Source organism: Spirillospora sp. NPDC048823, assembly GCF_043198445.1.
Taxonomy (GTDB): domain Bacteria; phylum Actinomycetota; class Actinomycetes; order Streptosporangiales; family Streptosporangiaceae; genus Spirillospora.
The window spans coordinates 115,344-157,737 of the sequence record NZ_JBICUT010000009.1 but is presented as its reverse complement, the minus strand read 5'-3'; the positions used below and the strand labels follow the sequence as shown (position 1 = coordinate 157,737).

Genomic DNA, 42,394 nt, shown 5'->3' with positions numbered 1-42,394 from the left:
CGAACGTTCCGAGCGGCAACCCGTCGAGCGTTCCGTGGTGGGAGTCGAACGTTCCGAGCGGCGACCCGTCGAACGGTCCGAGCGGCAACCCGTCGAGCGGTTCGAAGGGCCACCCGCCGAACGGTCCGAGCGGCACCCTGTCGAACGTTCCGAGCGGCAACCCGTCGAGCGTTCCGTGGTGGGAGTCGAACGTTCCGAGCGGCGACCCGTCGAACGGTCCGAGCGGCAACCCGTCGAACGGTCCGAGCGGCAACCCGTCGAACGGTCCGAGCGGAGGAACTATCGCCGGTGGGGGCGACCGGCCCAAGCCGGACACTCGAACGCTGCGTGACAGCCTCGGCGAGGTGAGAGGCCCGAGTGGCGCTGACCAGGTCTAAGGAATGAGGTGAGCGGAAATGGCAGCCGAGTATCGTGAGCCCACGTACGGAAACTGGCGTAAACCGGTCTCTCCGGGAATCGGCCGGCTGGGCCTGGCCGGCACGCTGATCCTCATGGTGGGGCTCATCGTCGTCACCATGATGGCCATGGTGTCGACTCTGGCCGCCCTGATCAGTGCGGTGCTGCTGGGGCTGGCCATGCTTCCGCTGGTCATCCAGGACCAGCACGGGCGGACCGCGCTCCAGTCGGCCACGGCCCGGTTGAACTGGTGGTGGGGGCGTTCGCAGGGCTGGCATCTCTACCGTTCGGGACCGCTGAGCGTCATCCCGTACGGGTCGTGCCGGCTGCCGGGGCTGCTCGCCGCCTCCCGGCTGGTGGAAGGCCGTGACTCCTACGGACGCCCGTTCGCCCTGGTCGTGATCCCGTCCACGCGGCACTACACCGTTGTGTTCGAGTGCAACGCCGACGGGGCGGCGCTGGTCGATCAGAGGCAGGTCGACGCGTGGGTCTCCCACTGGGGACACTGGCTGGCGTCGCTGGGCTACGAACCGGGTCTGGTCGGCGCGAGCGTCACCATTGAGACGGCCCCCGACCTCGGCCATCGCCTCCGGGAAGAGATCCACGCCCACACCGATCCGAACGCTCCGGAACTGGCCCGGGCGGCCCTGGAAGAGATCGTCTGGAACTACCCCGTGGGCAGCGCACGGGTCTCCACCCGCATTGCCGTCACCTATGGGGCTCTACCGCATGCCGGAGGCAAGCGCCGCGACCAGGACGCCATGGTGCGGGAGATCGGGATGCGCATCCCCGGGCTGATCTCGGGGTTGGAGATGACCGGCGCCGGGGCCGCTCGCCCGATGACCGCCCACCAACTCGCCCGCGCCGTGCGGCTCGCCTACGACCCCGGCGCGCAGTCGACCCTGGACGCCGCCGAGAATTCGGAAGCGCCCTGGGAGGACGCGGGACCGGCCGCGGCGCAGGAATCGTGGGACCACTACGTCCACGACAGCGGCCATTCCATCACCTGGGGCATGACGGAGGCGCCGCGCGGCGAGGTGCTGTCCAACGTGATGACCGGTCTGGTGGCCCCGCACCATGACATCGCGCGCAAGCGCGTCACCTTCCTCTACCGGCCGCACGATCCGGCCTCCGCGGCCCGGATCGTGGAACGGGACCGCAAGGACACGCGTTTCCGTCTCGACGGAAACGCCAGCGCGGCGCGGAACGAGATCGACGTCATGAAGAGCGATCAGTCGGCCATTGAGGAGGCACGGGGCGCGGGGGTGACCCGGTTCACCGTCCTCGTCACCGCCACCGTCCGTTCGGCCGAGGAACTGCCGGTCGCCGCGGCGGCCGTCGACACGCTCTCGGCCCCGGCGCGCCTGCAGTTGCGGCGGATGTACGGGGCGCAGTCGTCGGCGTTCGCGGCGGCTCTCCCGCTGGGCGTCGTCCTGCCCGATCACCTTCAGGTCCCCGCGCTGGTGAGGGAGTCCATGTGAGCAGGGGCAAGACGAAGCCGGGCAAGGACGCGGAGAAGCCGGGCAAGGACGCGAAGAAGCCCGGCAAGGCCGAGCCGAAACCCGGATTCAGGGGTTTCACCCGCCGCGGCGGAGGGCGCGCCTCCCACGTGGAGATGCCTTCGGAGTGGCGCGGGACCACCGTCCAGGTGTGCGGGCTGTGGCCGTTCGGGGCCGGGTCGGGAACGCCGATGATCGGCGTGCCGCTCGGCAGGGAACTGACCACGGGGGCGGCCCTGTGCTGCGATCCGATCTCCTGGTTCCAGCGGGCCAACCTCATCCACAACCCGTCGGCACTGGTGCTGGGCAAGCCCGGGCTGGGCAAGTCGACCATGATCCGCCGCATGCTGCTGGGGCTCGTCGGGCAGGGCGTGTTCCCCATGGTCCTCGGCGACCTCAAGCCCGACTACGTCGACCTGATCCAGGCGATGGGCGGGCAGATCATCAAGCTCGGCCGCGGCCTCGGGGCACTGAACGTGCTCGATCCCGGAGCGACGGCCGCCGCCGCGGCCATACTTCCGGAGCAGGCGCGGGTCAAACTGGTCGCGGACGCGCACGGTCGGCGGCTGAACATGGTCGCCGCGCTGCTGACGGTCCTGCGCGGTGGCCCGATCGCCGACACCGAGCGCACCGTCCTCAACGCGGCCCTGCGGGTTCTGGACGAGCGTCACCCCGGCGTGCCCGTCCTGCCGGACCTCATCAGGGTGATCGACGAGGGACCGGAGCGGCTCCGCTCGGTGACCCTCGCCCGCGGGGACGACGCGCGGTACCGCACGGCCGTCGACCCGCTGCACGCCTCGCTCCTCGGAGTGCTGGACGGCCCGATGGGGGAGGCGTTCTCGCGGCACACCACCACCGCGATCGATCTGGACAATCCGGGCGGTGTCTGCATCGACATCAGCGGGATCGACGACGCCGACGCCGAACTCCAGGCGGCCGTCCTGCTGGCCTGCTGGTCGGACGGGTTCGGCGCGGTGGAGGCCGCGCACGCGCTGGCCGACGAGGGGCTGGCGCCGCGGCGGCACTTCTTCGTCGTCCTGGACGAGCTGTGGCGGGTCCTGCGGTCCGGACGCGGCCTGGTGGACCGGGTCGACGCCCTCACCCGCCTCAACCGGCAGCGCGGCGCGGGCCAGGTGATGATCACGCACACCATGGCCGACCTGCTGTCACTGGCCGACCAGGCCGACCGGATGAAGGCCAGGGGCTTCGCTGAACGTGCGGGCATGGTGATCTGCGGTGGGCTGCCGCAGGCGGAGATGCCCATGGTGAACGAAGTGGTCCGGATGTCGTCCGTCGAGGAACGCATGATCGTCGACTGGTCGACGCCGCCCTCCTGGAACCCCGACATGAACCGGGACAGCGAGCCCCCCGGACGGGGCAGGTTCCTGGTCAAGGTCGGCGGCCGCCCCGGTATCCCGTTCAAGGTGGAGCTCACCTCCGTCGAAATGGAGGTCAACGACACCAACAAGCGCTGGACCAACTCGACCACGATGCCCGGCGCGCACACCGTCTGACCGGTCGGGCCGACCGGTCCGGTCTTCCCGCAAGGCGGCATCGTCCTTGCGGGAAGACCGGGGACGTCTCAGCTCCGCGGCCGGGAGTCTCGCTCTTCCGCGGTGATCGGGTCCGGGGCGGGGCCCGTCCCGGCCGCCTGCTGCGCGACGCTCCTCTCGATCATCTGTTCGACGGTCTTCTTGCCCTGGGCGATGAAGTCCCCGTCCTTGCGCTTCCACCACGGGGTGAGCCACATCTCAACGGGACGGGCCGTGCCCGCGACGACCACCGCGCGGCCGAAGGGCATGGTCCTGAGCTCCTCGGGACGCAGCACCTGCTGCCCGTGGTCCTTGCCCACGAGACTGGAGAGCTCGTCGAGGTCCTTGGCGGTTCCGGTACCGCCCGAGACGATCTTGATCGATGAGTTCTCCCACAGCCGGGCGGCACCGTCCCCGCCCCATCTGGCGCGGGCGTCCGCCAGCGAGGTCAGGTAGACGTGCACGGTGATGGAGTAGCCACCCGATTCGCCCATGTACACGGGAAGACCGCCAATCGGGCAGATGTCGGTGACCTGGTTCAGCTCGAAGGTCAGCGGCGGGTCGAGGCGTCCGGTCGGGTTCTTCATGGCCGTACCGCGGGCGCTCCGGAAGTACTGCTCGATGATCGTGGTGACGACCGGAGCGATGCCGCCCCAGTCGGGCTGCTGCTTTCCGACGAAGTAGAGGGTGTTGCGCCCCTTCAGGAACTTGATGAAGTCGAACTCCTCGCCGAGCGGCGGAGAGCAGTCCTCCAGCACGTTCGGATGCGAGAAGCAGTGCATGACCTGGATGACGGTGGTCCAGGACCGCCGGGAGCTCCGCTGGAACTCCAGCTGCGCCGCGTATCCCGGAGCGGCCTTGGCGTTGGTGCGCAGGATCTCGATCGCCTCGTCGGGATTGGCATCGTGGACCCAGTCCATCACCCGGCGGAAGTTGACCTTGCCGATCGCGCCGGCGTGCAGCAGGCAGCGGATGATGGTCAGCACCCCGGTGAGGTGGGTGCCCTCGTCGGCGATGCTGAAGTGGCTGGACTGGACGAGCGTCGCCGACCGGACCGCGCACACGTTCGGGTCCTCGCATCCCTGCAACGGTGACCAGCGCATCCGGTTCGGCCATCCGGTCCAGTTGAACGGGTCGAACACGTACACCTCACCGAACTGCGCACGGGCCATCGCGGTGTTGACGAACGTCTCCCGCCTGGTGGAGGTGACGATGCAGGGACCGGGCGCGTCAATGGTGAAAGGCGTGACGAAATGGACGTCCTTTCCCTGCCTCGGCGCCGAAACGATGATCGCGGTGTCCTCGATCGACGCGTACAGCTTCCGCCGGGACCTGACGTCCCGTCCGAGGTAGAAGCCCACGTCCTCGGGCTTCACCTCGCGCGGGGACCGGGTCGCGGTGGACGGCCGGACCTGGTGCGCCTTGCTCAGGGCGGTCCGGGCACTCAGCAGTTTCCGGACCTCCCAGCCGGACGCGTACCCCAGGCGCAGCCGCCGGATGGGGCGGTGGCGCCGCACGTTCAGCAGGAGCCGCACCACGAAGTAGACGACCACCGATGCCAAGGCGAGCAGCACGATGAGCAGGAAGAAGAACAGGGGGGAAGACCCGATCGCGGCGGCGGCGACCGGCGGCCACGCACTCTGCGGATCGCCGGGACTTCGCACGAGGTTGTAGGTGATCCGCAAAGCGTCGCCGGGGCTCGAGTCGGGCCAGCCGCGCCCGGTGAGAAGGCCGGACAACTGGCCCGCCAGCCATACCAGGAAGCTGGTCGCGCCACCCAGCAGGAAGGTGACGACTCCGAGACCGATCAGGCAGCCGTAAACCTCGTCGTCATCGCTACTGCTCACGAAGGCTCCTCATGTCAATCCTGCCCTGGCGCAGTTGTTCTTGTCCCGGGGTGCTAATTATTCGCATTGACGATGGCACCGAAGACCCGCCACGGGTCACGCGGGGACGACCTGGTGAGGTCGATGGAGACCAAGTAATTCGTGGGAGAGCCGTGCCAGTCGTCTCGGCCGGTGGGAGTAATTTTCATCTCCCACAGCCGATAGGCGGTGGTCGGCCGGTCGGACGGGTCCCCCGCCTCCCGCCCGAGTGCTTTGAGGCGCACCGCGAGATAAGCCCGGTGCTGCGCCCATATTTTGGGGATGTACTGTCTGGGCTCGGCCCTGACTCTGGCCGTGTATGCGGGAGTGAGGTAGCGTGCCGCACGCAGTTTGGCGTCTCGCAACCCCGCGTCGACAGTGCTGTCGGCCGTGTACATGACCATAAGGGCCGCTCTCGACAGCGCCGTCGCGTCCCGCTCGTCGATCCGGCCAGGGGTTGGCAGGTCGTCCGGTAGCCGGGAAGCCGACGGCGACGGTGACTCTGTACTGATCGGAATACTGCTAGCCGCGCCCGGAGTAGCCGACGGTGTTTCGGGTCGGGCCCTCTCACCACTACTTCCCGGCCCACTGCAGCCGGCCACCAGTGCGGCGACCGAAACGACACAGCAGGCGGAACGCAGGCTGGTGGCCAATCCTTTGGTCACATCACACCTGCGTCGAGTGCGCTCAGACATTGGCGACGCGTTCAGCGAGGACCGAGATGTGGACGTGGTCGTAGTGGTTGGCCGTCACTCCGCCACGGTTCTCCATGGCACGCCACCCTTCTCGGGCTCGCGCGGGGCTCCATATTTGCTGGCGATAGATGATGTACTCGATGCCCAGGGGTTGAGCATTGGCTTTGGCCCAGTCGGCGATGTCGCGGCCGAGTTGGGCTTCCTGGGCGGTCGGAGAGCCGGAAGAGATCATGAAGTCACAGGCCCGGCCGAGGGGATGCTCACCGCCGCCGGGGATGCCGCCGTTGGCGCGGTAGCAGCCGATCCCGCGCGGGATGGAGAACTTGGCCTTGATCTGATTCCGGACGCAGCGCATTCGCGCCGTGATGTTCTCCGGGCCGAGTGCCTTACCGCCGGGGCATGTCGCCCCAGGTGGCCACTTGCCGCCCCCCGAACAGGTACTCGCATAATTGGCCGACCCCACGTTGAAATCTTTGGCGTAGTAGTTCGCCGCCGCCAGCACGTCTTTCACGTAGGGATTGCTGTCGGGGGTGTAATTTCCGGGATTGTAGCGATGGACGGCTCGTTTTATCTCGTCCGGAGTGAGTGCCGTCAATTTGTCTTGTTTGGTGTTCTTGCCGATGCTGCCCCGGAGGTGATTGGCCGCACCGGCGATGGCGTCCGCCGGGTTCCAGCGGTCTTCTTTTCCATCCCCGTCGCCATCGGCACCGTAAGCAATCCAGGACGATGGGATGAACTGCATCGGCCCGCCGGCGTGCGCATAGTTCTCTGTGCCTCTGGCAACGCCGGGCAGCAGTTCACCGTCAGCGCCTCTGGCCGTGCCGTGACGGGTCTCCACCCAGCCGATGCCGGCGAGCACGTTCTTGGGGATGTTCCACTGCTCCCCGACCGCCGAGTACCATCTGGCGTAGTTCCTGGGTATTTCCCCTGGTGACGCCTTCGCGTCCGCCTGCGCCACTCCCGACCCCCCGTCACTGGAATTCGGGGCGCACGCCGCCTGCACGAACATCGGAGAGCCGGGGATCAGCATCATGGCGACGACCGCGAGTACGAGCAAGATGATGACGATGGTCATGGCGCTGCCTGGAAGAAAAATGATCAACCAAATTGTGCGTCTTCGCATGCCGGCCCTCTCTGCGGTGTCGAGGTGCCGTCGAGCCAGAGCCGGTCACCGCGTCCGCCGAAGGAAGGCGAACCGTGCGCCTGGGACGCCGGGTGGCCCGATCGTCGTGTGAGCCCCCGGGCAGGACGCCCCGATGGCTGTCCGGGCATGGTTCACCTCCTGCCGCGTTGGATAAGACAGTGCGGTCGCCACCCGGATGTGCAAGGTCTTTCCGGCGTTTCCTGGCACCCGCCGCGTCCAGGACCGGATCCGGGCGCCGTCCCTTCTCCCACGTGCGGCGATCGACCGTTCATCAGTGCTCTCTGGACCCCGCCTCGCGAGCGATCCGGTCGTCGCGTGCATTGCGACCTTGCGGGTTCGGCGTGCCGCCGGACGGTACCCGGCAGAAGCTCTCAACGCCGCGGGCTTCGGATCGCCGGGAGGAATGGATGGCCGTGCTGGACGAGCTGATGGCCGCAGGGAAGGCAGGCGCCGGGACGCGCCGGATCGCCTGGCTGCTGTTCTGGGGCGAACGCGCCGCCGGATACGCGGACGCGCAGGCGATAGGCCTCCACAACGACGACATCGTCACCGCCGTCCGCCGCGGGATCCGGCTGCGGGATTACGTCACGGCCAGGCGGCGGTCCTCACACCAGGAGGTGCTGGAGGCGCACATGGCGACGGGCGACGCCTTCGCCTACGCGTGCGAACGCAGGGCCGGACATGATCACGCCGAGGCGATGGAGCAGGTGCTGCCCGGCAGCAGTCTCCTTGTCCCCTCCCAGCCCGCCGCCGAGATGCCGGAGACGAACGTCGCCGATCGTTTCGAGCCCGTGCGGGCCCGTCCCCGCCGGGTCGCTCCGCCCGTGGAGATCGAACTGAGCGTCGGCATCTGAGCAGGTCGTGAACGGTGAGCGGCTCAACCCCTGAACTCGTGGATCTGGAGGAGCTGCGCCCGTCTCGCAGCTTCCGCCAGCGGCGTGATCAGAAGCATCAGTGCGGTGCGCCGCGCGGTCCCGGGTAGCCCGGCCAACTCGGTGACGTACCGTACCCCGTCCGGGCCGTGCAGTTCGAAACCGCGAGCGGAACTCGCCCACACCCTGCCGTCCGGTGTGTCCAGTACGGGGACGGGCTCGTCCCCCGGGGCGGCGGCCAGGTCGCCGAGGACCCAGCCGGTGCGCCGGGCCGCCTCCGCGAAAGCCATGACCTCGTCCAGGTCGCGGCGCATCCGGACGAGGACGGCACCGGTGAACGAGGCGGGCAGGTTGTCGACCGAGGCGGCGCTGCGGCAGCCCAGCCTGCCGGCGATATCGGCCACCCGGCCCAGCACGCTGCGATGGATCAGACCTGTCTCGGTGTCGCCGACCGTAATGATCGCTGTGCACAACCGGTGCTGGGCTCCTGGCATCCTCGCTCGTTCCCCCGTCAGGGCAACCCTTTCGAGGCTGCCTTAACCGCCGCGCGTGACGGCCGACTCAGCCGGCACGCTCCCCATCCCCCCGGACAGTAAAGCCACTGACGATACAGAATGATGGACGGTGCTGGTCACCAGGAGGTGACGCGCAAACCCTTTCCAGGGCATGCCGATTCGGCTTCCGGCTAACAGTGGTGATAGGGAGGTGGGCGCGGAATCGGGCGCCTCACCCCCGTTCAGCGCGAAGCAGGTCTTCCCTGGCGGTCCCGAGCAGGTGACGGGCCACCTCCAGCTCCTTGTGCCCGTAGTCCAAGTGGACCAGGGCCGTTTCCACCATCTCCACACCCGAACCCGGCGGCTGCCCGGTCACTTCGAGTTCCCGGATCTGCTCGGTCCGCTCCATTACCGTGCCGACGATGTTCCAGACCAGATCCAGTACATCCGTGACCATCTCCACTGCCTGACCGGCTCCGGTCAGCGTCAACTCGTCCGTGTCGTCGCCCACCGCCGAAGACACCGCTTCCACCCGCTCCCGCAGCGCCCACAGCGCCCGATCAAGCTCGCTCACCGGTTCCTCTCGGGTTCGCACCGTCACGATCACACCTACCCCTGCGCTGGAGCAGCCGGTGATGAATCAGCCGCCCCGCCGTCGATTCCATGTCGCCGCTCAATGCGGCGAAGCCCCGCACCCTCCCGCCGGCCCCGCCTTTGCGGACCGCCCCGATCTCCGCAGGCACAGGCGTGGCTCGGCCGAGGACGTCGTCGGACGGGTCAAGCACCGTAATAGGGGATGCCCAGCCCGCCAGAGGTCTCGAGGCGGACTATTTCTCTGAGCAATTCTTTCTGAGTTCTTCCTTCGACCAGGACTGCTCGGCCGTGGCGTGTCGCCGCCCAGTAGTGGCCGGTCCGGTTCCCGTACCAGCAGATCCATTGCTTGCTGCGCTGCTGAAGTTGCCTTGCCAAATGACGTGAATCTTCGCTTGAAGCGAAGGAATTCATCTCTTTACCTGCGGCATGTTGTGGCCAGTTCTCCTGGGGTGGATGTCGTGTCTGTCTACTACGGTTCAGTCGACCGGGCGGACCGCAAGCGACCGGGCAGTCATTTTGCCCTCCACGCCGTCGCGGGACGAGCCCAGAGCCGACGCCGCCCAGGTCGCGGCGTCGCCGTTCGCTCGATCCGCGTCCCTGGGCGGTTGCCGCCGCCGCGCGGCCCTGGAGGGCGACCTAACATTGTCGTCAGGCGGATGCCCCCGCCTCAATGAGGGCGCCGCCGCTGTAAAAATCTTCTGAATGCGGGTGAGTGAGGGTGAACAGTCCGCAGCCGTAAGCCTTGTTGGGGCCGATGCCTTTCAGAATTGCCTGGGTGAGCAGAACTACGTCGGTGACGAGTAGCCTGCCCTCGAAAGTCGCGGTGTGGAGGGTGACCGGGACGCCGCGTCCACTTTCGGTGAAGGAGCGCCGGCTCCGCGCGGTGATCCGAACGTCCGGCGCGGAGCGTGGGGAGCAGCCGTCCAGACCGGAGGTCGCGGAGCCGGTGCGGGTACGGGGAATGGCGAAGCCCCATGTGGGAGCGTGTTCGAGGAACCACCCGAGTTGCTGGGCGGGGGACAGGTGAGCACGGTCGTCGTCGGGCGCCTGACTCTCGCCCGGGTCGTCGCGAACCGGGCTCGCGGTGACCCGGAACGCGAATTTCCTGTTGATGGTGAGCCGGGTGAGCAACGGCCGGTATTCACGGGTCGCCGCCTGGTCTCCGGCCGCGCCCGGCCAGCCGGCCGCCTCGACCAGGCGGGTCCAGTCGGGACGGGACGGACTGAGCACGAACAGCAGGGGCCGCTGGGGATCGTCGGCGTCCAGGCGCCACAGGACCCGCTTCATCTCGGACGGATCGGAGATTCCACCGAGGACCGCACCGCGCATGGCGCGCGGGCAGGCCAGGAGATCCCGGCTCTCCGCCCGCAGCGGGTTGATCGGGATGTGGGACAAGTAGGTCATGGCACCCCTCGCCGGCCCAGGAACCGAAGTCGTCTTCGGTGATCTTCACCGTCCGTACGCTCTGGGCAGTGTCAACCGCCTGAGCCTGGGGGGACATCGCCGGACACTCCGGGATTCCGCTGGACTGCGGCTCCACGGAGTGCGCCGGCGTCTCCGCTCTCCGCGGTCACTGCGGCATCGCTACTCTTTCCGCCGCGGAGGTCGCCGGACCCGGCCGTCACTCCGGCGCGCGGGGCGGTGATCACCGAAGTCACCAGAGTCATGACCACCAGGATGGCGAACAGGTCGGCCGAGAGGATCCCGGTGTCCACGCCGATCCGCAGCAGGATCAACTCGGTGACGCCACGGCAGTTGAGCAGCCGACCCAGCGTCAGCGAAGGAACCCAGGGCCAGCGTCCCGCCCGGACGGCGAGGGTCACACCACCCAGTTTCGCGGCCACCGCGGTGACGACGAACGCCAGACACCACCAGCGATCGCCGCTGTCGCCCAGCGCGTCCGCCAGATCGGTGCGGAGGCCGACCTCAAGGAAGAACAACGGCAGCAGCACCGCCGCGGCGAAGCGCCCGAGTCGGTCGGCGGCCCCCATGCAGGCGAGGGAATGGCGTGGCAGCACGACGCCGAAGGCGAACGCGCCGAACGCCGCGTGCACGCCGATGGCGTCGGTGGCCGTCGACGCCAGTAAGGCGCCCACCATGACGAGCGGCAACGCCGCGTCCTGCCCGCCGACGCGTGAGCCGCCGGACCCCGGCGACTCCATCGCGGCGGCGATGCGAGCCATCGCCGGGCGTATCGCCACCATCACCGCCACGAACAGGACCGTCAACAGGATCACCGTGGTGCCCGAGGCCGCCCCTGTTCCGGCCATGCCCAGGCAGATCGCCGCCAGGGACCACACCACCAGGTCGGTCCCGGCGGCGGCGCCCAGGGCGAACGAGGCGATCGGGGTTCCGCTCAATCCGAGGTCACCGAGAACGCGGGCCAGAACCGGTAGCGCGGTGACGCCCAGGACGAGCCCCAGGAACACCGCGTAGACGGGAAAGTTCACCGGCCCGGCGTATTGGGCCGCCGTCGGCACGGCCAGGGCCAGCCCGGCCGCCATCGGGACCGCCAGTCCGGCGTACACGACGGTGAGCAGCGACCGGCGTCCGGTACGCAGCACGTCCAGGTCGAGTTCGGCTCCGGCGGCCACCATGAACATCACCAGGCCGAGCTGCGCCGGGCCGTGGACGGCCGAGACGATCTCGTCCGGGAACAGCCACCCCATGCCGTCCGGGGACAGCGCCCCGAAGAGGGAGGGACCGAGGAGCACGCAGACAGTGATCTCGCCCAGCACCGCGGGCAGCCGGGACCGCTGGGCGATCAGCCCGCCGAGCCGGGCCGCGCCGAGCACGACGCCGATCGCGAGGAGCAGGTGGAAGCCGGAGCTCTCCATCGGGACCGGTAGGTCGTGGAGGCGGCCGGGCCCTCCCTCCGGAGACAGCCGCCATGCCAGGGCCGCGGCGATCGAGAGGAGAGCCGTGCTACCGGCGATCACGAGGACCGCGGACCGCCTCCCCATGATCGCCGACGGGATCATGCGGGATTGTTCCGATGGCAAGCTGATGCCCCTTGGATGTCGAGCGGACCTGGTGTCTCTGACTCCTGAGCACAACGCGTGTCCCGGTGCCAGCAGAGACAGTGCAGTCAGAAGGGCGGGCGTCAAGACGGCCCCACCTCACAGCACGCCGAAGCCGCCGGTATCCCCCCTCCGGGGGGCCGACCGGATAGACGGCATCGAACTCCGGATGCGGTGCGGGTACGACCGGCGGTGTCCCGTGCTGGGTGATTTCCATCTGCGGGCGCACATGGTGCGGTGCCGGAGCGCATCCGCAGGAGGAGCAATCGCTGCCGCATCCCGAGCAGAGGGCTCCCTGAACGAGTACGAACATGCCGCTTGACCTGCACGGACGAGGTTTTCGGCAGGGGCGACCTCGGCCGCCTCCACGGTCAATGGCGCGACGTCGTCCTCCTCGAACGCCGAAGCCCCATCGTGCTGTGACCTCGCGACGCTCCAGCAGGCGGCGAGGGCCTGAACGCGACGCCACGCGGTCTAGCCCTGGTGAGGCCGCCGGTGACCGACTGCGCGATCCGGACGACGCCGTTGATGATGAGCTGGAGCCCGATGAGCACGGCCAGCGCGCCGACGGTGACACCGGGCCAGGCCACGACGACGACGCCCAGCAAGAATGAGATGCCGCCGAGAGTCAGGGCCATCGCCTGGTGCTCGTTCACCATGTGCGTGAGCGTCGTGCCCTGCCCGCGACCAGGGACGGTTCCCCCCGTCCTCCGAGATGTCGTCGACATTATCGCTCCTCCCATGTTGACGTATTGCGTCGGGTTTCCGGCCTCCCGGACGGCTTACGCGTCCCGGATCGGCCCTGTATCGAAATGACACCGTTCGGGCAGGTCGGGCCGCATCCTCCACCACGGGTGATTGCGGTGCTACCCGGTTCACCCGCCGAGGGTGAGCCCCCAGCACCGTCGCCGGGCGATTCTGCGAGTGATCCATGCAATGAGGAGGTTCATACGTCACGCAGCGGCACGCCGATGCTGAAGACCCCCATCGAGATGCGGCAGGGGTATGTCGGCAACGCGGTAGCGCCCGAGCAGGGCCCGGCGCTCGGAGGAGAGACTGCGGCCGTAGTTCTCGACCAGCGCCCGTAGCATCTCGGCCGGACCAGCCCCCTCCGCCCCGGGAAGCAGGTCGCGGACCGGGGGTGATCAGCGGCGGGTCGGGGGCGATCCGCCGTACGCCCCCGTCCAAGCGGGTGAGCTTCGCGAAGGCCTGCAGGTTGGTCCGTGCGCGGGCCCGGACGCGGCGGCGGAGTATCGCCGGCGGGCGCCCACGAGGCAGGTCAAGCCGAACCAGACCATCGTCGCGGGAAGGCGGCAGCCCGGGGCGGTAGTGCGTCGCACGTCGAGAGCCACCCGCTGCGGGTGATGCAGGGGAAGACGGGTGTGGGGAGCATAGGCGGCATCGATGCACAGGGCCTCACGACTGGAGGACCACCATGAACGAACTCGCCACACCCATCGCCGCCACGGACTACCCCCTGCTGAACATCTTCTGGACCATGCTCTGGTTCTTCCTATGGGTGCTGTTCCTGATGCTGCTTTTCAGGATCATCACTGACATCTTCCGCGACGACCGGTTGAGCGGCTGGGGGAAGGCGGGATGGTCGATCTTCGTGATCGTGCTGCCATTCCTCGGCGCCTTCGTGTACCTGATCGCGCGCGGCCGGGACATGGGGGAACGCGACCTGCGAGCGATCCAGAAGCGCGATGAGCAATTCCGCGCCTACGTTCGGGAGACCGCCGGGGCGCCAGAGCCGAGCAGCACCAACGAGTTGGTCAGACTGGCCGAGCTCAGGAAGCATGGCGACATCAGCGAGGTGGAGTACCAGCGGGCGAAGACCAAGGTCCTCACCTGATCCACCTTCGGCCGGGACCGGGCGGGTGTAGGCCGCACCTGCCCGCTCGCGCACACCGCCGCCGAAAAGACCGCCACCCATGTGCTGCGGGCTGGGTGGCGGGTGTCCGGCACCCGGCGGGGACGCCTGGGCCGTCGGGCGGGTGTTGGGTCAGATTCTTGTTGCGTTGCGTTGCGTTGCGTTGCGGGCGACGGTGACGGGGCGGGCTGATCCGGCGATCTCGGTCATGACGGCCGCTCTTGCCGGTACAGCACGAGGTGCTCGTGGTAGAGCACACCGCCTCGCACGTCGCCGGTGGCGGTGAAGCCCAGGTCGTCGTGGTAGTCGAGGTGGGTGCCCGTGATGGTGTAGCGGCCGGTGTAGGCGCGCTTGCGACCGTCGCGTTCCTCCTCGTAGCGGCCGTTGGCGAGGAGTTCCTGGCGGATCCGCCCGTCGGCGGTGACCCACATGCCGACGTACGGGTGAGGGGCGCGCGCTGCGCGGCCACTGCCCGGGGCGGCGCAGGCGAGCAGCATGGTGAACAGTCCGAGGAGGTGCAGGGGTTTTCTGAACATGGACGGGCTCCATTGCATGGACAGGTGATGGTCAGGCCGATTCCGCGGGTCGCGGCGGCGCTGGCGACGGTGCGGCTGGTCAGAGCCGGCGGCCGGCGTGTCCGGAGGCGTGCAGGACGCGGTCGCGGGAAGCGCGCACGTCTTCGCGCAGCGTGGACAACTCGACGTCCAGGACGGTGCCGGCCCACTTGCGGACCTGCCCGGCGATCAAGACGGCGTCGATATTGCGGGCGTCGCAGCCCAGGACGAGGGTGCCGATGGGGTCGTTGAGCGGCATGTTGTTGAGGTCTTCTGCGCGTACGACGAGCACGTCGGCCTGCTTGCCCGGGGTCAGGGAGCCGGCGACGTCGCCCAGGCCGATGCTCCTGGCACCCTGCAGGGTGGCGAAGTCGAGAACGTCGTGCACGCCGATCCGGACGGGCTGCTCGCCGGTGCCGTAGACGGCGTGGACGGCGCGCATGCGCTGGACGGTGTGCAGGGCGCGCATCTGCGTGAACATGTCGCTGGCCAGGGCGACTTCGACGTCGATGCTCAGGCCGGGCCGGATACCGGCGGCGAGGGCCTCGTCGATGGCGGGGACCGCGCTCTCCAGGCCGATCTGGGCGTCGGAGGTGGGGGCGAGCGCGACGTTGGCGCCGGTGTCGGCCATCGCCTGCCAGGCCTGCCGGGTCAGGCCGGTGCAGTGGATGAGGGAGACTTGGGGGCCGAGCAGGCCCTGCTCGGCCCAGCCGAGGATGGCCTCGGAGGAGGGCGGGCCGAAGACGGCGTCGATGCTGACGCCGATGCCGAGGTCGCGGGCGGTGCGGGCAAGGTGCTCGCCGTAGGCGAGGTCGGGGCCGGCGACCTCGCCGGTGGCCAGGGCGGCCAGGCGCAGGGTGAGCAGCCCGCCTGCGGCGAAGTGGGTGTCGTGCAGGCGCGTCAGGTCGGCGGGCCATTGGCCGTCCCAGTCGCCGAAGTGTGGGCGCATCGAGGCGTGCACGCCGCGTATGCCGGTGTCGGCCAGCGCCCGGATGGCGGCGTCGGAGTGGGCGGCGGTGCGGGAGTTGTGGGAGAAGTCCAGCATGGTGGTGATGCCGCTGTCGATGGCGGTCAGTGCGGCCAAGCGGGTGCCGATGTACATGTCCTGCGGCTCGTAGGCGGGGGCGATGCCGGCCAGGGTGGAGGTGACGTACTCGCCGAGGTCGTTGACGTCCGGCATGATGCGGCGCAGTTGCGCCTCCCAGGCGTGGCGATGGGTGTCGACGAAGCCCGGGGCCAGGACGGCGCCGCTGACGTCGATGACCAATGCGTCGCCTGCCGGCAGGCCTGCGCCGACGGCGGCGATCCTTTCGCCGTCGATCAGCAGGTCGGCGCGGGGCAGGACGCCCAGCCCCGGGTCCATGGTGACGACGGCGGCGGCTCCGGTGAGCAGGACGCGGCGACCGGGGACGGCGCGGCGCAACTGGTCCAGGGTGGCGTTCAAGGCTTCCTCCGCAGATAAGGGATTAGTGGGGCGCTACTCCATTGAGTCTGTGCAGGTCAGAGGGCATCAACCAGGACGCGTGCTGCCTGGGTGCGGCGCACCCCGGCAGCACATGCGGCCCCCGGATAGCTTGGTCGCATGGACGGCAACCACCTGGGCGAATTCCTGCGCGCGCGCCGCGCCTCCCTGCGGCCGGAGGATGTCGGCATGGCGAGTTACGGGACTCGAAGAGTCGCCGGGTTGCGCCGTGAGGAGGTCGCCGTCCTGGCCGGCGTGAACGCCGACTACTACACCCGCCTGGAACAAGGCCGCGAGCGCAACCCCTCAGGCCAGGTGCTCGACGCTCTCGGCCGCGCGCTGCGCCTCGACGCGGACGCCCGGGCGCACCTGTTCCGGCTGGCCGGGACCACCCCGCACGACCGGCCCTTCACGCAGACCGCCGAGCGGGTCAGCCCGGCGCTGCGCCAGTTGATGGACGGCTATCCCCACACTCCGGCGTTCGTGATGAACCGGACCCTGGACATCCTGGCCACGAACGCCCTGGCCGACGCCCTCTACAGCCCCTTCGAGCCGGCGGACAACCTGGCCCGCATGACCTTCCTCGATCCAGCCGGCCGGCGCTTCTACACCGACTGGGACCGCGCGGCCCAGGCCACCGTCGCCAACCTCCGCCAGGCCGCCGGCTTCGACCCGGACGACCCGCGCCTGGCCGAACTCGTCCGCGATCTCACCGAGCGGAGCGCGGACTTCGCCCGCCTCTGGAAAGCCCACACCGTGCGGGGCAAGACGCAGGACGCCAAGCACCTCCTGCACCCGGACGTCGGCCCGCTCACGCTCACCTACCAGGCCTTCGACGTACGCGACGCCCCCGGCCAGCAACTCGTGATCTACCACGCCGAGCCGGGCGGCGGCAGCGCCCAGGCCCTCGATCTCCTCGGCTCCATCCATGCCACCCGACGCCAGAGCGAACCGCGAAGGTAGAGGGCCGACCCGCCGCGCGGCGACGGAGGTGTTGGGTCCAGATCCCCAGGGCCGGGTCGCTCTCGGCGGTCCGGCGGCGCCGCCACCGCCAGGCCCTCCCCTCACCGGCCGCCTCGCCCCCAGCGTCGGCGAGGGTGAGGGGCGCTGTCATCTCGGACGGTCCTCCGCCCTGCGCAGAGGGATGTGATCGTCAGCGGCCGGCTCATTCCACTGGGCGAGCAGGTGCAGCGCGGTCTCGGACGGACTGCCGGGCTCGGCGTCGTAGATGAAGAGCGTCTGGTCGGGGTCGTCGGCTGGAGTGAGGGCCTGGTAAGTGATGGTGAGGTCGCCGACCAGGGGATGGTGGTAGTCCTTGTTGCCCGTGGTGCGCTGGTGGACCTTGTTGTCGGACCACGAGCGGCGGAATTCCCCGCTGCGGATGGACAGGTCGCCGATCAGAGTACTGAGAGCGGGGTCGTCGGGATGTCGGCCGGCGTCGCGGCGGAGCATGGCGGCCGTGTCGGCGGCGACGATGGGCCAGTTCTTGTACAGCTCGCGGGCGTGCGGGTCGAGGAAGACGAAGCGGGCCTGGTTCCGCTCGGCGGCGGGCAGCGCCCGGAAGTCGGTGATCAGGCGTCCGGCCAGCCGGTTGTGGGCCAGCACGTCGAGGCGGCGGCCCAGGACGAAGCCGGGTCGGCGCGCCGCCTCCAGTATGTCCAGCAGCCGCCAGGTCGCGGGGTGGACCCGCTGCGGGCGGGGGCGCCGCCTGCGCCGGGCGGGCCGGGGACGGGCCAGGGTGTGCAGGTGCTCGCGTTCGGCGTCGTCGAGGTGGAGGGCGGTGGCCAGCGCGTCGAGCACCTCGGGGGAGGCGCTGCGGCTGCGGGCCTGCTCCAGGCGGGTGTAGTAGTCCACGCTCACCCCGGCCAGGCGGGCCAGTTCCTCACGCCGCAGCCCGGCCACGCGGCGCCGGCCCACGAGCGGCTCGTCGAGCCCGGCCTCGTGCGGACTCAGCCTGGCGCGGGCTGAGCGCAGGAACTCCGCCAGGGGGGTGCTGGTTCTGCCATGGTCCATGCCACCCAGTGTCACGCCTTTCCGCAGTGCGCCGACCGGTGAGAGTGGCCCAGTTCGTCCCCCGATGGCTTGGGCCATTCTGCCGCCCGTTTCTGCCGTTCAGGGCTGGTTGAGTGGAGATCGGGCCGCTGATTCGGTCCTGTCCCTCATTCCGTACGAAGGAGTTCTCGCATGTCCACGTGGTTCATCACCGGCGCCGCCCGGGGCCTTGGCCTGGAGATCGCCCGCGCGGCCGTCGCGGGCGGCCACACCGTGGTGGCGGCGGCCCGTAACCCGGACGCCCTGCCCGAAGACCTGCAGCGGTCCGGCCGGGTACTCGCCGTCCGGCTCGACGTCACCCGCGGCGAGCAGATCGCGGGCGCCGTCGCTGCGGCCGTTGAGCGGTTCGGCGGCATCGACGTCCTGGTCAACAACGCCGGCCGGGGGCTGCTGGGCGCGTTGGAGGAGATCACTGACGCCGAGGCGCGTTCCCTGTTCGACCTCAACGTGTTCGGGCTGATCAACCTCACCCGGGCCGTGCTGCCGGGCATGCGCGCCGCGGGTGGCGGCAGGATCGTCAACATCGGGTCGCGGTCCGGTTTCGAGGGCGAGCCGGGGGTGAGCGTGTACGCCGCGTCGAAGTTCGCCGTCGCCGGCCTCAGCGAAGCGCTGGCGGCGGAGCTGGCGCCGTTCGCAATTCAGTGCATGGTCGTCGAGCCTGGCGTCTTCCGTACCGATTTCCTGGACGCCAGCTCCCTGTCCACCGCCGCACGCCGCGTCGGCGCCTACGACGGCACCCCTGCCCACGTCACCCTGGACTGGGCGGGCACCGCCAACCACACCCAGCTCGGCGACCCCGTCAAGGGGGCCGCGCTGATCTACGAGGTGACCTGCCAGGAGGAGCTGCCGGGTCACCTGTACCTCGGGCTCGACACCCTGGAGCGGCTGCAGGTGAAGCTGGACCGGATCGAGCAGGACGTGGCCCCCTGGCGGGACAGATCCGCCGCCACCGCACACGACGACGCGGCCTGACCCCGGGCCCCGCCTTCATCCTTGAAGGATCTGTCATGACCGCTGCTCTTCTCACCGGAGCGCCAACTCGTCCCCGCGCTCCATCAAGGACGCCGTCAACGAACGTGTGGCCCGCAGCGAGCGTCCTCTACCAGCAGCTTCTCGCGGCCATCCGACCTCCCAGGAGGTTCGGGTTCGAGCCGCACGGACCGTGCTTCGTGGCCGCCATCGTCCTGCCGAACTGAAGCCAGAGGCGACTCGACCCGGATCTGCACTCCCAGCAGCTGAGGGACGTCACGCAGATCCTGCGCGGGGGCTGGTCTCCAACTCCTCGTCACCGCACCTCGTCGGCTCCCACGAGGGCGTCGCGGTCGTGATCTTGCAGTGTTCCGACAGCCGCCTCATCGACGAGGCCGTCGGTGTCCTTCGGGCCCGCGGGCTCCAGGCGTAGGCCGGCAGCGGCCGGAAGGTGGCATCACTGGACCTGATCTAAGGACCGAAAATACGAGGTCGGTGAAGACCAGCGGACGCTCCCTCCGCGCCAGTTGGTGAGGAGACCGCCCGGCGGCGGTCAGGTTGGTCCGCAGCCGGCACCTTCCGCCGTCGCTAATTAGGACCAAGACCATTGGCCCGCGGGCGGCGTGACTCTTCCTCTCCGGCCAGTGCGGCCCGCAGTTCCTCGGGCGGTTCCGCGGGCAGGCCCACGGGGAAGACGTCGAGTCGGCTCGGCGCCTTCTCGCCGATCCGGCTCTCCACCACCACCCATTCGCTGTCGGGTGACCAGGCCACGAGGTGCGCCTGGCGCTCCAGTGAGCCGTACATGACGGGGCCGCCTCCGTCCACCCGCCAGACGCTCGGCTTGCGCCGGTGATCCGAGGCGAAAGGGCTCTGCGTGATGAGCACGTACCGGTCGCCGGGGGCCACCGCGATGTCGCGCACCCATCCCCAGTCCGTCGCGATGCGGCCGTGGACGCGGCCGGTGCGTGGCTCGGCGACCGTGATGTCGGGATGGTCCTCGCCGATCAGGAACATCCGAGACTCATCGGCGCTGAATGCCACCTGCCGTAGGCGGCTCGCGTCGAAGCCTTCCGGCAGGACCACGGATGCGTCCGCCCCGCCGGCGGAGTCGACGAACTCGACGCCCGGCAGGAGGTGCCGGGCGCGATACCGCCCCGTAGCGGACCGGACGCTCCCCGGCTCGTGCGGCACCTCGGTCACCGCGCCGGCCGCCAGGTCGTAGGCCCACTGCTCGTCATCAAGGAACGACTTCACCGCCACGACGGGAAGCCCTGGCACCCACATGAGTACCGCGGTCGGCTCGACCCCATGGGCGAGACGCAACCGCTCGGTCCAGTCCGCCGTCTCGTAGACGACAAGCTCCCCGCCCCAGTTGAGGACGGCGAGATGGGCGCCGTCGTCGGAGAACGCCATGCCGCTCACCTGGCGGCCCTCGCGCCTCCCCGCGCGGAACGGCTCGATCACGTGCGCCGGGCGGGAGAAGTCGGGCACGTACGGCGCGTCGCGCGGTTCGGGGGCACTCAAGCCGGTGTCCCAGACGGTCGACCGGGTGTCCCCGGGTTCCAGCCCCTCGAGCCAGCGGGGGTCGGTGACCCGGACCACGTAGTCGCCCTGGACAAGCAGTTCCTCGTCCTGCCAGCCGCCGTCGCGCAGGTAGTAGAACATCCCCAGCCTGTCCCACTGCTCAGACGTCATCGGATGGTTGCGCGTGGCCACCCGCTCCACGCCCTCGATGAACCACCGGGCGTTGGCCGCCACCCAAGCCTCGTCCATCAACGGCTTGTAGTCGAAGACCCGCGCCAGCGGGCGCGGACGGCCGTACGCCCCGTCCGCCGCGAAATCCCACAGCAGCCGCAGGAAGAACACGGCGTTCTCGGGCAGCGGGAAGCCCCCCTCGATCGAGGGCTCGTTGTAAACGACGAACACCCGCAGCCGAAGGCTCCGCCGGTCGTCGGCGACGCCGAGCACGCGCGCACCGTACAGGTCGGTTGACATGGGAACTCCCAGATTCACGCTCGGGACCGGTGCCGCGTTGTGGCAGGGGCAAGCTTGCCAGCAGGGACCGCCATTCCACCCAGAAACGACCACATCGGACGGAAATGCGACGGCTGCGGTACCCGACCGAAGAATTCCAATCAGGCGCCGCCGGGCACGGAGGCTGCGGGGGCGTCTGCAGTCACCTGGCGCCAGGTTTGGGACGGATGGGGACGCAGGCCGGACCGGGACAGGCTTGAGAACACCGCACCGACAAGCCCGTCGTCCTTGCCCACGTCTTAGCGTGATGGGCAGGCACCCTCCGCTACCACCGAAAGAGCGACAGAGCCGTTAACTGGACACACCCCGGTCCGCCCAACAGATTCTCATCAGGAAAAATCTACTGAAGGTCGCGTGTTCCGGCGGTAATAGCTTCACTCCCGACACCAATGTGTTGATGGCAGGTGGAAGTGGATGCGGCTTGACCTGCGCGGACGAGGTTTTCGGCAGGCACAGGCGCGGGCGGTCAGGCGAGCGTGTAGCCGCCCGCGCCGCGCAGGGCCTCCTCCAGCGCGGCGCGGTCCATGGCGACGTCGTCCTTGTGCTTGAGGATCACCAGCGAGTCGCCGCCAGGGAGGATCTCCGTGGCCACCGCGCCGACGTCCGGCACCGCGCTGAGCCGGTCCTTGACGGTGCGCGCGTCGGCCGCGGTGGTCATCCCGGAGATCCGGAACGTCGTGCTGATCATGGTGCCTCCGTTGGGCTCCGGCCGGTTCAGATCCGGCCGTTGAACGCCTGCAGCGCGGCGTCCTCGCGGGTGCCGCCGCGCCCGTCGCCGTAGTCCGCGTAGTCGGTGATCCATTCGACGGATCTGACCCACTTGACCATCTTGTAGCCGTGGTTGGACTCCACCCGCAGCCGCAGCGGCGCACCGAGGTGGACGTCCAGCGGGCGGCCGTTGCGCTCGTAGGCCAGGATCGTGTCGTCCTCCTCGATCATCTCCAGGTCGAGGACGGCGTAGAAGGGCTCGCGCGGCCGGTGGTCGTACATCTCCTGGGCCAGCCCGTGCGAGGTCACCATCACGTAGTTCGCGCCCTCCGGGCGCGGGCCGAGGACCTCCAGGAGGTCGCGCATGCGCACCCCGCCCCATTTCGAGGTGGCCGACCAGCCCTGCATGCAGGTGTGGACGGCGACGTACTCGGTCTTGGGCAGGCGGCGCAGGTCCTCCAGGCCGAGCCGCAGGGTCTGCCCGCTCAGCTCGCCGCCGAGCTCCAGGTGCCAGTCGCGGAACCCGGAGTCCCGGTGCGCGAGCCACTCGGTGGACTCGTCCTCCGTCGGCGGCAGCCCGTTGGTCCAGTGGAACTCGGAGATGTCCTTCTCGGTGTAGGCGTTCTGCCGGCCCATGCGCGGCTTCATCCAGTTCAGGGTGAGCTTGCGGACGGGTTCGGTCAGCGCGACGAGGACCCGCTGGGAGCGTGCCCGGTCCGCCAGCGTGGCGTAGCTCAGCGCTATCCAGAGGCCGATGGCGGCGACGATCGTGATGAGCGCGACGGTGAACGCCTGGGCGTGGCGGGAGGTGTCGGTCACCCCGAAGACCATGTGCGGGAGGTTGTACTCGGGGTGGACGATGAAGACCAGCCCGACGTGCATGACGATGAACGCCGTCATCAGCGCCATGCCGATGAAGTGCAGCGAGCGCGCGCCCTGGTGGCCGCCCCAGAACTTGACGTACCGGGGGAAGCGGGAGCGGACGGCCGGGGACATCGCGATCCCCGTGAGGATCATGAACGGCGCGAGGAGGAACACGACCCCGGTGTACATGAGCATCTGCAGTGCGTCGTAGGGCTGGAAGTGCTCGATCGACGGAACCCCGAAACCGAGGTAGACCTTGAGCGAGTCGAACGCCTCACCGAACACGTCCCACGACGTGGGGACGATCCGGCGCCAGAGCCCGGTGGCGAAGAGCAGGACCACGTACACGAAGCCGTTGATCAACCATAGCGTCACGCCCAGCCCGTGCCAGTGCCGTCCGAGGCCGATGTTCTTCCTGCCCGGCAGGGTGAGCAGCGGGCTGGCGGTGCGCTCGTCCATGAGGGACGTGTAGACGCCTTCCTCCTGCGGCAGCCTGCGCCGCGTGAACTTGATCCACTCGGTGCCGGGCTTGCAGTCGTTGCGCCACCAGAACCGCGGCAGCGAGGAGATGATCTCCCAGCCGCTGCGCAGGACGATGCCCATGAGCACGAAGTTGAGCAGGTGGGTGCTGCGCAGCCACAGCGGGAAGTCGGGGTCCACTCGGTCTCCATCGCTAAACAAATGACCAGGTTGCTCAGATCATTCACCATTTCGGGCGGTCCGCAAACCCGAACCGCCGGTGCGCGAGCCGCCGAAAACCCGGCCGCTGGCTCGTACCGCCGGCCTCGGCTCCTCGGGGACCCGCGGCCTGGAGGCGCAGACGCTGAAGCTGTTCGACGTGTGCCGGCGGCGCGCGTGGACGACGCCGGTAGGGAGCGCCCGGTGTCGGCGCCGTTCGCCGGGCAGGTGTTCAAGGTGCAGGCCGGGATGGACCGGGCGCACCGGGACCGGCTGGCCTTCGTCCGGGTCTGCTCGGGGCGCTTCGAGCGGGTCATGCCGCCGCGCGAGACGGGGGGCGGCGGGGCGTTGCGTGTGCGCTGAAAAGGGCAGAAGGGCCGTGTGGGAGTTGTCGGCCGCGTGGACGCCTACCAGCGGCGGCATCGCTGGGCGGGGTTGCCGCTCGCGGTGGTGTACAAGTTCGTGGACGACCAGGGCACGTACCTCACGGCGATGATCACCTACTACGGGTTCGTGTCGCTGTTCCCGCTGCTGCTGCTGTTCGTCACGGTGCTGGGCTTCGTGCTGGAGGGCAATCCCGGGCTGCAGCAGCGCGCACTGGATTCGGCGCTCGCGCAGTTCCCGGTCATCGGGGACCAGATCGGCGCGAACATCGGGTCCTTCCGCGGCAGCGAACTGGCGCTCGCCGCGGGCGTCGTGGGCAGCGTGTACGGCGCCTTGGGCGTCGTGCAGGCCGCGCAGAACGCCCTGAACAAGATGTGGGGGGTGCCGCGAAACTCCCGTCCGAACCCGGTCCTCGCCAGGGTGCGCAGCCTGGCGCTGCTGGCGGTCGGCGGCGTGGTGCTCCTGGGGACGGCGCTGCTGTCGGGGATCATCACGTCCAGCGGCGCCTTCGGTACCGGGGTGCGGGCGGTGGTCATCGCGGCGGCGATCGCGATGAACGTCGTGCTGTTCACGGTGACGTTCCGGATGCTGACCGCCCGGCCGCTCACCATCGCGCAGGTGCGGACGGGGGCGATCGTCGCGGCTCTCGTCTGGCAGCTGCTGCAGTGGGCGGGCACCTTCCTGTTCGGTCACTGGCTCCAGGGCGCCAGCGCGACCTACGGCTTGTTCGGCATCGTGCTCGGCCTGCTGACGTGGATCTATCTGGGCGCGCTCACCTTCGTGCTGAGCGCCGAGATCAACGTCGTCCGGGAGCGGCGGCTGTGGCCGCGCAGCCTGCTGACGCCCTTCACCGACAATGTCGAGCTGACCTCCGCGGACCGGCGCGCCTACGCCTCCTACGCGGAGACCGAACGCCACAAGGGCTTCGAGAACGTCGACGTCGACTTCGACCCGCCCCCGCGCGACGACCCGGACTGACCTCCTGGAGGACGGCGACCCACCGGGCGCGTCCTCCTCGACCAGGACGACCTCGTCCTGCGAACGCGACGCGAGCCGGTCGGCCAGCGCGGCACCGATGATCCCCGCACCCGCGACCACTATCCGCATGCCTTCAGAATGACAGCCGCTCCCACATGTGGTGAGGCTCGCAAGACGGACACCCATGCGTAATCCCCAAGAGCTACCGTGACGCGGGTGTCCATCGTCATATCGGTCATCGCCGCGGCTCTGACGGGGTTCGCCGGGGGCCTGCTGCTCCGGCCCGCCCTGGATCGAATGCTGCGGCGCCGCCCCTCGCTCCGGTCGTTCCGCCGCGAGCTGACCGGCCCGCGCCCCGGCCTGGCCTTCTACGTCATCCCGCCCGGTCTGGGGAACACCGACGAGATCGTGGCCGAGCTGACCGCCGGCCGCCGCCCGCGCCTCTGCCTGATCGGCAGGCTGTGCGGCCCCCTGCCGTACGACGAGGGCGTCGTGCATGACAACGTGCTGCAACGCGGAGCCCTGTGGGTCGCCCCCGGACTCCTGATGTTCGACCCGCGCGGCGACGCGGAGATGAGCGTCCTGGAAGCGCCCTACGGCGTGGAAGCACGAGAACCGATGCTCACCGAGGCGGGCCGGCCGGTCCTCACCATCGACCTGGGCGACGGCGTCCTGGTCTTCGAACCCGCCCCCGACACGGACCTGGAACACGCCTGGAGCCGAATCCGCACCGTCCTAGAGGAAACCACCCCCTGACCAAGCGCCCCGGCCGGTCGGTGAAGCCGATCCGAAGCCGGGATGAAGCCGGTCGGGGTTCACTCTCATTCGCTGCCCTGCTCGCCGGGGTCGGGCAGGATGACGAGTGAGTGGAGAGTGGCATGGCTCGTGATTCCTCCTGGCCGGGTCTCAAGAGGGCGGCGACCCGCACCAGCGTTTGTGTGGGCCGGCCTGTGGGCCGTCGCGCTCATCTTGATTCTTTTCATGGTGTTCGTGGTGAGCAACACCGGCGATGTGCGGATCTCCTTCGCCGGCATGAGCGGTGTTCTGCCGCCGGCGGTCGTGCTCATGGCCGCGATGTCCGCCGGGATCGCGGTCATTCTGATCCTGGGCACCGCCCGCCTCACGCAGCTGCGCCCGCTGACCCGCAGGCGCCCGCGCTGAGGGACCGTCCCACCGGCTCGGCGTCTTGCGGTCACAGATCTGTTCGGGCGAGGTGGTCGGCGGTGCCGCCGCGCCATTCGATGAGGAAGAGGGTGGCGTCGTCGCTGGTGATCCCGCCTCTTTCCCGCATGAGTGTGTGGGAAAGTTCCCGCACCATTTGCTGCACGGTCGCGCTGGCGGGGCCGACGCGTTCGATCGTGGCGATCAGGCGTTCCTCGCCGAACTGTTCTCCGCCGGTGGTGTGCTCTTCGATGAGGCCGTCGGTGTAGGCCAGGACCCGGTCGCCGGGGCGGAGCCGTTTGCTGTTGATCTGGGGTGTTGAGCCGCCGACGCCGACGGGCTGGGTGCCGTGGCCTTCCAGTGTGCCGATGACGTGGTGATCGCGGATCAGCATGGGTGCCGGGTGGCCGGCATTGACCCACTGCAGGTGGCCGGTCCCGATGTTGAGCCGCATCATCTGTGCGGTGACGAAGTGGTCGGGACCGAACTGGGCGTCGATGGCGGTGTCCATGAACGCGTACAGCTCGGCGAGGCCGGCGTCGGCGCGTCTGGCGTGCCGGTAGGCGCCCACGGCGACGGTGGCCAGTACGGCGGCGTTCAGGCCGTGGCCCATCGCGTCGATCACGGCCAGGTGCAGGATGTCGTCGTTGAGGGCGTAGTCGAGGCTGTCGCCTGCGACGTTATATGCGGGTTCCAGGATTCCGGCGACGGCGACCTGCGGCGTCGTCATGGTGAGCGGGGGCAGCAGTGACCACCGAATCTCAGCGGGCACGCTCAGCGGTTCACGCCGTCGTGCCTGGAGAAACTGGTCGGTGTAGTGGTTCTTGGTCACCAGCATGTCGGCGACCAGGCCCGCAAGCCGTCGCAGCAGCCGGCGGTCGTCATCGTTGACGCTGTCCAGGGTCAGCGACATCACCCCGATCTCGTCGCTGCCGTCCAGCAGCGGCAGGAACATGCGCACGCCGTCGGCTTGCCGTTGTTCGACGATCGTCTCGAACAGAAACGCACGTCCGGCCGGGGAACCTGCCAAGGGCAGCGGTTCCCCGTCGGTGAGGCCGCGGCCCGGCAGTGGCACCAGAGTCAGCTGGGCGTAGTCCTGCAACAGGATCGAGACGTCCCGGCCGCCGATCGCGCGCACCTCCTCGGCCACCAGCGGAGCGATGAGCTGGGGCGGCATCTCGTGCGCCCGGTCCAGCAACTGCCCTAGCAGCCGTTCACCGAAGCCTTCACTCCGGTCCACGGTGTCCTTGGGCCCGGTCAGTTCCCCCACGGCCGTTTACGTGCCCCAATACACATCATCAACTCCATGTGTCCGAGACTGTTCAGCTCGTGATCGGCTCGCCTTGGTGACCCGTTGACCACCGGAAGCCTGGCCGGAGTCAGACCTGACGTTCGTGGACGTAGCACCATCTCCAGGTGGATCCCGGTTCCATCGTGGCGGTGAGCGGATGATCGGTCTCCTGGTAATGCGCTCGTGCGTGCCGGTGCGGCGAGTCGTCGGAGCACGCTACCCAACCGCAGCTCAAACAGATCCGGAGGGCCGTCCACGCGTGGACGCGCCTACTATCAGTTGACCTCGGCTTTCAGCGGGCTGTAACGAGCGATACGAGCAAGCTCGATCAGTGGGGGCGATAACCGCCGGCATCTGTCGTGACCCGCATGACGCGGGGGCCGCGGGTCGTCGTGATGCTGACGGAGGTGATGCCGAACCGTCTATGTTGAGTGGCGGGGCCTTGGCCGGCACAACCGAGGAGATGAGGCCCATGAGCGGGACCGTGCCCGAAGTCTGGGTCGAGGCCGGTGGGGGCCATGATCTGATCCGTGCTGATTCCATCGTGATGCTCCGCCTGGACGAGACCGGACGGTTGACCGCGCAGCTTCGTGATGACGCCAAGGTCAGTGTGACCCTTCTGGAAGGCTCGTCCGGCGTCCGCCCGCCAGGTGACTTCCATCGCCAGCTGATCCGGGCGGTCGCCCAGCTCGCCGACTCCAGCACCGCGCACCTCGTCCGCGCACGGCATGAGGGGGGTGTCTGGCGCTGGGTCAGTGAAGCCCTCTAGGGCACGCCGCGATGTAGGTTCGGCAAGCAGGCCTCGCTGTTCCAGCTCAGAAGGTGGGAGATGTGGAACTGCGCCAGCTCCGCTATTTCGTCGCCGTTTACTCAGGCGCTCTACCCGGACCTGGTGATCCACCAGGTGGAGGTCGGTGTCCCCGAGCAGTATCAGCAACTCGTCGACGGGCGTCTCGACGTGGGCATCGGCCGTGCCGCACTGGCACCGAGGGGCGTCACCTCACACCTGTTCCGCCTGGACCGTCTCGGAGTCCTGATCCCTCGCGGGCACCGGTTCGCCGAACTGGACGCGGTGCCGGTCGAGGCCCTCGCCCGTGAACCGCTGCTGCTGGCCGAGGAGATGAAGGCTCCGGAGTTCAACCAGTTCACCGTCGAGATGTGCCGGACCGCCGGCTTCGCCCCGACGGTGTACGAGGGCACCGTCGACAGCATCCGCGCCGCGTCCGCGCTCGTCGCCCAGGGCCGCTGCCTGAGCCGCGTCCCCTCCTCCTGCATCTCCGCGCTCCCGGGGACGATCTGGCGCCCGCTCACCGAACCGGTGTCCTTCTATCCCTGGTCGATCCTGTGGCGCGAGGCGGACGATTCCGATCATGTGCGCGCCGTCGTCGCCTGCGCCCGGAACATGTCCGAACGGCTCGGCTGGCTGGCCGCCGCGGACCAGACGACCGGCTGACCCGGGAATCCCGATCGGGCCGACCGGTCCGCTCGGTGATCGGTTGCGGTGATCGGTTCAGCGCGTATCGGCTGGGCGCGTGGGCGGGCACGGCGAACTCAGTCCTGGTCGGCGCCGGTGTCGATGCGCCGCCTGAGTTGGGTGTTGATGCGCATGGCTTCGGCGAGTTGGTCTTGAAGGATGATGATGCGGCAGGCCGCGTCCAGGGGGGTGCCCTGGTCGACCAGGTCGCGGGCGCGCTGGGCCAGGCGCAGTTGGTAGCGGGAGTAGCGGCGGTGGCCGCCGGTCGAGCGTTGCGGGACGAACAGCTTGGCGGCGTCCAGGCCGCGCAGGAACCCGGGGGTGACGCCGAGGATCTCGGCGGCCCGGCCCATGCTGTAGGCGGGGTAGTCCTCGTCGTCGAGCTTGTCGTCCAGTCTGCTGTCGGGCCCGGTGTCGGAGTCGTCCTGCCCTCCGGGATCGTCTGGCACCGGGCCTGACTGGGCAGGGTGCGGGTCGCGGTGTGCCGGGTGGGTGCCGGGCTCAGCCAGCTGAGGTGCTCTCACAGAACCTTCCGTACTGTCGTGGGTTGTAGGTGCCGGACGCCTGCCGGGCTGGACCATGCCGGAAACGACGGGGCCCCGGCGCCAAGGGCGGCGCCGGGGCCATGAGGTACAACACCATCTATCCGGCGCTGCGGCCGGTTGTCTTCCGCGCCGCCCGCCTGAAGCGGGGGCGCGGGGATCGCGGATGCGTGACCGTAGACCACCGTCCAATCTGTGGGGCTGCGGTGCCCGCGCGGAGTGACTGGAACCCGCTGCGGGCGATCCCGATGGTGCCGAGACCCTCCTTCCGTGTTCTTCCTACCTTCGTTACCTGTTTCTCCTGCGGTGTTGCGACTTGCCTTCCTGCCACCGGCGGCCCGTTGGCCGCCGGGCGCGGAGCCGGCTGCCGGGGTCCCTTCCACTGCGTTGACCCCGGCACGCCCGGCCCGCGTCATCCATCTACGCGGGCAGTTCGTCATCTGCCGCACCTGCTGGACTTGTTCCTCTTCGATGACAGGAACCATACCCCACACCGCAGCGAATATCTACTTCAGCCAGCAGAGGTTTCCGGAGATCAGTGGATGTGAATATCTGCCGTTGTCGCGTGGAAGTGCCCGGACCAGGGGTTTCCGGGGTCGCGGCGGGGGGCGTTTCGGCTGGTGAGGCCGGTGATGGCGCGGTCCAGGGTGGCGGTGACGGGGATGTACTGGTCCAGGCAGGTGCGGTGCAGGATCCAGCGGCACATCTGTGGCGGTTAGGCGATGACCAGGTCGTCGGCGCGGGCGCGGACCGCGTTGCCGATCGCCACCAGCGCGCCCAGCCCGGAGGCGTCGCAGAAGGTCACCGGGCCCAGATGCAGGACCAGCAAGGGCGGTGAGGCCGACCGCGCGGCCGAGAGCGCGTGCTCGCGCAACAGACCGGCGGTAGCGTTGTCGATCTCCCCGTCGACGTGCACCACCACGATCCGGCCACCCGGGCGGGGCTCGGTGCGCACCCTCAACCGCGCCCCGGGCGCGGACGGCGACCGCCCGGCGGCATCGTCGCTCACACCAATCACCCTCCGCCGGGGTTATCGGCTGGTACCCGGCCCCCGCCTGCGGAGAACGCGCTGGACCAGTGACGGACAGACCGACCACCGGCGACCCGGGCTCAGCGCCGACCCGGATCCCCGAAGACCGTGTTCGAGGAAACGGACCGCCACTGGTCGAGCGATGATGTTCGGCACGAACGCCGCACCAAGTCCGCCGGCCGGCTCGTGGCGCAGGCACCGCTCATCGGCTCCGTGCCGCCTGCGCCAGCGGGCTTGTGCGGTGGCTGGCCCGGTTGCGCGAATGGTCCGATCGGCAGCCGGGCGAGTTCGCTGGTACGGCGGCGCAGCGTCCGGACCCGCTGCCGTGCACGGTCGGTTACCAGAGTGCCCTCCTGCCGGTCGGCGGCGGCCGCAGTCGCGGCAGCCTCCACGAGCGACGTGGCGACGCTCCGGGAGATCGCCGCGAAATATGCGGCGACCGGTCCAGTCTGGACAATATCCACGCTCAGGCACCCGCATTGTCGCCGGACGTCTCGCAATGATCCGGGACATGGGCGTCCCAATTCAGATCGCGTCGACCGCGTGAGCCGCGAGCCCCCGGCCGAGCCCGCCAGGACCGCTGAGGCGGCCCTCCCGTGACCTGCGCCCGCTCCGCGAGCCTAACCCGTCCACCACCGGACACACCATTTCGACGACTTTCCGCGCCCGGTCAAGCTGGGCGGCCAAGGGCATGGCGGCCTTGGCTCTGTCATGCGGAGACGGCGACGTCCACGTGACAGCAGCCCTCTCGCGCCGCAAGCGGCCAGACGGTGAAGCCGTCGTCGGGCGTCTCCACGAAGATGCGGTGCTGGTCCGCGGCGACGCCGGTGGCCGGCTGTCCGAGTAGCCGGGCCAGGACGTAGGCGGCGGCCAGGCTGGTGACGTCGCGGATGGTCCCCAGCGGCAGGAGAGAGCGGGTTTCGGCTATCGCCTCGTGCTCGCCGGCCCTCAGCACGACCCTGGTCTCGGGGGAGATTCCGTGTGCGGCGATGGCCACGGCGATGTTGTCGAGGTCGTTCGAGCCCACCGCGGCCAGGGCGATGGCCCGATGGAGGTGAAGGCGCTCCAGCACCGCCCGGTCGCCGCCGTGGCCCTTCACCACCGGGATGCCGTGGGACCGGGCAAGTCGTACGTTCGGTGCGTTGGGATCGCGTTCCACACCCACCACCGAAATGCCCAGGAGCTGCAGTTCGCGGCACAGCCGCAGCCCCACCTGGCCGACGCCGACGACGATCACATGTCCGAAGCGGGGTACGGTACGAGGCCCGATCAGCCCGACCAGCTTGGGCCCGAGCATGCGGTCGACGAGGCCGGCGGTGAACATCGCGCTGAAGATGATGGTGCCGAGCATGGCCGCGCTGGAGGCCACCTGGTAGAGGGGGGAGTGGTGCGGGGCGGTGGCAGGACCGACGGTCGTGACGACCCGGGCGGCGTCGAAGAACGCCTCCGCGGGAGGGCGGCCGAGGCTCAGCAGCCAGGCCCAGTCTCCTAACAACGCGACGAGCATACCCGCCATGCCTGCGAGCATGATCCGTGTGCCGACGTCGTGCGGGCGCAGTTGCCCGGCGAGCCGGCGCAGCCGTGACAGCAAAGATGCCCGTTCGGGCTGCCACGGCTCCGTCCGGGGTTCTTGGCCGATCACCTGTACGGCCTGGGGCCCGTGGCCACCGTGCCGCAGGGCGGTGAAGGTCGCGTCGACACACGGCCCGGCCAGGGCCGGTGCCACCAGACTGGCGGGGGAGGTGACGTCGCACTGCGGCAGCAGGCGCAGCAGCTCGTGGGCGACCGTCCGGTCGAAGATCGTCACGATGATCGGGACACTGGCGGAGATGTTGGCGATGGCCAGCGCGTAACGCAGGGCCGCGACGTCATCGTGGAGCAGCACCGCGACACCTTGAGGGCGTGCGGTCATCACGGTGCGCAGCTCCTCGTCGCGGGGTTCGGTGAAATGTTGGACACTGTGCCCACCTTCATGCAGCGACGCGCATACGTGGCGGGCCAGGTTGGTCTCACCGATGACGATGAACGAGCGGAAGCCGTGTGAAACGGGGACCTCGTTCATGACACGGGTTCCGCCGTCGGCCTATCGCAGTCGTCCGATACGTATGGGTCACATGTCAGGCATCGTGGCATGCCGCAGGTGACGCAGCGGGCCATGCTCTTCCCGCAATGACACGGCAGGGTTTCTTCGTCCGTCGTTCGGGCACGGGTGATCGACACGTGGCTCACTGCCTGATTCGTCCTTCTGTCGAGGGCGTTCTGGATGCGGGACCGTGCGCTGAGTGGGGCCTCGCATACGACTGTGCGGCGCTCTCGGGATTCCGCACGCGGACGCGTCGATACCAACCGGACAGGTTCGTGAGTAGGGAGGCGGTGCCCTGTCCAAGTCGTCCAGGGGGTCGGGGCTGAGCGTGTGCCGCTCGAAACTTCTCGGTTTCGGGCTGTGACCTGGGGTTTTGCTGCACGATCAGCAGAGTGACTGGGATCATCTCGAGGTGCTGTTGTCGTTGGTCTACCGGTTGGTGAGGTGCTTGCTCGGCGTGCTGGAGGTGTTGGTCCGGTCTGATCTGTCGAAGAACGCCGAGCTGCTGGTGTTGCGTCATGAGAACCAGGTGCTGCGTCGTCAGGTGGGCGGTCGCCGGTTGCGGTGGGATCACCTCGACCGGCTCTGGTTGGCGGCGTTGTCCCGATCGGTGCACCGCCGCCGGTGGGCGGAGGTCTTCCCGGTCACCCCAGCCACGATCTTGCGCTGGCACCGCAGTCTGGTCGCCCGCAAGTGGACGTTTACCGACCGACGTCGGCCGGGGCGACCATCGACCGGGGTTTCGGTCAAGGCACTGATTCTGCGGATGGCGCGGGAGAACCCGACCTGGGGCCATCGGAGAATCCAGGGTGAGCCGGCCCGGCTCGGGTATGTGATCGCCGCATCCACGGTGTGGGAGATTTGGCACGCTGCTGGCATCGATCCCGTGCCCCGGCGTGCCGGCCCGACGTGGCGGCAGTTCCTGACGGCCCAGGCGCACGCGATCATCGCCTGCGATTTCTTCACGGTGGAGACGGTGCTGCTCAAGAGGTTGTACGTGCTGGTGTTCATCGAGCACGGGACCCGCAGACTCCACCTGGGCGGCGTGACGGAAAACGCGTCGTCGCAGGCATGATCAGCGAATATCACCACGCCGCGTAAGCCCTGGTCAGAGCGCGAAACTCAATAATCGAGCGGGACAGGTCCAGCGTCAGGTGCTCCGTGTCGCCGAAATAGGTGATGCCCGCGTTGTTGAACATCAGGTCGATCCGTCCGTGCGCCTCCACGACCTCGTCGACGACCTGCTGCACCTGGGCCGCTTGCGTCACGTCGACGGCCGCAGCACGTGCCGATCGCGGTCCGGCGAGGCCGGCGGCGGTCTTCTCTGCGGCGCCCAGGTCGCGGTCCGTGCACACCACGTCGGCGCCTGCACCGACGAGTGCCGCGGTGAGCGACGCTCCGATGCCCGAGCCGCCGCCTGTGACGATCGCGGATCTGCTCGCGAGGCTCATGTGAACGCCTTCTCCACGAGTCCGGCGAGATCCGGGTAGCGCATCAGGTGGGCACCGCGTTCACCCGGGGTATGTCCATCGCCGGCGCCGTCAGCGGTGTGACGACCAGGCCGGGCGCCACTGCGTTGACGCGCACACGGCGTGGCGCGAACTCGAGCGCAGCGACCTCCGAAGAGCGCCTCCACTCCTCCCTCGTCGGTCACATCGACCTGGACGTCGGCGCCCGTGCCGGGGAGGTCGGCGACCACCACGAACTCGCCGTGCGACCGCAGCAGCGCGGCCGTCGCCGCTCCGAGGCCGGACCCGCCCCCGACCACCACGACCGTGCGCTGCCCACCCATCCGCCACCATCCTGACGCTCGTCGGTATCTGTTGACACGTGTCAATTGCGGTCTTAACGTGACGTGCATCACGCCAGGTTGTCAAGCAGATGCCGAGGAGTAGCCGATGAGTGGTCCGACGGTCGCCGTGATCGGTGCCGGCATCAGTGGGCTGACGATGAGCAAGATGCTGGAGGACTACGGGCTGGAGTACGCCACGTTCGAGTCCTCGGACCGCGTCGGCGGCAACTGGGCCTTCGGCAACCCCAACGGGCACAGCAGCGCCTACCGCTCGCTGCACATCGACACCTCGAAGTACCAGCTGTCCTTCAAAGACTTTCCGATGCCCGAGGAGTATCCCGACTTCCCGCACCACACCCAGATCAAGGACTACCTCGACGGCTACGCCGACGCGTTCGACATCCGGCGCCGGATCGAGTTCGAGAACGGCGTCGTGCACGCCGAGCGGCACCCCGACGGCGGCTGGCTGCTGGAGACCGAGCGCACCGGCGTACGTCGCTTCGACGTGCTCCTGGTGGCCAACGGCCACCACTGGGATCCGCGCTTCGCCGACAAGCCGGGAGAGTTCACCGGCCTGACGATGCACTCGCACGCCTACATCGACCCGCGGACGCCGTACGACCTGACAGGTAAGCGGATCCTGATCATCGGGCTGGGCAACAGCGCCGCCGACATCGCGGTCGAACTCTCCAGCAGGACACTCGACAACGAGGTCGTCATCTCGACGCGGTCCAGTGCGTGGATCGTGCCGAAGTACTTCGCCGGAACGCCGGCCGACAAGTACTACAAGACCTCCCCGCACATCCCGTTCGCGTGGCAGCGCAAGTTCATGCAGGTGATGCAGCCGCTGACCGCCGGCCGCCCGACCGACTACGGCCTGCCCGAGCCCAACCACAAGTTCTTCGAGGCGCACCCGACGCAGTCGGTCGAGTTGCCGCTGCGGCTCGGCTCCGGCGACCTGCGGGCCAAGGGCGACATCGAGCGCTGGGACGGTCCTACCGTGCACTTCGCCGACGGCACGGCCGAGGACTTCGACGTCGTCATCCACGCCACCGGCTACAACATCACCTTCCCGTTCTTCGACCCCGACTTCATCAGCGCACCCGAGAACCACATCCGCCTCTACAAGCGGATTCTCAAGCCGGGCATGGACGACCTCGCGTTCATCGGGTTCGCCCAGGCGACGCCGACACTGTTCCCGTTCGTCGAGTGCCAGACCCGGCTGGTCGCGGCCTGGCTCGTCGGCCGCTACGCGCCGCCGCCGGTCGCCGAGATGGAGCGGGTGATCGACGAGGACCAGCAGAAGTACACCGCCCACATGGTGCAGCGGCCGCGGCACACCCAGCAGCTCGACTACTTCCTCTACGAGCACGACCTGCGCACCCGGGAGATCCCCGCGGGGCTGGAGCGAGCTGGGCGGCAGCGGGCGCGGCGGCCCGTGGAGGCGCGCGGGTGAGCGAGGAGCGCACCTGGGCGCGGCTGGTCGACCGCCGCAGTGCCAACCGCGGCGACCAGCGCCGCTCGGCCCTGCTCCAGGCACTCGACGACCTGCTGCGCGAGCAGACCCTCGACCAGGTCAACGTCGCGGAGATCTCGCGGCGTGCCGGCGTCACCCGCTCGGCGTTCTACTTCTACTTCGAGAGCAAGGCCGCCGCGGTGCTCGCCCTGATGACCGGCCTGTACGACGCCGCGTCGGACGCGACCGACCTGCTGGTCAAGGCGGAGGGTGATCCCGGTGAGCGGATCCGGCAGGTCCTCGGCTCGCTCTTCGACTCCGTCGACGCCTCGCCGCACACCTACCGCGCCCTGCTCGAAGCAAGGGCCGCGAACCCGCAGGTCCGGGAGGGCTGGGACGCGGGCCGCGCCGAGTTCGCGGGCATGGTCGCGGAGATGATCGAGCGGGAGCGGGCCGCCGGCCACGCGACCGACGGTCCGGACGCGGCGGGCCTAGCCGCCGTACTCCTCGACCTGAACGACCACGCCCTCGAGCGCCATGCGCTCGGCGGTGAACCGCCGCGCGAGCAACACGTCGACGCGCTCACGCACATCTGGGTGACCAGCATCTACGGAGGCATCGCATGACCACCTTCGACTTCACCTCGGCCGGTGTGCGCTGTGCCGCCACGCACCACGCCGGCGCGGACGGTGCGCCCGTCGTGGTGCTCGGCCACGGCCTCGCCGGCACCCAGGACTCCGGCCTCCAGCCGTTCGCCGAGGCGTTCGCGGCTGCGGGCTTCCACGCCGTCACCTTCGACTACCGCGGCTTCGGCGCGAGCGACGCCGGCGACGGTGGTCCGCGCCAGTGCGTGTCCGTCGCCGACCAGGTCGCCGACTGGCACGCCGCCGTCGAGGCAGCGAAGCGCCTTCCGGGCGTCGACGCCGAACGGGTCGTGCTCTGGGGCATCTCACTCGCGGGCGGCCACGTCGTCTCCGTCGCCGCCGCGCGTGACGACGTCGCGGCGGTCGTCTCCGCGGTGCCGCTCATCGACGGGCTCGCCGCCGCGCGGCTCGCCACGAAGCACCACCGCCCGGCCCGGCTGCTCGCCTCCACCGGCCGCGGCATCGCTTCGGCCGTACGACGCAAGGCCGGCCGCGCGCCGACGATGATCCCGGTCGTGGCTCGTCCCGGGGAGCTCGGCGCGCTGACCCTGCCCGGCGCCTACGAGGACTACCTCGTGCTCGCGGGCCCGACCTGGCGCAACGAGATCGCCGCCGACGTCGTGCTGGAGCTCGGCGGCCGGACGCCCGCCAAGGACGCGAAGTCGCTGCGGGTCCCGTGGCTGGTGCAGATCTGCGACTTCGACAGGAGCGCGCCGCCGTACGCCGCGGCGAAGGCGGCCTTCGCCGGTCGCGCCGAGGTGCGGCACTACCCCGGCGACCACTTCGACCTCTTCGCCGGCAAGCCCTTCCACGAGGCCGCCACCCGCCACGTCGTGGCGTTCCTGAGCCGCCACCTGACTGTTCCCTCCGCCGCCACCTCGCCCACCGCGACCGCATCGGAGCCGTCCCGTGTCTGACACCGTCCAGGCCCTCCTCCTCCAGCATGCCGAGCGGGACACGCCCGGCCTGAAGTACGGCGACCAGGTGCGGAGCTGGCGCGACTACCTCGGCGAGAGCGCCGCCCGTGCGCACGTGCTGCACGCGATGGCCGACCCAGGCCGGCCGGTCCACGTCGGCGTGCTGATGCAGAACAGCCCCGAGATGGCGATGGCGATCGCGGCGGGTGCGCTCGGCGGGCACGTGACCGTCGGCATCAACACCACCCGGCGCGGCGAGGGTCTCGCGGCCGACGTACGCCGGGCCGACTGCCAGATCCTGCTGACCGATCATCGGCACCTGGCCCTGCTCGGCGGGCTCGACCTCGGTGGCGCGACGGTGGTCGACACCGACGACGCCGACTGGCTCAGGCGGGTGGCCGACGCACCGCGTGGAACCGCCGGGTTCCCGGCGGTCGACGCGATGGACACCTTCATGCTGATCTTCACCTCCGGCACCAGCGGGGAGCCGAAGGCCGTGCGGGTCGCCAACTTCATGGCGGTGATGTCGGGGGCGACGCTCGCCGACAAGTTCGACCTGACGACCGAGGACATCGTCTATTCGTCGATGCCCATGTTCCACAGCAACGCCATCCTCGCCGGATACGCCGTGCACGCCCACGCCGGTGCCGCTCTGGCGCCGGCCCAGTTCAGCGCAAGCCGGTTCCTCAGCGACCTGCGCCACTATGGTGCGACCTACCTCAACTACGTCGGCAAGCCGCTCGCCTACCTGCTCGCGACGCCGGAACAGCCCGACGACCGGGACAACCCACTACGTGTCGCGTTCGGCAACGAGGCGAGCGACCGCGACATCGAGGAGTTCGCCCGTCGCTTCGACTGCACCGTGTGGGACGGCTTCGGCTCCACCGAGACCGCGGTCATCATCACCCGCACCGACGACACGCCGGCCGGCTCGATCGGGCAGCCGTTCGACGGCGTCGCCGTCTACGACCGCGACACCCGCACCGAGTGCCCGCGCGCCGTCTTCGACGACCTGGGCCGGGTGACCAACCTGGACGAGGCGGTCGGCGAGCTGGTCAACACCACCGGGGCCGGGTTCTTCGCCGGCTACTACAACGACGAACAGGCGACCTCCGAGCGGCTCGACGGGGGAATGTACTGGTCCGGCGATCTCGCCTACCGGGACGAAGCAGGCTTCGTGTATCTGGCGGGTCGCACCGACGACTGGCTGCGCGTCGACGGCGAGAACCTCGCGGCGGCGCCGATCGAGCGGGTGCTGCTGCGCAACGACGCGGTCAGCCAGGCCGCGGTGTACGGCATACCGGACGCCGACGCCCCGGGCGACCAGCTCATGTGCGCGCTGGTGCTGCGCGACGGCGCGACCCTCACGCCCGTCGATCTCCAGGAGTTCCTGACTGCCCAGCCGGACCTGTCGCCGAAGGCATGGCCGAAGTTCGTCCGGATCGCAACCGACCTGCCGAGTACGGCGACGAACAAGGTTCTCAAGCGCGAGCTCCGGGCTCAGGGCACCGAGACCACGGACACGCTATTCACGCGGAGCGAGCGGGACCTCGTCTATCGCCGACCGAGAAGGTGTTCGTCACCGTCAGATAGGCCAATCGCAACAACACAGCCGACCATCATGCCGCGGTGACTACCTCCCGCACGGCCGTTCGTAGCTGATCAACCAGTGTCACAGCACCCGGTGGCTTGACCACCAGCCGCATGGGCCCTCACCTGCATGGATGACATCTTCGGCACCCGCAGGGCCGGAGGTGTGCCATCGCCAGTGTTCACGTTCTTGATCGCGACTGCTCTTCAGGACCGCCTCGGGGAGTGCTCGATGGTGCCGCCCGCGCCGTCATGCGAGCCTGCGGATTCACGCCCGTGGAAGTGCGGTGCTGACTGCTCTGGCGGCTCTGACCGGCGGTGCTGTGGGCGACATGACCGGCTTGGGCGGGCGGAGAGTGCCCGGTTTCGAGGCACTGCCAGGGTGGACGCGGAGCCCGGATCGTGCCGCCGAGCCGCCACCGAGCTGCCACGGGGACGAACTGGGACACATCAGGCGGTGGGCAAGCCGGGCATTCTCGTGTTTGCCCTGGTCAGGATGGGTGGGTCGCGTGGGACTCGAACCCACAGCCTACGGATTAAAAGTCCGGAGCTCTGCCAATTGAGCTAGCGACCCGTCGTGCAAGGGTACCGAGATCGCTGGGGGGTTTGCGACGTGGTTACGGGGTGGAGTTCAGATGGATGGGGAGATGCTTCAGGCCGTTCTGGAAGTTGGAGGCCAGGCGGACGGGGGCGCCGGTGCGGGTGATGCGGTGGGGGAGGAGCTCGCGGAAGACGGCGCGCATCTGGGTGCGGGCGAGGTGGGCGCCCAGGCAGAAGTGGGGGCCGAAGCCGAAGCTGACGTGGTCGTTGGGGGTGCGGGTGATGTCGAAGCGGTCGGGGGAGGGGAAGACGGTTTCGTCGCGGTTGGCTGAGGCGTGGTAGACGACGACCTTGTCGCCGGTGTCGATGTCGTGGCCGGCGAGTTGCAGGGACGTTGTGGCGGTGCGGCGGAAGTCCATGACCGGGGGCCAGTAGCGGAGCATCTCCTCGACGGCGGACGGGAGGAGGGACGGGTCGGCGCGGAGGCGGGCCAGTTCGGACGGGTGGTCGAGGAGGGTGAGGAGGCCGCCGGGGATGCCGTTGCGGAGGGTTTCGTTTCCCGCGACGGCGAAGAGGAAGAACATGTTCTCGAACTCTTGGGTGGTGAGGCCGCCTTGGAGCATGCGGGACATGATGTCGCCGGACGGGTTGGCGCGCTTCTCGGCGGCCAAGGCGTGCGCGTAGGCGAACATGTCGGCCAGGGCCGTGTAGGAGCGGGGGTTGATGGGGCGGCCGTCGGGATGGGTGGAGGTGGCGGGGCGGTACTTCATGGCTTCTCGGGCCATGGGGCTCGTTGAGGCGGCGTCGGCGGTGGAGATGCCGGCGTATTCGTCGTCCTGGTAGCCGATGACGCGGGACGCCCAGTCGTAGAGGAGGCGGCGGTCGGAGTCGGGGACGCCCATGATGTGCGCCAGTGTCCAGACGGGGAGGTCGGCCGCCAGTTCGACGAAGTCGGTTTCCTCGTTGAGGGCCGAGGTGATGAGGGTGTGGGCTCGGGCGTTGATCGTCTCTTCCAGGGCGCGGACGGCGCGGGGGGTGAACGCGGCGGCGACGATGCGGCGCAGGCGGGAGTGGTCGGGCGGGTCCTGGTTGAGCATCATGGCGCGGACGAACGCGAGATCTTCGGGCGTGTCGGGGTCGCGGATCTGGGTGGCGCCGAGATTCGAGGAGAACAGGTCGGGGGAGCGCAGGACGTGTTTGACGTCGGCGTGCCGGAAGACCGCCCAGTAGCCGGGGCCGGCGGGCCAGGGGCCGATGGCGGGTTCGGGGACCCAGGTGACCGGGGATTCGGCGCGCAGCTTCCGGAAGGTCTCGTACGGGACGCCGGTCGTGTAGGTCGACGGCAGGAAGATCTCCTCGTGCATGCCCTCAGCGTGCATCATGTCGGGTGTGACGGTGAAGCCTGAGGAGATCCTGCGTGACAACTTTGCGCCCTGGGTGCTCGATCTGGGGCTGGTCGTCGAGGAGGTGGGTGACGGCACGGCGGTGTTGCGGCTGCCGTGGTCCGATCGGCTGGCCCGGGAGGGTGGGGCGTTGTCCGGGCAGGCGTTGATGGCGGCAGCCGACACGGCGGTGGTGATCGCCGTGTCGGGGGCGAAGGGCGGTTTCGTCCCCATGACGACGGTGCAGCTCAGTACGTCCTTTCAGCGGCCGGTGGTGGGACGTGATGTGCTGGTGGGGGTCGAGGTGACGAAGCTGGGGCGGACGTTGGCGTTCGCGGAGATCGACATGACGGCGGATTCGAAGACCGTCGCGCATGCGAGCGCCGTTTACGCGATCATCGGGTGATATGACGCGCGTTGAGAAGGTCGTTGTCCCGGACGGTGAGTTCAACCTGCACGTGTGGGCTCCGGAGGGCGGGGGGCCGGGGATCCTGCTCGTCCAGGAGATCTTCGGGGTGGGCGAGTACATGGAGGCGGTCGCCGAGGATCTGGTGGCGCTCGGGTATGTCGTGGCGGCGCCCGACATGTTCTGGCGGATCGAGCCGGACTGGGCGGTCGTGCACGACGAGGAGGCTGTCCCGGCGGGGATGTCGATGGTGTCCCGGTTCGACTGGGAGAAGGGCATTGAGGACGCGGCGGCGGCGCTGGCGGTTCTGAAGGGGCTGCCGGGGGTCGGCAAGGCCGGTGTCCTGGGGTTCTGCTTCGGTGGGACCGTCGCGTACCTGCTGGCCGCCAAGGCCGAGGTCGATGCCCTGGTGTCGTTCTACGGGTCGGGCGTTCCGGGTGCTCTGGAGCAGATCGACGCCATCCGGGGGCCGGTGCAGTTCCACTTCGGCGGGAGTGACCCGTACATCCCCCGGGAGGACGTCGCCAAGGTGGAGCGTGCGGTGGACGGACGGGACGGCATGGAGATCCACGTCCAGGAGGACGGCGGGCACGCGTTCCACAACCGGAAGGCGCCGATGTTCCACCAGCCGGAGCCCGCAGAGCGGGCGTGGCGGCTCACCGTGGACTTCCTCGCCCGAACCCTTTCATAGCGCCCAGGACGGCAGCGGTTCGCAGTCGGGCAGCCAGGCGGCGGGGGCGTTTCCGAGGATGCCGCCGACGATGGCGCAGGTGGTGTCGATGTCCCCGCCGGCGGCGGCCGTCGTCCAGAACGCCCGTTCGTAGTCGCGCAGGTGCCGTGCGGCGGCCCAGAGGGCGAACGGGACGGTGTCGTGCGCGGCGACCTGACGCCCGTTGCCGAGGACGGCGGACGCGGTCGACGGGTCACTGACGGTCAGAAGGTGGCGGGCCTCGGTGATACCCGTGCGGACGGTGCCGGAGGGGACATGACGGAGGATCTCGTCGATGAACCTGCCCGGCGGTGGTTCGGTGGGTGCGAGGGCTGCGGCGACGGCCACGGCGATCGCGCCCGCTACTGCCTCGGGGTGGGGGTGCGTTACCTCGGCGGAGAGCATGGCTTGGCCGGCTGCTTCGGCAGGGTCGTCCGCGAACCAGGCGCCGATGGGCGCGACGCGCATCGCGGCGCCGTTTCCCCATGAGCCTGCGCCGTCGAACGGTTCCCTGGCGAGAGTGCGCCAGTCGCCTCCTTCGCGGACGAGCCGCAGAAGACGTCCCGTGGAGGGGCCGTAGCCGCGGTCGAAGTCGTGCCGTTCGGCGAAGCTCGCGGCCAGAGCATCCTGGTCGATGGTGCCGTGCCGGGACAGGACGAGGTAGATGGACGCGGCCATCTCGGTGTCGTCCGTCCATTGCCAAGGCCCAG

The 42,394-nt window shown here is 69.3% G+C and carries 43 protein-coding genes, 1 tRNA gene and 1 pseudogene (1 of these 45 running past the window's edge); 20 read left to right on the top strand and 25 right to left on the bottom strand.

Features of this window, described 5'->3' with window-relative positions:
• A partial coding sequence (locus ACGFK0_RS21730) for a hypothetical protein (RefSeq protein WP_392907622.1) occupies positions 1-253 on the bottom strand: 253 nt, incomplete at its 3' end.
• On the opposite strand from ACGFK0_RS21730, the gene ACGFK0_RS21725 reads away from it, so the two are divergent.
• From ACGFK0_RS21725 to ACGFK0_RS21715, 3 genes are read left to right on the top strand one after another with little or no spacing between them, the layout of a single operon-like run.
• The gene (locus tag ACGFK0_RS21725) at positions 138-377 is read left to right on the top strand and encodes a PT domain-containing protein (protein WP_392907608.1); all 240 of its coding nucleotides are present in this window, start codon (positions 138-140) and stop codon (positions 375-377) included. The genes ACGFK0_RS21730 and ACGFK0_RS21725 overlap by 116 nt on opposite strands.
• An 18-nt stretch (positions 378-395) precedes the next feature.
• Positions 396-1,877 carry an SCO6880 family protein gene (locus ACGFK0_RS21720; protein ID WP_392907179.1) on the top strand — a complete coding sequence of 494 codons (1,482 nt, stop codon included), beginning with the start codon at positions 396-398 and terminating at the stop codon, positions 1,875-1,877.
• On the top strand, positions 1,874-3,409 hold the full coding sequence (locus ACGFK0_RS21715) for an ATP/GTP-binding protein (protein WP_392907176.1): 1,536 nt from the start codon (positions 1,874-1,876) through the stop codon (positions 3,407-3,409). The genes ACGFK0_RS21720 and ACGFK0_RS21715 overlap by 4 nt, the downstream gene beginning before the upstream one ends.
• Positions 3,410-3,477: 68 nt before the next feature.
• On the opposite strand, the gene ACGFK0_RS21710 is transcribed toward ACGFK0_RS21715, so the two are convergent.
• A complete protein-coding gene (locus tag ACGFK0_RS21710; protein WP_392907173.1) occupies positions 3,478-5,274 on the bottom strand; it encodes a type IV secretory system conjugative DNA transfer family protein in 1,797 nt (598 codons plus the stop codon).
• A gap of 705 nt (positions 5,275-5,979) precedes the next feature.
• The gene (locus ACGFK0_RS21705; protein ID WP_392907169.1) at positions 5,980-7,062 is read right to left on the bottom strand and encodes a lytic transglycosylase domain-containing protein; all 1,083 of its coding nucleotides are present in this window, start codon (positions 7,060-7,062) and stop codon (positions 5,980-5,982) included.
• 476 nt (positions 7,063-7,538) lie between these two features.
• Here ACGFK0_RS21705 and ACGFK0_RS21700 point away from each other — a divergent pair, with 476 nt between their 5' ends.
• Positions 7,539-7,985, top strand: coding sequence for a hypothetical protein (locus ACGFK0_RS21700; protein ID WP_392907166.1), 447 nt, complete (start codon positions 7,539-7,541; stop codon positions 7,983-7,985).
• Between the two features lie 23 nt (positions 7,986-8,008).
• On the opposite strand, the gene ACGFK0_RS21695 is transcribed toward ACGFK0_RS21700, so the two are convergent.
• The 5 genes from ACGFK0_RS21695 to ACGFK0_RS21675 form a co-directional block, all read right to left on the bottom strand.
• Positions 8,009-8,476: a hypothetical protein gene (locus ACGFK0_RS21695; RefSeq protein ID WP_392907163.1), complete on the bottom strand. Its 468-nt coding sequence runs from the start codon at positions 8,474-8,476 to the stop codon at positions 8,009-8,011.
• 253 nt (positions 8,477-8,729) lie between these two features.
• Entirely contained in the window at positions 8,730-9,071 is a 342-nt protein-coding gene (locus tag ACGFK0_RS21690; protein ID WP_392907161.1) for a hypothetical protein, read from the bottom strand.
• Between the two features lie 668 nt (positions 9,072-9,739).
• A complete protein-coding gene (gene cas6e, locus ACGFK0_RS21685; RefSeq protein ID WP_392907159.1) occupies positions 9,740-10,495 on the bottom strand; it encodes a type I-E CRISPR-associated protein Cas6/Cse3/CasE in 756 nt (251 codons plus the stop codon).
• Between the two features lie 71 nt (positions 10,496-10,566).
• Complete coding sequence (locus ACGFK0_RS21680; protein ID WP_392907157.1) at positions 10,567-12,054, bottom strand: cation:proton antiporter; 1,488 nt, start codon at positions 12,052-12,054, stop codon at positions 10,567-10,569.
• Positions 12,055-12,482: 428 nt separating this feature from the next.
• The gene (locus ACGFK0_RS21675) at positions 12,483-12,770 is read right to left on the bottom strand and encodes a DUF308 domain-containing protein (protein ID WP_392907154.1); all 288 of its coding nucleotides are present in this window, start codon (positions 12,768-12,770) and stop codon (positions 12,483-12,485) included.
• 776 nt (positions 12,771-13,546) lie between these two features.
• On the opposite strand from ACGFK0_RS21675, the gene ACGFK0_RS21670 reads away from it, so the two are divergent.
• A complete protein-coding gene (locus tag ACGFK0_RS21670) occupies positions 13,547-13,966 on the top strand; it encodes an SHOCT domain-containing protein (protein ID WP_392907151.1) in 420 nt (139 codons plus the stop codon).
• A 224-nt stretch (positions 13,967-14,190) separates the two neighbouring features.
• Here ACGFK0_RS21670 and ACGFK0_RS21665 read toward each other — a convergent pair whose 3' ends face one another.
• Entirely contained in the window at positions 14,191-14,520 is a 330-nt protein-coding gene (locus ACGFK0_RS21665) for an Atu4866 domain-containing protein (protein ID WP_392907148.1), read from the bottom strand.
• Between the two features lie 79 nt (positions 14,521-14,599).
• Positions 14,600-15,982, bottom strand: coding sequence for an amidohydrolase family protein (locus tag ACGFK0_RS21660; RefSeq protein ID WP_392907146.1), 1,383 nt, complete (start codon positions 15,980-15,982; stop codon positions 14,600-14,602).
• A 138-nt stretch (positions 15,983-16,120) separates the two neighbouring features.
• Between ACGFK0_RS21660 and ACGFK0_RS21655 the strand changes: the two genes are divergently transcribed.
• Positions 16,121-16,963, top strand: coding sequence for a helix-turn-helix transcriptional regulator (locus tag ACGFK0_RS21655; protein ID WP_392907143.1), 843 nt, complete (start codon positions 16,121-16,123; stop codon positions 16,961-16,963).
• Positions 16,964-17,110: 147 nt separating this feature from the next.
• Here ACGFK0_RS21655 and ACGFK0_RS21650 read toward each other — a convergent pair whose 3' ends face one another.
• Positions 17,111-18,013: a helix-turn-helix transcriptional regulator gene (locus ACGFK0_RS21650; protein WP_392907139.1), complete on the bottom strand. Its 903-nt coding sequence runs from the start codon at positions 18,011-18,013 to the stop codon at positions 17,111-17,113.
• Between the two features lie 171 nt (positions 18,014-18,184).
• Here ACGFK0_RS21650 and ACGFK0_RS21645 point away from each other — a divergent pair, with 171 nt between their 5' ends.
• Positions 18,185-19,024, top strand: coding sequence for an SDR family NAD(P)-dependent oxidoreductase (locus ACGFK0_RS21645; RefSeq protein WP_392907136.1), 840 nt, complete (start codon positions 18,185-18,187; stop codon positions 19,022-19,024).
• 585 nt (positions 19,025-19,609) lie between these two features.
• On the opposite strand, the gene ACGFK0_RS21640 is transcribed toward ACGFK0_RS21645, so the two are convergent.
• From ACGFK0_RS21640 to ACGFK0_RS21630, 3 genes are all read right to left on the bottom strand, one after another.
• Positions 19,610-21,016 carry a hypothetical protein gene (locus tag ACGFK0_RS21640; RefSeq protein ID WP_392907133.1) on the bottom strand — a complete coding sequence of 469 codons (1,407 nt, stop codon included), beginning with the start codon at positions 21,014-21,016 and terminating at the stop codon, positions 19,610-19,612.
• Positions 21,017-21,521: 505 nt separating this feature from the next.
• Complete coding sequence (locus tag ACGFK0_RS21635) at positions 21,522-21,743, bottom strand: heavy metal transporter (protein ID WP_392907131.1); 222 nt, start codon at positions 21,741-21,743, stop codon at positions 21,522-21,524.
• A gap of 26 nt (positions 21,744-21,769) precedes the next feature.
• Positions 21,770-23,287: a molybdopterin-dependent oxidoreductase gene (locus ACGFK0_RS21630; protein WP_392907129.1), complete on the bottom strand. Its 1,518-nt coding sequence runs from the start codon at positions 23,285-23,287 to the stop codon at positions 21,770-21,772.
• Between the two features lie 183 nt (positions 23,288-23,470).
• On the opposite strand from ACGFK0_RS21630, the pseudogene ACGFK0_RS21625 reads away from it, so the two are divergent.
• The 4 genes and pseudogenes from ACGFK0_RS21625 to ACGFK0_RS21610 all read left to right on the top strand — a co-directional run.
• Positions 23,471-23,623: pseudogene (locus ACGFK0_RS21625) on the top strand (hypothetical protein); the annotation flags it as partial.
• Positions 23,624-23,686: 63 nt separating this feature from the next.
• On the top strand, positions 23,687-24,667 hold the full coding sequence (locus tag ACGFK0_RS21620) for a YihY/virulence factor BrkB family protein (RefSeq protein WP_392907127.1): 981 nt from the start codon (positions 23,687-23,689) through the stop codon (positions 24,665-24,667).
• Between the two features lie 216 nt (positions 24,668-24,883).
• Positions 24,884-25,423, top strand: a complete 540-nt coding sequence (locus tag ACGFK0_RS21615; protein ID WP_392907125.1) for a hypothetical protein — start codon at positions 24,884-24,886, stop codon at positions 25,421-25,423.
• 225 nt (positions 25,424-25,648) lie between these two features.
• The gene (locus ACGFK0_RS21610; protein ID WP_392907122.1) at positions 25,649-25,828 is read left to right on the top strand and encodes a hypothetical protein; all 180 of its coding nucleotides are present in this window, start codon (positions 25,649-25,651) and stop codon (positions 25,826-25,828) included.
• A gap of 31 nt (positions 25,829-25,859) precedes the next feature.
• Here the strand turns inward: ACGFK0_RS21610 and ACGFK0_RS21605 are convergent, their stop codons facing one another.
• Both ACGFK0_RS21605 and ACGFK0_RS21600 read right to left on the bottom strand, forming a co-directional pair.
• Positions 25,860-27,098: a PP2C family protein-serine/threonine phosphatase gene (locus ACGFK0_RS21605; protein WP_392907119.1), complete on the bottom strand. Its 1,239-nt coding sequence runs from the start codon at positions 27,096-27,098 to the stop codon at positions 25,860-25,862.
• Positions 27,099-27,207: 109 nt separating this feature from the next.
• Entirely contained in the window at positions 27,208-27,354 is a 147-nt protein-coding gene (locus tag ACGFK0_RS21600) for a UBP-type zinc finger domain-containing protein (protein ID WP_392907117.1), read from the bottom strand.
• A gap of 237 nt (positions 27,355-27,591) precedes the next feature.
• Between ACGFK0_RS21600 and ACGFK0_RS21595 the strand changes: the two genes are divergently transcribed.
• Both ACGFK0_RS21595 and ACGFK0_RS21590 read left to right on the top strand, forming a co-directional pair.
• Positions 27,592-27,888 carry a hypothetical protein gene (locus ACGFK0_RS21595; protein ID WP_392907114.1) on the top strand — a complete coding sequence of 99 codons (297 nt, stop codon included), beginning with the start codon at positions 27,592-27,594 and terminating at the stop codon, positions 27,886-27,888.
• A gap of 60 nt (positions 27,889-27,948) precedes the next feature.
• Positions 27,949-28,572: a LysR family substrate-binding domain-containing protein gene (locus ACGFK0_RS21590; protein ID WP_392907112.1), complete on the top strand. Its 624-nt coding sequence runs from the start codon at positions 27,949-27,951 to the stop codon at positions 28,570-28,572.
• A 98-nt stretch (positions 28,573-28,670) separates the two neighbouring features.
• On the opposite strand, the gene ACGFK0_RS21585 is transcribed toward ACGFK0_RS21590, so the two are convergent.
• The 4 genes from ACGFK0_RS21585 to ACGFK0_RS21570 all read right to left on the bottom strand — a co-directional run bounded on the left by ACGFK0_RS21585 (position 28,671) and on the right by ACGFK0_RS21570 (position 32,227).
• On the bottom strand, positions 28,671-28,946 hold the full coding sequence (locus ACGFK0_RS21585) for a MerR family transcriptional regulator (protein WP_392907606.1): 276 nt from the start codon (positions 28,944-28,946) through the stop codon (positions 28,671-28,673).
• 724 nt (positions 28,947-29,670) lie between these two features.
• On the bottom strand, positions 29,671-29,841 hold the full coding sequence (locus ACGFK0_RS21580; protein ID WP_392907110.1) for a hypothetical protein: 171 nt from the start codon (positions 29,839-29,841) through the stop codon (positions 29,671-29,673).
• A 9-nt stretch (positions 29,842-29,850) separates the two neighbouring features.
• On the bottom strand, positions 29,851-30,144 hold the full coding sequence (locus tag ACGFK0_RS21575) for an STAS domain-containing protein (protein WP_392907108.1): 294 nt from the start codon (positions 30,142-30,144) through the stop codon (positions 29,851-29,853).
• Between the two features lie 730 nt (positions 30,145-30,874).
• Positions 30,875-32,227: an NAD-binding protein gene (locus tag ACGFK0_RS21570; RefSeq protein WP_392907105.1), complete on the bottom strand. Its 1,353-nt coding sequence runs from the start codon at positions 32,225-32,227 to the stop codon at positions 30,875-30,877.
• Between the two features lie 394 nt (positions 32,228-32,621).
• Here ACGFK0_RS21570 and ACGFK0_RS21565 point away from each other — a divergent pair, with 394 nt between their 5' ends.
• Positions 32,622-33,323: a hypothetical protein gene (locus tag ACGFK0_RS21565; protein WP_392907103.1), complete on the top strand. Its 702-nt coding sequence runs from the start codon at positions 32,622-32,624 to the stop codon at positions 33,321-33,323.
• Positions 33,324-33,333: 10 nt separating this feature from the next.
• Here the strand turns inward: ACGFK0_RS21565 and ACGFK0_RS21560 are convergent, their stop codons facing one another.
• Together ACGFK0_RS21560 and ACGFK0_RS21555 are read right to left on the bottom strand one after the other, a co-directional pair.
• Positions 33,334-33,699, bottom strand: a complete 366-nt coding sequence (locus tag ACGFK0_RS21560; protein WP_392907101.1) for an SDR family NAD(P)-dependent oxidoreductase — start codon at positions 33,697-33,699, stop codon at positions 33,334-33,336.
• Positions 33,696-34,040 (bottom strand): hypothetical protein, encoded by a 345-nt coding sequence (locus ACGFK0_RS21555; RefSeq protein WP_392907099.1) that lies wholly within the window; start codon positions 34,038-34,040, stop codon positions 33,696-33,698. The genes ACGFK0_RS21560 and ACGFK0_RS21555 overlap by 4 nt, the downstream gene beginning before the upstream one ends.
• Before the next feature lie 106 nt (positions 34,041-34,146).
• On the opposite strand from ACGFK0_RS21555, the gene ACGFK0_RS21550 reads away from it, so the two are divergent.
• Genes ACGFK0_RS21550 through fadD1 form a run of 4 tightly spaced genes read left to right on the top strand, consistent with a single transcriptional unit; the run spans position 34,147 to position 38,690 of the window.
• Positions 34,147-35,496 (top strand): flavin-containing monooxygenase, encoded by a 1,350-nt coding sequence (locus tag ACGFK0_RS21550; protein ID WP_392907097.1) that lies wholly within the window; start codon positions 34,147-34,149, stop codon positions 35,494-35,496.
• Entirely contained in the window at positions 35,493-36,122 is a 630-nt protein-coding gene (locus tag ACGFK0_RS21545; protein WP_392907094.1) for a TetR/AcrR family transcriptional regulator, read from the top strand. The genes ACGFK0_RS21550 and ACGFK0_RS21545 overlap by 4 nt, the downstream gene beginning before the upstream one ends.
• Complete coding sequence (locus ACGFK0_RS21540; RefSeq protein ID WP_392907091.1) at positions 36,119-37,057, top strand: alpha/beta fold hydrolase; 939 nt, start codon at positions 36,119-36,121, stop codon at positions 37,055-37,057. Before ACGFK0_RS21545 ends, ACGFK0_RS21540 begins: the two co-directional genes overlap by 4 nt.
• Positions 37,050-38,690 (top strand): fatty-acid--CoA ligase FadD1, encoded by a 1,641-nt coding sequence (gene fadD1 / locus ACGFK0_RS21535; protein WP_392907088.1) that lies wholly within the window; start codon positions 37,050-37,052, stop codon positions 38,688-38,690. The genes ACGFK0_RS21540 and fadD1 overlap by 8 nt, the downstream gene beginning before the upstream one ends.
• A 458-nt stretch (positions 38,691-39,148) precedes the next feature.
• Here fadD1 and ACGFK0_RS21530 read toward each other — a convergent pair.
• Together ACGFK0_RS21530 and ACGFK0_RS21525 are read right to left on the bottom strand one after the other, a co-directional pair.
• A tRNA-Lys gene (locus tag ACGFK0_RS21530) sits at positions 39,149-39,221 on the bottom strand.
• Positions 39,222-39,264: 43 nt separating this feature from the next.
• Positions 39,265-40,551, bottom strand: a complete 1,287-nt coding sequence (locus ACGFK0_RS21525; RefSeq protein WP_392907085.1) for a cytochrome P450 — start codon at positions 40,549-40,551, stop codon at positions 39,265-39,267.
• 25 nt (positions 40,552-40,576) lie between these two features.
• On the opposite strand from ACGFK0_RS21525, the gene ACGFK0_RS21520 reads away from it, so the two are divergent.
• On the top strand, positions 40,577-40,975 hold the full coding sequence (locus ACGFK0_RS21520; protein WP_392907082.1) for a PaaI family thioesterase: 399 nt from the start codon (positions 40,577-40,579) through the stop codon (positions 40,973-40,975).
• A gap of 1 nt (position 40,976) precedes the next feature.
• The gene (locus ACGFK0_RS21515) at positions 40,977-41,666 is read left to right on the top strand and encodes a dienelactone hydrolase family protein (protein ID WP_392907079.1); all 690 of its coding nucleotides are present in this window, start codon (positions 40,977-40,979) and stop codon (positions 41,664-41,666) included.
• On the opposite strand, the gene ACGFK0_RS21510 is transcribed toward ACGFK0_RS21515, so the two are convergent.
• Positions 41,661-42,394, bottom strand: partial view of an ADP-ribosylglycohydrolase family protein gene (locus tag ACGFK0_RS21510; protein ID WP_392907077.1) — the 3' portion only. Its footprint extends 118 nt past the window's final position; 734 of the gene's 852 nt are visible here — the last part of the coding sequence; its start codon lies beyond the right edge, outside the window; it ends in the stop codon at positions 41,661-41,663. The genes ACGFK0_RS21515 and ACGFK0_RS21510 overlap by 6 nt on opposite strands.

Excerpts from the sequence above, each read along its gene's own strand:
- ACGFK0_RS21720 (WP_392907179.1), top strand. The coding sequence starts at position 396 with ATGGCAGCCGAGTATCGTGAGCCCACGTACGGAAACTGGCGTAAACCG.
- ACGFK0_RS21705 (WP_392907169.1), bottom strand. The coding sequence starts at position 7,062 with ATGACCATCGTCATCATCTTGCTCGTACTCGCGGTCGTCGCCATGATG.
- ACGFK0_RS21700 (WP_392907166.1), top strand. The coding sequence starts at position 7,539 with ATGGCCGTGCTGGACGAGCTGATGGCCGCAGGGAAGGCAGGCGCCGGG.
- cas6e (WP_392907159.1), bottom strand. The coding sequence starts at position 10,495 with ATGACCTACTTGTCCCACATCCCGATCAACCCGCTGCGGGCGGAGAGC.
- ACGFK0_RS21680 (WP_392907157.1), bottom strand. The coding sequence starts at position 12,054 with ATGGGGAGGCGGTCCGCGGTCCTCGTGATCGCCGGTAGCACGGCTCTC.
- ACGFK0_RS21675 (WP_392907154.1), bottom strand. The coding sequence starts at position 12,770 with ATGGTGAACGAGCACCAGGCGATGGCCCTGACTCTCGGCGGCATCTCA.
- ACGFK0_RS21670 (WP_392907151.1), top strand. The coding sequence starts at position 13,547 with ATGAACGAACTCGCCACACCCATCGCCGCCACGGACTACCCCCTGCTG.
- ACGFK0_RS21665 (WP_392907148.1), bottom strand. The coding sequence starts at position 14,520 with ATGTTCAGAAAACCCCTGCACCTCCTCGGACTGTTCACCATGCTGCTC.
- ACGFK0_RS21655 (WP_392907143.1), top strand. The coding sequence starts at position 16,121 with ATGGACGGCAACCACCTGGGCGAATTCCTGCGCGCGCGCCGCGCCTCC.
- ACGFK0_RS21650 (WP_392907139.1), bottom strand. The coding sequence starts at position 18,013 with ATGGACCATGGCAGAACCAGCACCCCCCTGGCGGAGTTCCTGCGCTCA.
- ACGFK0_RS21645 (WP_392907136.1), top strand. The coding sequence starts at position 18,185 with ATGTCCACGTGGTTCATCACCGGCGCCGCCCGGGGCCTTGGCCTGGAG.
- ACGFK0_RS21640 (WP_392907133.1), bottom strand. The coding sequence starts at position 21,016 with ATGTCAACCGACCTGTACGGTGCGCGCGTGCTCGGCGTCGCCGACGAC.
- ACGFK0_RS21635 (WP_392907131.1), bottom strand. The coding sequence starts at position 21,743 with ATGATCAGCACGACGTTCCGGATCTCCGGGATGACCACCGCGGCCGAC.
- ACGFK0_RS21610 (WP_392907122.1), top strand. The coding sequence starts at position 25,649 with ATGGTGTTCGTGGTGAGCAACACCGGCGATGTGCGGATCTCCTTCGCC.
- ACGFK0_RS21595 (WP_392907114.1), top strand. The coding sequence starts at position 27,592 with ATGAGCGGGACCGTGCCCGAAGTCTGGGTCGAGGCCGGTGGGGGCCAT.
- ACGFK0_RS21590 (WP_392907112.1), top strand. The coding sequence starts at position 27,949 with ATGTGGAACTGCGCCAGCTCCGCTATTTCGTCGCCGTTTACTCAGGCG.
- ACGFK0_RS21585 (WP_392907606.1), bottom strand. The coding sequence starts at position 28,946 with ATGGGCCGGGCCGCCGAGATCCTCGGCGTCACCCCCGGGTTCCTGCGC.
- ACGFK0_RS21580 (WP_392907110.1), bottom strand. The coding sequence starts at position 29,841 with ATGTGCCGCTGGATCCTGCACCGCACCTGCCTGGACCAGTACATCCCC.
- ACGFK0_RS21570 (WP_392907105.1), bottom strand. The coding sequence starts at position 32,227 with ATGAACGAGGTCCCCGTTTCACACGGCTTCCGCTCGTTCATCGTCATC.
- ACGFK0_RS21560 (WP_392907101.1), bottom strand. The coding sequence starts at position 33,699 with ATGAGCCTCGCGAGCAGATCCGCGATCGTCACAGGCGGCGGCTCGGGC.
- ACGFK0_RS21555 (WP_392907099.1), bottom strand. The coding sequence starts at position 34,040 with ATGGGTGGGCAGCGCACGGTCGTGGTGGTCGGGGGCGGGTCCGGCCTC.
- ACGFK0_RS21550 (WP_392907097.1), top strand. The coding sequence starts at position 34,147 with ATGAGTGGTCCGACGGTCGCCGTGATCGGTGCCGGCATCAGTGGGCTG.
- ACGFK0_RS21540 (WP_392907091.1), top strand. The coding sequence starts at position 36,119 with ATGACCACCTTCGACTTCACCTCGGCCGGTGTGCGCTGTGCCGCCACG.
- ACGFK0_RS21525 (WP_392907085.1), bottom strand. The coding sequence starts at position 40,551 with ATGCACGAGGAGATCTTCCTGCCGTCGACCTACACGACCGGCGTCCCG.
- ACGFK0_RS21515 (WP_392907079.1), top strand. The coding sequence starts at position 40,977 with ATGACGCGCGTTGAGAAGGTCGTTGTCCCGGACGGTGAGTTCAACCTG.